Origin of the sequence: Salinivibrio sp. ES.052, from assembly GCF_900141775.1 — a bacterium.
In the GTDB taxonomy this organism is placed as follows: Bacteria; Pseudomonadota; Gammaproteobacteria; order Enterobacterales; family Vibrionaceae; genus Salinivibrio.
Window position 1 is genome coordinate 1 of record NZ_FSRI01000004.1, and the last position, 56,698, is coordinate 56,698.

Below are 56,698 nucleotides of genomic sequence, written 5' to 3' on the forward strand. Positions count from 1 at the left end.
GCAAACAGGCACACCTCAGCTATGGAGAGCGTGAGCATGCCTAAGCTGAATAAACATCAACAAGCGGTTATCCGTGCGATGCAAGCGGGGCATTGGTTTGAGCTATGTGCCGATTATCGCGTCAATCAGGCCGGATACATTGGCGCAACAGGGTTTGATATGAAATTAAACCCACGCACTGTCTTTAAGCTTTATCGAGAAAAGCTCATCACGTACCGAACCACCTACCCCTACGGTATCAAGTGGTATGTTTTTGAGCTCACACCAGCAGGGAGGGCATTGGATGTTAGCCATTCCTGAAACTGACTTTGCTCAAATTGACTGGGATGATAAGGCGTTCGTCAAAGAGCGCCTTTGTCGCTTGCCGGATAAAGCGCAAAAAATCCTGTTCAAGCACTATCTCGCCATTTCCAACAAGCAAGCGCGAAACACCTACCTACGCGAGCTCACCGACAGCCTGATGAGCAAGCTCACCGTGTCGCCCGAAAAGCTAAATCTCAATATCTCAGAAGATGCCTTGCGAGAAGAGGCGGAAAACCTTGTTGATTCTGCACTGGCGATTAGGCGTGAATTAATGGGGGACGAACAGCAAACAATCACAACCCTTCACGCCCTATGTGCCAGCTTTGGCGTGCTGCCTCCCGATGAGGAAAAATACACCCTAGAGGGTCGGCTGCGTCGTATGTCCGATAAATCATGGTGGCTGCGCAAACTTCGAAAAGCCCAGCGTAAGAACATTGAAACCGTGATGCGACACCTCAATGAAGTAAACCGTCGCAAGTCTATCTACTGCTCCGAAGAAACCCTAAGCGCCCGCGCTTCTCAAAAGTTTCATCAAGAGCAATACCTTGCGAACACGACTGTTACCAATCAACTAGGGCAAAGTTTTAGCCTGCTGGAATTATCGAAAAAGGGCGTTGCTGATCCGAAAATTCGCAAAACTGAGCTCATGGTGAGGGCGCGAGGTTTTGAAGACCTAGCCAATGAGCTCGGCCATGTGGCGACCTTTCTCACTATTACTTGCCCGTCTAAATACCACCGCAGCTATGCGACAACGGGCGATGAAAATCCAAAATGGGGAGGCTATACGCCTGCTGAGGCTCAGGATTATCTCAATGATATTTGGAAGCTTATGCGTGCCAAACTACAGCGCGAGGATGTGCGATTCTATGGCTTTCGGGTTGTGGAGCCACAGCACGACGGTACACCCCATTGGCATTTATTGTTGTTCGTCGAACCTGCGCATTACGACACCCTCATCACTACCATGAGAGATTACGCTTTACGGGAAGATGGCGACGAAACAGGCGCCGAGCAGCACCGCTTTACGGAAGTGAAGATTGACCCAAACAAGGGCTCAGCGACGGGGTATATCGCGAAATACATTTCAAAGAACATCGACGGTGATCATCTTGATGCAGGTATCTACGGTGAAGACCCGAAATGTGCAGCGGCGCGCGTCGATGCATGGGCGGCATGCTGGAGCATTCGCCAGTTTCAACAACTGGGAGGATGTTCGGTGACGGTTTGGCGTGAATTACGCCGTTTAAAGGCAATGATGGCAGAAAGTCAGCTAGTGCAGGATATTCACGACGCAGCCGACAAAGGCAACTGGAAAAGCTTTACAGATTTAATGGGTGGCGTATTCTGCAAGCGCACAGAGCAGGCTATAGCCCCTCATTATGAGCTGGCTTTTGATAGTGATACAGGCGTGGTGAAAACGTCCATGTATAGCGAAGACGAGCTTCTAAAGGTGCTTAAAGGCATCTCAGCAGGCGGAAAGGCCATCATCACCCGCACGAACGAATGGCATCTGTCTTGAAGACAGATGCGCTTTTACTTGGAGTTCTGTGAATAACTGTATTTTTGGAAATTTGATATGTTTAGCATCAAGCTAGCGATAGAAGGTTACGCGATAAAACATCGATAAATACATATGAAAGGACTTTGTGTCGCAAATCATTCACGCCGAGACCAAACCACTAGCACTTCAAAATAGTGATGGATGGTGGCTAACAAGCACACTAGTAAGCTTTTTCTCCAATGTTCTATTATCCATTGATACCAATGGGCGGGAATAGAATATATACGGCTCGTACATGCGATGAGCCTCGCTCAATTATGAAGAGACACTCCAACGCCTTGTAAAGGGACAATGTAATACAGAAACCGCTTCAAATCTCTTCAATCACTTAAACCAAAGCATAGTGAAAACACTATGCTTTGCGAACACTTTCGAATACTTTGTTAAATTTACTTTTCCGTTTTTTGACAGACTAAATTCATAATTTCCATTTGTGCAGAGTTTGAACGAATAACAGATAAGACATTACCACGGTATTTAAATTTTAGCTCGATTGAGTCTCCATCACTATAGTTACGAGTTACATGCCACCGTTCTGTTTGTGCAACCATATATTGGTTGTTTTTAGGTAATCCGTTAATTTCATACACATTAAATGAAATAATATCATTTGAAGGATATAACGCTATCTCACTTTCTGACACAACTAGTAAAGCACTTTTGTCTAGGTTACTTTCACCTATATAAGTGCATTTCCAAATACCAATAGCCTCACTGCGAAATATTTCTTCGCCTCTCTTTTGCATTTCCTCAATTTTTTTTGAAAATGAGTCTTCACCACTAGAAAATACCATTGAAGAAAATAATGTAAAAAGGACTACTATAATCTTGTACATCTGCTGAATTACCTATAAATTTAACGTTCACTTAAGAAGCAGCCGACGCTACTACCCATCTTAAGCATAGCGCGTAAACCACTTAAATCAACGCACAATAAAATACCGTGCGCTGTAATTCCCTCTTGAAAAATTCATTAGATTTTTGAAGATCCATGATTACTAGGAAAGAGAATAGATAAATCGGACAAAAAGTTTCGCATTTTCACTTTCTAAATCGGCAAACTCATGACTCAACGTCTGTAGCACTCCAAAATCTTTAACTGTTAGCCCTTGTAGCTGTTCTCGCCTAACATCCTCGTTCATGCTTGGGCTTGAATTTTGAAATAGGAGTAATGTTTTCATAGCTATTTTCTTTGCTGACCGTAATCCAATCACTTCGAAGCCTTCAATTGCGTGAAAAATATTGTCACCATCACAGCTGTCAAAGTATTGATAAAAACCACCATTCAAAACCTGACCTTCAAGCGCTAATGTATAGAAAAGATGCCTTTCACTTTCTGATAAGCAACTAAACTCCGTATCTCTCATTGTTTTTGAGAACAGAAACTCATAAACACAGTATATAAGGTCGCTATCGCTCAAGTCTCCTTGCTTGTGTTTTTCAATTAACTCTTTCATTGCTGCAAACCTCAAATTAAGCATAAAGAATAACATGCCCCGCTCGAAGAACAGAAATTAGGTATGGGTTTGAAATTGGAGGCACCCCGCGGATTCAAACGGGCAATTTACAAATACGTTTCGTTCAAAACTTTCCATATTTGATCACCAAACCTTATCCTTTAGGCGGGTGTGGATCTTTGCCATAACTATTCTTTTCTCTAATTTTCCCATCTTTACCATGGATATAGAGTTCAGTTTTTTGATTCTTCGCTACACCTTTCGCCCATTGAATGGCTTCTTCCTGTGTATTGAAGTGTTTAGATGCTCTGTCAGAACCACTTTTTTTAACGTCCCATCCACCTTGTGAGTTACTGACTACATGTTGTGTTTCTTTACTCATAGTTTTCTCCTAAAAACATAACGCCTGCAGCATGCGCGCCCATGAAATGGAGCCGAAGGCGCAATGTAATGGGTGTCGCCGTGCCTGCACTGGTTAAGCATTATTTTCGGCAAGCCCCCTGAGTCGGCGTTCTAAACCGCTTTTGAGCTCCCTGTAGCTCTCGAAAAATATAATCGGATAGTCCTTCAGGTCGAACTCAAGCTTTGTTCCTGATCTCGCTATGTAAATCGGTAGCTTTCCAATCCCTTGGGCATATCCTGCCTCGTAAAATACGTTAGGTCGTGACTCAGTCAAATCCACAATAACGTATTCAGCTTTTTGTATGGACTCCAATATCCGATCTGTTATTCGCTCATTTGCCTGTGCTTCATCCACTCGCTCAGCATTCAGACCACAACGCTGGCATGCCTCTTTTACAGCATCGAGTACGTCGTCGAACGGATTCTCAGGCCCGATAGGCATTGCTACAAAAACATAGCCTTGTTGAATCTGAAATTTGACTTCGGGCTCATTGCGCGCGGTTTTCTCCTCAGGAGGATGTGTTTTCCATTCCTCTAGCACTCCAATGGTCTGATTTATCATGTCGCGAACGTATGGGTTTAGACTACGCAAGTAGACACGTTCAAAAATCATGTCAAAGGGATTAACGTTTTGCATGACCATTCCACCAACTGCCGGTGGGGGAGAAACTGTAATGGTATGCAGACAACCAGCTTCCAATACTTCCCTTTGCACGCTTGGTCTTGCACGACTAATCCGTGACCGTATTTCTTCTGGATGCTCTTCTTCCCAGGCATCCAGCAGTCCGAGAAAATCGGTAAGTTTTTCAATTCTTTGGTCTATATTTTCCATTGGAACACCTGGTATTGCTTAACGCTGAGCACAGTTGCAGAAATACATGGCGCTACATTTTGGGTACCAAAATTCGTGACATGTACTTTTGTCAATTGATGCGATTTGTTATGCCCGCCGTTCAGAGAGCACTTCTTTGAGTGCAAACATACCATTTAGTGCTGCTGGAAAACCGGCATAGACTGACATTTGTATAATTACTTCTTTCAGCTCTGTCTCTGAACAACCAACATTAAGAGCTGCATGTAAATGAACTTTTAATTGCGGTATGCAATTACCCATTGCAGTTAAGGCTGAAACAGTAGCTAATTCTCTTGATTTCAAATCTAACCCTGAACGAGAATAAATATCTCCAAATGGGTATTCGATTGTGTATTTACCCAAATCAGGACAAATATCTTCTAGGCTATCGATAACTTTTTGCCCAGCTTCACCGTCAATTTCTGATAATAGCGCTAAACCTTTGTCGAAACGTGAATTTTCCATTTTGTGTGCTCCTGTTTTATGAATACCAGCACACTTTACTAGTTAGAGTTAACTCTAAGTCAACTCATTTCTCCACTTTTATATAAATTAATTTTTTCATCCAATGCTTTCAGGTGCTCATTTTGCTGCATGATATGCTTTACTAGATTTTCTTGATGATTTTCTAGCAGCGCTTGCCGCTCTTTTACTGTTTGAGCTCCTAACTCCCTTAAAGAGGCATATGTCTGAATCTCTTCAAGAGGCATGCCCGTGTCTTTAAGTCGTTTAATAAAACTTACCCAATCAATATCTCTATTTGAATAAACCCGATGACCACTAGTATTTCTTTGGACATGTTTGAGTAAACCAATTTTTTCGTAATAACGAAGGGTATAAGCCGATAATTCGACTTTATCCGAAAATTCTCTCATGTTCATGATATCTACCTAGGGCATAACGCCGCATTAAGTGGTGAGCAACGCCTGCCACCCGACCTAAGCCATTGTGCCGTAAATACTAAAGTCGAATCAAACCGAAAATGCCAAGCGTTGGGAATCCGTCTTAAATGCTTTATTATACAAACACTGTTAGCAAGCACAGACCAAAAACCAAGAGAACAAACCCAATAAACATTAACGCTATACGATAGCTATAGTGCTTGTTCAAACGTTCGCTTTCTAGGCGCTGTCCGTCTGGAGTTTCCCAAGCAAAACCATTTGGTTGTCGTACAGGAAAATCACCGAAGTACTCCTGAGACAAATACTCGATGTCATTCTTAACTTGGGATAGTCTATTCAATGAGTAAACAGAAAGACCAAGAATGTATGAGTAAACAAGCAAAATTGATTTTAACAAGGTAAATTGTTCTGAATTGACTGAATAGCCAACAAGCACAACGAACGAAACCGAGAAAGCTATAAGCTTCAACCGTGACGGACTGAGTAATTGCATGACCGCTTTAAAGTTTTCTACCGCTTTTCTAGGATGTTCTTGCTTACTCATATTTTGTTGCTGCCTCCGTTTGTATAACGCTTTGCGCAGCGGCCGATTTGTGGAGCGCAGCGGAACAAAACGGTCCGACTGACGCTGCTGGTTATGCTTTCATTGAGCAGGGGAACAGATGCCTGAGCACCGCTTTGAGAAAAGCACTGGTGTTATTGTTCTCTACCCTCTCGGGGCTTTCAGTCTCGACACGCAGACCTTGCGTCACGTTCAACTGACTCTCCTCACATCGCCTATCAATGTATTCGGCGACGGGGAACAAATATTGGTCCAATGTTCCTGGGCTTGCGGTGTCTACCTCATTTGCAGATAGCTGAACGAATAGAGCTCCTTGATCGTCCGTCCACAGGTGGTAACGAATTGAACCATCACCTTTAATCTTTGGCGCCTCGCCTTCGAACCGTTCTACTTTATTCATACTTCTTCACCGTCAATTTGTGGCATAACATTGTATTAGTGCGCACGCACGATTTCCCAAAACCGTTATACGCAATCTTTTCTACCTAACCGATTGTTCCTATAAGGATTTTCCATCTTTAATGAATACTGCTCTTCCGCGAAAGTGTGCATGCCGCCTATCTCTATTCTGGTACTCACACTATCTCCAAGCGTAAGTATGTAAATGCCTGACTAATAGGTTCTTTTTGTCATCCGTTCTGCGATAGTGTGAATCTGTCACGGATAAACGCGCACGCTTTCGGCTGCATCTAGCCGATAAGCTGATTAAGCATCCAGTGTTTAGCCATGCTACCGCCGATCAGTTGTCGGCACCTAACACGCCATCGAGTTGGCAGATTTGGGACTAGTGTATCAAGGGCTGTTTTGGTTTTCGTGCGCTATTGTCCAAAGTGTTAGATAAGCCATATTTTGTGAGATGGATTAAAAAGGCGGACTGTTCGAAAGCTGTGCTTAAGCAAGCTATCACTAATATCGAACCTGAGAATGGGTATGGCAGGTGGGGAGTGCGAATCAAAAGGACGTTTAAGAACGATTAATTTGCTACATATATGCTACACAGCAAAATAAAAAGCAAAAGGCCTGAGTGGTTACTAACCTCTCAGGCCTTGCTATGACTGGTGGCCCCTCCCAGACTTGAACTGGGGACCAATCGATTATGAGTCGACTGCTCTAACCACTGAGCTAAGGGGCCGAATGGAATGGGATTATAGGGGAAGGCTAACAGGGTGTCTAGCGGTAAGGGGGGCGAATTCAGTATGCTTTCTGAGCACTTAGCTCAACGAACCAAAAACAAGCGCCGCCAATGTGACGGCACTCATGCTTTGCTTGCTTAGAGGTGACGTATCCTCTATTGCATAGCGGGGTCTTGGGTATCATCGTCTGCAGGCCAGGTGCTGTTGTCTTCATCTGGCATTGGCTGGGTATCGCAATCTGTGCCGCCGTCTGGGCAGGTCACCACGGGCTGGTCGCCTTGCGGTTGGCTCGCTTCATTGGCCATTGCAGGGCCTGCTAGGCCAACCATCATCATCAATGCGCTCAGAGTCAGTGCTTTGTTTTGTGTTTTCATCTCGTTCTCCTTCCTATTTTTGTCGTTGCCCTTGAGGACGTAAACACTATCTCTCATCCACTCATCGGTACTGTCATTACTACGCCATAGGTCGGTAAAAGCATTGCGCAGTTTGTCGCCAGCGGTTCAGCATTGTCAGCGCGTCTTTAAATTCGACTGTCTTGGTCATAAAATCATCAACCCGGTGTGTTTTTCGTCAAGACACCGAAGTAACTCCCCTATTGGATACTTGCATCTCCCCTGCATGGGCCTTACTATCGATAAGAATAAATAAACTATAAATGTGATTTTATATTCACTAATTGACGATATTCAGGGATAGATATGAAAAGCAACCTCTACCAGCAATCACTGATCACCTTACTCGATTTGTCACCCCAGCAAATCCACGATCTGGTCGATGATGCCGCCGCACTCAAAGCGGCCAAGGCCCGTGGTGAGGAAACTCCGCAGCTAACAGGCAAAAACATTGCGCTAATTTTTGAGAAAACCTCGACCCGTACGCGCTGTGCCTTTGAGGTGGCGGCGTTTGATCAAGGCGCACAGGTCAGTTACCTCGGCCCTAGTGGCACCCAAATTGGCCATAAAGAAACCATGAAGGACACCGCGCGGGTGTTAGGGAGAATGTATGATGGCATTCAATACCGTGGTTTTGGTCAAGAGGTGGTCGAGACGCTCGCCGCCCATGCTGGTGTGCCGGTGTGGAATGGATTAACCGATGACTTTCATCCCACCCAGGTTCTGGCCGATTTGCTGACGATGCAAGAGCACAGTGACAAACCGCTTCACCAGATACGTTTTGCCTATGTCGGCGATGCGCGCAATAACATGGGCAATTCGCTATTGGTGGGCGCGGCAAAAATGGGGATGGATCTGCGTCTTATCGGCCCCAAAGCTTATTGGCCCGAGGCCGATTTAATTGCTGCCTGCCAAGATATCGCCGCGAGTACGGGGGCAAACATCACGCTGACGGAGGATACCGCAGCCGTTGAAGGGTGTGATTTTATCTATACCGATATCTGGGTGTCGATGGGCGAACCAGAATCGGCTTGGGCGCAGCGCGTGGCCGATCTCACACCATATCAAGTGAACCCAACCTTGATGGCCGCTACCGCGAATCCACACGCCAAGTTTATGCACTGTTTGCCTGCCTTTCATAACGATGAGACCGGTGTGGGTAAACAAATTGCCGAGCAGTACGGGCTCAATGGCTTGGAAGTGACCGATGAGGTATTCGAATCTGAGCAGTCGATCGTCTTTGATCAAGCAGAGAACCGTCTGCATACCATTAAGGCTGTGATGATTGCCACACTCGTCAAAGCAAGCACGTAAACGATTGCATTTTTGCTTGCACGTCATGATTAGGGGCGTATAATTCGGCCAGATTTCACTACACGGCCAGAAGTTATGTTGGTTATTCCTCCCACAAACAGCGATTTATCCGCCCCATTGCGGGACGGTATCCGCACTGGTCGTGATCGTAAAAACCTCCGTTTCGGAGGTTTTTTTTTGCCTGTAACACACTGCAAAGAAAGGGACTCGCGTTATGGCCAATACGCTTTATAACAAACATATTATTTCCATTCCCGAGCTCAGCCGCGACGAGCTGGAGTTAATCGTTGCTACGGCGGGCGAGCTCAAAGCGCGCCCTAATCCGACGCTGTTAAAAAACAAGGTGATTGCCAGCTGCTTTTTTGAGGCGTCGACGCGTACGCGCTTGTCGTTTGAAACCGCGATTCAGCGCCTTGGCGGCTCGGTGATTGGCTTCCCCGACGGTGGCAATACCTCGTCAGGCAAAAAAGGCGAAACCTTGGCCGACTCGGTGCGGGTGATTTCCTCGTATGTCGATGGCTTTGTGATGCGCCATCCAAAAGAAGGCGCAGCGCGGTTGGCCTCGGAGTTCTCGGAAGGTGTGCCGGTGGTAAACGGCGGCGATGGCGCTAACCAGCATCCGACGCAAACGCTGCTCGACCTGTTCTCGATTTACGAAACCCAAGGCCGGCTCGATAACCTCAATATTGCCATGGTGGGTGATCTGAAATATGGCCGTACCGTGCATTCGCTGACACAAGCACTGTCAAAGTTTGAGGGTAACCGCTTCTTCTATATTGCTCCGGATGCACTGGCGATGCCGGAGCACTTGCTCGATGAACTCGCGGCTGGCGGTCATCCTTATAGTCTGCATAGCAGCATTAGCGATGTGGTCCCAGAGCTTGATGTGTTGTATATGACGCGTGTACAGAAAGAGCGTTTTGACGAATCTGAATATGCCCATATAAAAGCGGCGTTTATTTTAAGTGCCGACATGCTGCGTGATGCCAAACCCAATATGAAGGTCATGCATCCGCTGCCACGCGTGGATGAGATCACCGTGGATGTCGATAAAACCCCGCACGCTTATTATTTTGAGCAAGCCGAGAATGGCGTTTACGCCCGAGAAGCCCTGCTGGCTCTGGTATTAAATGAACACGTTGAAGGAGTGGCGAAATGAGCACGGACAACAAACTACAAGTCGAAGCGATCTGTCACGGCACCGTGATTGATCATATCCCCGCGCATATTGGCTTTAAGATCTTAAACCTGTTCCAAATGCACGGCAGTGATCAGCGGATCACCATTGGTCTGAATCTTCCCTCGTCAGCACTCGGTAGCAAGGATTTGATCAAGATTGAAAATGTGGTCATCAGTGAAGATCAAGCCAGCCAGCTGGCACTGTATGCGCCACAAGCCACGGTGAATCAAATAGAAGATTATCAGGTGGTGGCGAAGCTACCGCTGACCCTGCCCGAGGTCATTCAAGGGGTGTTCCGGTGCCCAAACAGCAACTGTATTACCCACGGTGAGCCGGCGGTCGATAGTGCCTTCCGAGTACTGACTGAGGCCGACGATGTGAAGCTGCACTGCAAATATTGTGAGAAGGTCTTTTCACGTGAAATCATGACCGAGCGACATTAAACCGATAAGGCATAAAATACCAAGCCCCGTCAGGCACTTTCTCTAAGCGCCTTTGGGCATTCACTGGATAACCACTGCGAATAACTTGGTAAGTGAATAACTGAGTAAATCAGGAACGACAGCCACAAAAAAGCCAGCACCGAGATGCTGGCTTTTGTTTTTCTCATGTTTCACGCTAAAGCAAACAGGTTAACGCTCAACCAATCACCGTGTTTATTTCACCACGGTGAGCGTCGGCTTGCCTTTTTTACTTGGGGTCGCCGGCGTGTCTTCTTCGTCATCCGCCTGAGGCAGCGCATCTGGATCGTCCACACTGTCAACCGATACTAGGGCTGGCTCTTCCTCATCGTACTCTGCAGGTTCGAAGGTCTCATCGACCATCGTCTCATCGTCAGCGTTCGCGTAGGCTGATTCCATTTCAAACATGGTACCAGCGCCATTTTCACGCGCATACAACGCAAGCACAGCCACCATTGGCACGAGGACTTGTTGTGGTTTACCGCCAAAACGCGCGTTAAAGCTCACATGTTCATTGCTCAATTCAAGGTTACCCACTGCGCGCGGTGCAACATTAAGTACAATTTGACCGTCTTTAACGTAATCAAACGGCACTTGCACTCCTGGCAAGGTCGCATCCACCACCATGTGTGGCGTGAGATCGTTATCCAGTAACCAATCATAGAACGCACGAACCAAGTAAGGACGGCGCGGTGTCATGGAAAATTCAGATGTAGACATTATTGACCTGTTAGTCGCATTTCACGTTCAGCTTCTGTCAGTGAGGCGAGAAACGAATCACGCTCAAACAGACGCGTCATATAATCTTTGACTTGCTTTGAACCTTGGCCTGTTAGTTCAATGCCCAGCACAGGCAAGCGCCATAGCAATGGAGCAAGGTAGCAATCCACTAGGCTAAATTCTTCACTTAAGAAGTAAGGGTCTTCGGCGAACACGGGCGCCAATGCCAGTAATTCTTCACGTAACTGTTTACGTGCTTTATCCGCTTCGTCTGCACTGCCTTCCATGATCTTATCGACCAAGGTGTACCAGTTACGCTGAATGCGATACATCATCAGACGACTCTGGGCACGCGCGACAGGATAAACCGGCATCAATGGTGGGTGAGGGAAACGCTCATCCAAGTATTCCATGATGATGTCTGCGTTATACAACGCCAACTCACGGTCTACCAAGGTTGGAACAGAGTTATAAGGATTCAAGTCAACCAGATCTTCTGGCAGATTATTTGGATCCACCAGCTCGATTTCTACGCTGACACCTTTCTCTGCAAGGACGATGCGTACCTGATGACTATAGAGATCAGATGCGTCAGAGAATAACGTCATCACCGAGCGTTTATTGGCAGCAACAGCCATCAACCCCTCCAGGATGTTCAATATCAATAGAAAGCAATGGGGACCTAGAGTCCCCATTGCGGATTAGCAACACACTAGATTAACCGATCAGTGCACATCGCGCCAATATTCTTTCTTGAGGAAGTAAGCCAAAATCAAGAATACCACGAAGAAACCAATCACCCACCAACCGAGTTGCTGGCGTTCTAGCTTCACGGGCTCACCGGCATATTCAAGGAAATTAACCAGATCGCGTACCGTGTTATCATACTCGCCAGGGCTCAGTTCGCCGTTACCGTCGGATTTTAAGCCAACAAATTCTTCAACCGGCTCACCGTCAACCATACGTGTTTCATACACCTTGCGGGGAGTGCCTTGCAGCTCTTCGAGCACATGTGGCATCCCTACGTTAGGGAATACTGTATTGTTCACACCAAATGGGCGCGATGGGTCAACGTAGAATGAACGGAGATAGGTATACAACCAATCCACACCACGAACACGCGCCACCAAGGTCAGATCCGGTGCGGGCGCACCGAAGTACTGCGCACCCGATTCTTGCGTCATGGCGTTTTTCATCAGCTCGCCGTAATCAGCGTTTTTGTCGACAATCAGGTTATCTTCCATCAAGTCTTGTGGGATATTAAGATCTTCCGCCACACGCTGATAACGCTGGTATTGCGTTGCATGACAACCAAAGCAGTAGTTCATGAACACCTTGGCACCACGTTGCAATGAGGCTTTATCCGTTAAATCGTTGTTGGCGTCGTCCAAGTGAACGTTACCGCCCGCGGCCATTGCCAAAGAGGGCAACAGCGCGCACAAGATTACAATCCATTTTCTCATTTGAATGTCACCCTCTCTGGTAGCGGTTTTGTTGCTTCATTTTTGCTGTAGAAGAACAACAGCACAAAGAACATGAAGTAACAGAAGCTGAAGATCTGTGCCAGCAAGGTGTATGTCGGAGTCGCTGGCAACGCGCCCAGAATCCCGAGAGCAATAAAGGCAATCACAAATTGCACAATGTTCGCTAAATGAAGCTTGCTACGATAGCGATACGAACGCACACGGCAGCGATCTAACCATGGAAGCAAAAACAGCACCACAATCGACGCACCCATGGCGATAACACCAATCAGCTTATCTGGAATCGCACGCAAAATCGCATAGAACGGCGTGAAGTACCAAACCGGGGCAATGTGCTCAGGTGTCTTCAGCGGGTTCGCTGCTTCAAAGTTAGGTGGCTCAAGGAAGTAACCACCCATTTCAGGGTTAAAGAAGATCACATAGGCGAACAAGATACCAAACACCCCGACGCCGATGAGGTCTTTCACCGTGCCATAAGGGTGGAAAGGAATTGAATCGATGATCTTATATTTTTTGGTGTAGTCCGGGTGAAACTTGAACTGTGACCGTTGGCCATCGTCATCCGCTCCGCCCTTGGGCAGTTTCGTTTCGATGCCATCTGGGTTGTTTGACCCCACTTCGTGCAGGGCAAGCACGTGCAGCGCCACGAGCAGTAACAGCACAATCGGTAGTGCAACCACGTGCAGGGCAAAGAAGCGGTTCAAGGTTGCGCCTGAGACCACGTAATCACCGCGGATCCAAAGCGTTAAGTCATCACCAATGACAGGAATGGCCCCAAACAATGAGATGATAACCTGAGCGCCCCAGTATGACATCTGTCCCCATGGCAACAGGTAGCCCATAAAGGCTTCCGCCATCAACACCACGAAGATCAGCATCCCAAATAGCCATAACAGCTCACGCGGCTTTTGGTAGGAACCGTAAATCAGCCCTCGGAACATATGCAGATACACCACAACAAAGAAGGCCGATGCCCCGGTGGAGTGCATGTATCTCAATAGCCAGCCATACTCAACATCACGCATGATGTATTCAACCGACGCAAATGCGCCTTCGGCTGAGGGGGTGTAGTTCATGGTTAGCCAAATCCCGGTCAGAATTTGGTTAACCAGAACCAGCATCGCAAGCACACCGAACATATACCAGAAGTTAAAGTTCTTCGGCATTGGGTATTCGGTCATGTGTTTGCGATACGCATTCATCGCTGGAATGCGTTTCTCAACCCAGTTCAGCAAGTTTTCCATTACGCAGCCCCCTCATCTTGTCCCACGAGTACTCGCTTATCGTCCAAGTACATATAAGGCGGTACGACCAGATTCAGTGGCGCAGGCACGCCTTGAAAGACACGTCCTGCCATGTCAAATTTGGAACCATGACACGGGCAGAAGAACCCGGCTTTAACGCCACTTACTTGCTCACTGAAGCTGTCTGGCAAGTAGGTTGGCGAACAACCAAGGTGGGTACAGATACCAACCGCGACAAAAAGTTCAGGTTTAATAGAGCGAGTCTGGTTGGTTGCGTATCCCGGCTGTTGCGGCTGTGCCGACTGCGGATCGCGGAGTCGGTCTTCGAAGCTTGAAAGCTCCTCAACCACCGCGTCGCTACGACGCACTATCCAAACCGGTTTCCCTCGCCACTCAACACGGATCATTTGTCCGTCTTGCAGCTTACTGATATCGACTTCAACGGGCGCGCCCGCCGCTTTGGCTTTCGCGCTTGGGTTCCAAGACTTAATAAAAGGTACGGCAACTGCTACGGCCCCTAAACCGCCAACAACTGACGTCGTCGCAGTCAGGAAACGGCGTCGGCCGGTATTCACTGGCGCATTGCTCATCCAACATTCTCCCATGTGCTCCCGCTTGGATTTTTATAATGTCCTTTGCGTCCATGGAGCGTACGGCTTACTTAAAAACGAATATGTAATAACGGCTGACTGGGATCAGTTCGATTAAATCTTAGCTGCTATTACGTCGGCTAGATGATAGAGAAAACCCTACTTTTTGACAAGATAAAGCTACCTTTTTGTAACAAATGTGAGCGGTGTGCACAGAATTAAGGAAAGGGTAATAAAAATGTTGGAAAGTGCGTGCTTATACGCTGTTTTAAAAGGAAATAAAGAGGTAACCCCCTCTCTTATTGCATAAGAAAAAATCTGTCCCGTCCTAATATAGGTTGACAGTTTTTAGGCCAGCTCCAGTAGCTGGCCTTTTTTATTATGCACCTGATTGGGGGTTGCCATACTTAAACTTAGGTGCGGTCTCATTTCGTTGTATATCGCTATCGATTCTTTTACCAGTATTTTAAGCTCTGTCAGTGTCTTACACCGGTACAGTAAAAACTCATGCTTCAGTATGCCATTGACTCTTTCCGCTAACGCGTTTTGGTAGCAATCATAACCATCCGTCATCGACGGCTGGATTTGACTCTCCTGTAGCGCACTCTGATAAACGGCTGAGCAGTATTGCGAACCTCGGTCTGAGTGATGTACCGCATTGCCGATATAGCGCTTATCTTTGACGGCCATTTTCAGCGCTTTCACTACATTGTCGACTTTCATATCTTCGCTAACGTGATGACCCACTATCTTGCGTGAGTTGGCATCGGTCACCAGTGACAGATAGTGCACACCTTGGTCTGATTCAACATAAGTGATGTCGCTGACCAGTACATGCGCAGCATCATGCAGTCCGTCTTCTTTTAGCAGGTTAGGATGCTTCTTCATCCAGTGCTTACTACACGTAGTTTTTGTGTAGCTTTTCTTGGGTTTAACCAGTAAGCCTTCGCTTCTCAGATAGCTAAAAAACCCGTCTCGCCCTAGCTTAATTTCGTGTTCAACTAGCTTGGGCTTTACCAACGCGTAGAGCTTACGCGCCCCTAACCTCGGCATATACTTACGCCAGTATTGGACCCAGTCTCTGATGATTGATAGTTCAGCTCTTCGGCTTTCCATTCGAGCAACGGCTTGATAGACACCTTGCCGAGAAATGCCTGTGGCACGACATGCCGCCGCTAACTTTATTTTACTTTTGGCTTTGGCTTGCCAGATGTACCGGATAAGTACTTTTTTCTGAGGCCGGCTCCGTACTCATTGTCCATGATATCGACCATACCATTGAGGATTTGGTTACGCAGTTTCTCTTCGGCTAACTCACGCTCAAGGCGCTTGATAGTTTCGGATGGGGTTTCTTTTGAATGTGGCATAAGGGGATGCTGAAATGGCTTCGACCAATCGAGTCTACCATGTTTTCTGAGCCAGACGAGTACCGTTGAGCGGCCCTGAATGCCAAAACGGGCTTGAGCTTGTTTGTACGTCATTTCGCCTTTTTCAACACGCTCTACAACGCCTAATTTAAAGGCTAAGGTGTAATCACGTTGCGTGCGCTTACGGCTTGAATTACTTGATGTTGTCATAAAGAAGTCCTCTTTATGTCAACGTATTTCAGGACGGGACAATCGCATAAAAAAAGCCTGGTATTACCACCAGGCTTTTTACAGAAAATCTGACTGGATCGTCGATTAACGCTTCGAGAACTGCGGGCTACGACGTGCTTTACGTAGACCCACTTTCTTACGCTCAACTTTACGCGCGTCACGAGTAACGAAGCCAGCAGCACGTAGTGCAGGGCGTAGTGACTCGTCATATTCCATTAGGGCACGAGTAATGCCGTGACGGATAGCGCCAGCTTGACCAGAGATACCACCACCAGAAACAGTGATGTATAGGTCTAGCTTCTCGTTCATTTCAACCAACTCAAGTGGCTGACGAACAACCATGCGAGCGGTTTCACGACCGAAGTAAGTTTCGAGAGAACGCTTGTTGATCTCGATGTTGCCGCTGCCCGGCTTAACGAAGACGCGAGCTGTGGAGCTTTTGCGACGGCCGGTGCCGTAGTATTGTTCTGCCATTGCTTTATTCCTCTTAGATGTCTAGTACTTGCGGTTGTTGTGCCGCGTGCTTGTGCTCAGAACCTGCGTAAACTTTCAGTTTACGGTACATAGCACGACCTAGAGGACCGCGTGGCAACATACCTTTAACGGCTTTTTCAATAACCAGTTCAGGTTTTTCCGCGATCAGTTTTTCAAAGCTGATTGACTTGATGCCACCAATGTAGCCAGTGTGGCTGTAGTACATCTTGTCAGTCTTTTTGCGGCCAGTAACAGCCACCTTCTCAGCATTAACAACAACGATGTAGTCACCGGTGTCAACATGAGGAGTGTATTCTGGCTTGTGCTTGCCACGCAGACGCGTTGCAATTTCAGTGGCCAGACGGCCCAACGTTTTGCCTTCAGCGTCTACAACGAACCAGTCGCGTTTTACAGTTTCTGGTTTAGCAACGAAAGTTTTCATGCTAATGATTACCCGATTAATAAGTTTCACTTCAGGAGCCTAAGCTCCCACTGTTAAGCGTCCATACATCACCCCTTCGAGTGGTGGTACCCTCGGCCTAAGCCTTTCAACAGTAACGGTGGGTCGCGAGATTATAGGGAAGAGTGGAGAAAAAATCACCTCCTTTTCGCAAAAAATTTCGGCCGTTTTTATCCACGGGTGGCGATATCTGGTTACTCTGTTGTTCGCAGACTGGCTTACGGGTAAAAACGAAGCACTTGATGATCACGCCTGTCCGTCATGGTCGGTGAGGTAACGCGAGATAGTCGTGGCTTTGCATCTCAATCAAACGTGACTGACAACGCTCAAATTCAAACGCCAACCGTTCCCCTTTGTAGAGGCTGTCCATAGGAACCGCCGCTGAAATGATCAACTTCACGCTGCGCTCATAGAACTCATCGACCAACGCGATAAACCGGCGTGCAGCATCGTCTTGCGCCCCCGACAATTGCGGCATATCGGCAATCAACACGGTGTGATAAAGCCGCGCGATCTCCATATAGTCCGTCTGACTGCGGGCGGATTGGCACAACTCGGCAAAACTAAAATGCACCACACCATCACCGTTTTCAATCGTGCGGAGCGGCCGGTTATTCACGTCAATGACATCCTCGCGAACCCCACCTTCGCCGTTGAGTTTATTGAAATACGTCTGCATGGTTGTTGTGGTTGTATCACTGAGAGGGTGATAAAAAATCGCTGCCTGAGTGAGGGTGCGTAAACGGTAATCAACGCCCGAGTCCACATTCACCACCTCACAATGTTGCTTAATCAACGCGATGGCAGGTAAAAAACGCGCACGCTGTAATCCATTCCAATACAACTCATCAGGCACAATGTTAGATGTTGCAACCAAGGTGATCCCCCGGGCAAATAAAGCTTCCATGAGGGTGCCTAAAATCATCGCATCCGTAATATCCGACACAAAAAATTCATCAAAGCAAAGCACGCGCGTTTCTTGCGCAAATTTATCAGCAATTTGCGGTAAAGGATCGACTTCGCCATCCAGTGTTTTCAATTCTTGATGGACCCGGTGCATAAAGCGATGAAAATGCATCCGCATTTTTTTCTCAAACGGTAAGGCGTGGAAAAAGGTGTCCATTAAGTAGGTCTTTCCGCGCCCTACGCCCCCCCAAAAATACAATCCTTTGATGGGGGTAATGGTCGATGGCTCCTGTTTACGCCATGGTAGCCAGCGACGTGTTTTTGTTGGTGTTTCAACGGCGGGGCTTGCCACTAAGCGGTGGTAAAGTTCATCGAGCTTTTCTACTGCCATTCGTTGTGCTGGATCGTCGATAAAATCGTGTTGGGTCAGATCGTTATGATAATGTTCTAATGGCGTCATTCCTTGAAGGCCTCACTGGTTATCGCCTAGGCCCGCATAGTAACACGCAACCGAAAAAGAGGAATACGCAAGCGCGGCAGTACCACGTCTACGTCTGGACATGTATAGTAAATAGTCATTCATTCTTGCTGAGCAAAAGGTGGATGTACGATATGATAAGTAGGCAAGTGTTTTTATTTGTCTCGACTGACCGCTCTAATGATAACGGTGGTGAGTCAACGAGTGACCACAAGGAGCAGTTATGGCCTGGATTAATAGCCTGATCTTTCTCGTCATCGGTATCGCGGTGGGTTTTCTGATTGCCCGCATGACGACACGCGATCTCAAACAACAAAAGAACATGAAAAGGGAGCTGGAAAAGTCACGTTACGAGCTGGAGCAATATCGCCAAGAGCTTGTGGATCACTTTGCCCAAAGCGCTGAGCTACTCGATACATTATCGAAAGACTACAGCAAGCTATACCAGCATATGGCGAAGACATCTTCGGATTTGATGCCGAATTTACCCGATCAAGACAACCCATTTGCGAAACGATTGGGAAAAATTACAGAAGTGAAAAAAGAGGGAGCCTCAAGCAACCCTCCTAGAGATTATGCTGGCAGTGGTTCTGGTTTGCTAAAGGGTGAAGAAAGCGCCCGCGCCCGCTGATCAAGGATTGAACTTTTTTATATTGCCCCCACTCTCACCTCATACCTCGACAACCGGAGTGTGAGTTATGATGAAGAAATCTTTACTAGCGATTAGCGTTGCCGCGCTGACTCTTGGCGCGGCCTTTTCGCCTCTTCCTAGCTACGCTGCCCTGCCCCAGACCGTCAGTGGTGAAGCCATGCCCAGCTTGGCCCCCATGTTAGAAAACGTCTCGCCGGCAGTAGTCAGTATCGCCGTAGAAGGGAACAAGGTCTCCAAACAACGGATTCCCGAAGCCTTTCGTTTTTTCTTTGGTCCCAACGCCCCGTCTGAACAAGTCCAAGAGCGTCCCTTTCGTGGGTTAGGCTCAGGGGTCATTATTGATGCCGATAAAGGCTATATCGTGACTAACCATCATGTGATTGATGATGCCGACCAAATTCGCGTGCAACTCAAGGACGGCCGTGAGTATGACGCCACTCTTATTGGCAGTGACGAAATGTCTGATATCGCCCTACTTCAGGTAGATGAAAATGCCAATAATCTGACCGAAATTCCCCTCGCCGATTCTGACGACTTGCGTGTCGGTGATTTCGCGGTCGCGATTGGTAATCCGTTCGGGCTGGGACAAACCGTCACATCAGGGATCATCTCAGCACTCGGGCGCAGTGGTTTGAATCTGGAAAACTTTGAGAACTTTATTCAAACCGATGCGGCAATCAACAGTGGTAACTCAGGCGGTGCCTTGGTTAACCTCAATGGTGAGTTGATGGGGATCAATACCGCCATTCTGGGTCCTAACGGCGGTAATGTAGGGATTGGGTTTGCGATCCCAGTGAATATGACGAAAAGCCTCGTCGATCAGATTATCGAGTATGGCTCAGTGCGACGCGGTATGCTCGGCGTCACCGGGCGCGAGCTCACCTCCGAGTTAGCTGATGCCTTTGGCTTATCTACCCAACATGGTGCCTTTGTCAGCCAGGTGATGTCCGAGTCGGCCGCCGAAGAAGCAGGCCTCGAGGCGGGCGATATTATCGTATCAGTCAACGGCAAGAGTATTCGTAGCTTCGGGGAGTTGCGGGCCAAAATCGCTACTTTAGGCGCAGGCAAAGAAGTGATGCTGGGGGTGATCCGTGATGGTGAAAACCTGACAATGAAAACCACCCTGAAAGAAGCCAGCCAGACGCAAACCAAAGCGGATAACTTGCACAAAGCCTTGGCTGGTGCTGAGTTGAAAAACCATGACACTGAGCCGGCGGGTGTCGAAGTATCTGCCATTGAAGAAGGCTCTTTGGCCGCGCGTTATGGCCTGCGTGAGGGCGATGTGATTGTTGGTGTCAACCGGCATAAAATCGACAACCTCGGTGATTTGCGCAAACTACTCGAAGACAAACCCAGTGTGCTCGCGCTGAATATTGTCCGCGATAACGGCTCACTTTACCTCGTGATCCGATAATCCGTGATTCCATAATGGCCATACCGGCACGATAGTCTCAATGCCTGCCACTCACTCGGCAGGCATTTTTATATGTCTTCAGCGGTGATGATTTCCACAACCCTGCCTCACAATGCTATTCTCTAGCTCCGCTTCGTTTTGCTTTAGGATGGCATTATTTATGCTGGCTTTACTCGTTCGTTCCGTGATTATCGGCCTTGTCACTGCCGCCTTGCTCTTGGTGGCTGTTCCAGATTTGCGTTCAGGCCTGCTGTCGGATCTTTCTTTTGCCGAAAACGGAGATGAAAGCCCTGCCGAATTAGTGTCATTCAGTTATGCGGTCAAGCGAGCGTCGCCCGCTGTGGTGAATATCTATACCCGTAATTATACTGGGAATGATAGATTGGAGTTAAATACCCAAGGGTTAGGGTCGGGCGTAATCATGAGCGCCAAGGGCTACATTGTCACCAATTACCATGTCGTCGCCGAAGCGGACCAAGTTATTGTCGCCCTGCAAGATGGACGTATCTTTACGGCACAGATGGTCGGCAAAGATCAACGTACTGACTTGGCAGTGATTAAGATCCAAGCAGAAAACCTTCCGGTTATCCCAGTCAACAAGGGTTATCAGCCCACGGTTGGTGATACAGTGCTGGCTATCGGTAACCCATATAATTTAGGGCAAACGACCACCTATGGCATCATCTCAGCGACCGGCCGGACAGGCATGAGCTTTTATGGTCGCCAGGATTTTTTGCAAACTGATGCCGCCATTAACCGTGGTAACTCTGGCGGGGCTTTAGTGAATAGTCGTGGCGAATTGGTCGGAATCAATACGGCATCGTTCCAACAAGCGACGGATCTTGAAACGTATGGCATCTCGTTTGCTATTCCTTACCGTTTAACCGAGAAAATCATGAATAAGCTGATCGCTGACGGCCGAGTGATCCGTGGCTATATTGGTATTGATGGCCGTGATGTAAACCCGGTGATGGCTCGTCTATTAGACACCGAACAACAGCGCGGTGTCATGGTCGCCAGCCTTGATGAAGATGGTCCTGCAGAAAAGGCAGGGATCCAACCTCAAGACCTGATTATTCAAATTAACGATCAACCGGTACGCGGTGCACGCAGTGCCATGGATATGGTCACTGATACCCGTCCAGGCTCAACGCTGGACATTACGCTGATCAGAAACGGAGAAACACTGACTTTACCGGTCAAGGTTGGCAATGAGCCTCAGCAACGCTAGCAATATTGCGCCTGGCGCTTTGTGACCCGACCAACCAACAAATAAAAAACGCCAGCATCAGGATGCTGGCGTGCTCGTCGGACGTACTTCGGCTAAACGCTAGCTATCTGCGTCGATTCGCTCGATTTTTGCCCCTAGCGCCTGCAATTTATCTTCGATGCGTTCATAACCTCTATCGATATGATAAATACGATCGACCCAGGTTTCGCCCTTGGCTATGCAACCGGCAATGACTAGGCTGGCCGAGGCGCGCAGATCTGTCGCCATTACTTGTGCCCCGCTTAAACTTTCGGTATCTCCGCAAATCACGGTATTCCCTTCGATCTCCGCATGGGCACCCATCCGTTGAAGTTCGGGCACATGCATAAAGCGGTTTTCAAAGATGGTTTCTGTGATAATCCCAGTGCCTTTGGCCACCAAGTTCAGCAAACTAAACTGTGCTTGCATATCGGTGGGGAAGCCAGGATGTGGTGCGGTGCGCACATTGACCGCTTTGAGCTCTCGATCCGTCATGTCTAGCTCGATAAAGTCGTCGCCAGTCACTATTTTGGCTCCCGCTTCTTCCAACTTGTGCAATACCGCTTCAAGTAACTCTGGGGATGTATGACGACAGGTAATATGCCCGCCAGATACCGCCGCAGCGACTAAGAAAGTGCCGGTTTCAATCCGATCAGCAACCACGGAATGTTTACCACCACCTAGGCGTTCCACACCTTCAATCTCGATCCGATCCGTGCCTGCACCTGAAACTTTCGCGCCGAGCATATTGAGAAATTTGGCCGTATCAACAATTTCAGGCTCACGCGCCGCATTTTCAATCACAGTGGTCCCTTCCGCTAGGGTCGCTGCGCTCATAATGGTGACCGTCGCGCCAACGCTCACTTTGTCCATGACTATATGCGCACCTTGAAGGCGACCTTCAACAGCGGCACGCACATAGCCTTCATCAAGCGTGATCGTCGCACCTAGCTGCTCAAGGCCATTAATGTGCAAGTCGACCGGGCGAGCCCCAATTGCGCAGCCTCCTGGCAAGGAGACTTCACCTTTACCAAAACGTGCCACCAAGGGCCCTAATGCCCAAATAGAGGCGCGCATGGTTTTGACCAAGTCATAAGGCGCACAGAGCTCCGTGATATCACTGGCATCAACATGCACGGAGCCATTACGACTCACTTTTGCCCCTAAACGCGACAATAAAGCCATGGTGGTATCAATGTCGCGCAGTTTTGGCACATTCGCGACTTCGACCGGCTCTTCGGCCAGTAGTGAAGCAAATAAAATCGGGAGGGCGGCATTTTTCGCGCCAGAAATGGCCACATCACCTTTTAGCGGGCCATTGCCCGTCACTCGAAACTTTTGCATCAGATCCTCTTACAACTGCATCAGCTTTTTATCGCGCGCCCATTCAGTTGGCGTCATCGCTTTAATACTGACTGCATGAATATCGTTACGCGCAATATGCTCCGTCAACGGACCATAAATGGTTTGTTGCTTTTTTACGCGTGACATACCGTCAAACATCTCTGCTACGGCAATCACCTCAAAGTGGCTGCCGTCGCCTTTTACGTGCAGCTCGTCCACTGACAAAGCGGCCTCTAAAATGGCTTTAACTTCGCTTGCTTCCACGTCTAAACCCCTTGTTGATGCTCAGCATCGTCTAAAAATGTGTCTAAATTGCTCAGCGTTAGCAACAGATTGAGTTGCTCAGGTACCCCTTGATAGCGCACATGTTGTCCATTTTCACGCAGTGTCTTATCAAGGTGTAGCAGCATGGCCATGCCCGCAGAATCCACACGTGACAAGGCACTTAAATCTAGGTTCAAGGCCTTATCGGCCGGGATCCACTGGTGACGCTGGCGCCAAAAGGCAGGCACTGTGTCACGATCCAAGCGTCCTGACAAGTGATAGTGCTGCCCACCGCTAGCCGTCAAGTTGACACTCATGACGCATCCTGCTTTTGCTTATCTTCACGACGTATCGGTCGTTGAGAGAGCTCTTCTAACTGCGCTATCACCGAATCTATCCCATCACGACGAAGAGGCGTTTTCCATTCTGACTGCTTGGACTGGATCATACTCACTCCTTCAGCCGTCACGTCATAGGCTTGCCAATTTCCTGTCCGAGTATTTTTACGTAAGCTAAAATCCAGGCGAATAGGCGGGCGTGAGGGATCAGTAATGTCCACCCGTACTTTGACAATCTTATCGTCAGGGTCAATCGGCTTATTCTTCTGAACGTCGACCTTTTGATTGTCGTACTCGATCAATATTTGCGCATAAGAGGCAATCATGTACTCAGTAAATGCCTCCGTAAACGCATCACGCTGCTCAGGCGTCGCCTTGCGGTAATGCTGTGCCCCTAAAACCAAAGAGGCCGCATAGCGCGTATGGATGTAGGGTAAAAGTTCGTCTTTTACGACATCACGTAATAAATCCGGATCGGCGCGAAACAGGGTGCGATCTTTGCGTAAACGCGAAAATGTGTTGGCTGCCACTTGCTCAATAAGCTGATAAGGGTTGGATTGGTCTACCGGCTCACTCGCCTGCACGACCTGTCCAATGCTCCCTACTAGCAGGCTTAATGCGGCGCCCAGTGCTATCAGTGTCTTTTTCATCCTGTTTACTCCTTGTCACCCACACTGTAGAGAAACTGACCAATCAGATCTTCCAAGACTAAGGCAGACTTGGTGTCCTGGATTTTTTCGCCTGCTTGCAAATATCCGATCCCCAAGGCTTCATCAACGAACCCTGGGGTAATGCCGATATACTGCTCGCCCAATAAGCCTGCCGTGTAAATTGACGCAGAACTTGATTCAGGGAACTGGCCGGCCTCTTCGCTGATTTGCAAGGTTACTTGTGGCACATAGGTGTCCGGATTGAGCGAAATATCCGCAACCTGACCGACGGTCACCCCACCGACTTTCACCGGTGAACGCACTTTTAGGCCACCAATATTGTCGAATTCCGCGGTAAGCGTATAGGTATCTGCCCGTCCCCAACGCTGAACATCGGCCACTTGAAACGCGAGTGCTAATAAGGCTGCGATACCAGCAATCACAAAGCAGCCTACCCAAAATTCTGTTTTACGACTCTGTTGCATAATTAATTCCCAAACATGAGTGCAGTAAGGACAAAGTCTAAGCCGAGAACGGCTAACGATGAATGTACCACAGTACGTGTGGTCGCGCGGCTGATCCCTTCCGATGTCGGAGTGGCATCATAGCCGTTAAAAAGCGCAATCCAGGTCACAGCCACCGCAAACACCACACTTTTGATCAGTGCGTTGCCCACGTCATAGCCCAGATCGACCGATGCTTGCATCACCGACCAAAAGCTGCCGTGGTCAATGCCTTTCCAGTCGACGCCGACCAATTCGCCGCCCCAAATGCCCACCAGCATAAAAATTACCGCTAACAGTGGCATCGCAATCACGCCCGCCCAAAAGCGCGGTGCAATCACCCGTCGCAGCGGATCCACCGCCATCATCTCTAAGCTTGATAGCTGCTCAGTGGCTTTCATCAAGCCGATTTCCGCCGTCAGTGCTGACCCAGCTCGTCCTGCGAAAAGCAGTGCTGTTACCACGGGACCCAGTTCGCGCAGTAGTGAGAGCGCCACCATTTGTCCCAGGCTGGTCTCCGCACCAAAATCGGACAATACCAGGTAGCCTTGCAGGCTTAGTACCATGCCGATGAACAAACCCGATACAATGATAATAGCGAGCGAACGCACACCAACAGAATAGAGTTGCTTGATAAGCAGCGGAAAGGTTTTGCTCGGCTGAGGGCGGCCAATCAGAGCACCTGTCATCACAAAAGTGGCTCGGCCCATCGATTCGGCCACACTCATTGCACGGCGGCCAACATCGGCTATCTGTGTTTTGATCACCGGAAAATCTCCTGCTTTAACTCACCCGCGGGATAACGAAAAGGCACGGGACCATCAGCCTGCCCGTCTAAGAATTGCGTTACCCAAGGATCGGGGTTATCCCGCAATGACTGAGGAGAACCACTGGCAATAATGCGGCTATCCGCTAATAGATACACTTTGTCAGCAATACTCATGACTTCTGGTACATCATGAGATACCACGACACAAGTTAGGCCTAGGGCTTGGTTGAGCTGACGAATCAAGGTGACAAGCACCCCCATGGTGATGGGATCTTGCCCCACAAAAGGCTCATCAAATAGGATCAGTTCTGGGTCTAATGCAATGGAACGGGCTAGTGCGGCTCGACGCGCCATGCCACCCGATAAATTACTCGGCATTAATGCTGCCGCTCCCCGCAGGCCCACCGCTTCCAGTTTCAACATAACAATGGTGTGGATCAGAGATTCATCCAGTTCAGTGTGCTCACGCAACGGAAAGGCGACATTGTCGAACACCGACATATCAGTGAACAGCGCACCCGATTGAAATAACATGCTCATGCGCTGACGCACATCAAATAACTGACGACGGCCTAACGAGGGAATAGAATGACCATCAAACACAATGTCGCCCGCATCCGGCTTAAGCTGACCGGCAATCAGACGCAGTAATGTGGTTTTACCAATCCCTGACGGCCCCATAATGGCGGTGATCTCCCCGCGAGGCACCTGCAAATCAATATGGTCAAAAATGCATTGGTTGCCCCGTGAGAATGTCATCCCATTGATATCTATTAGGCTCTGTGCTGCCATGGCCGCATCTCATGGTTGGAAAGGAACGAAATTAAGTGGCTGATAATAAGGCGTCCCCCACCCTAACACAAGCCACGCCGCATCACGGGCCCAACAGGACGTGACTTACCCCTGATAATAGCAGCTCATGCTTTCCTTGCTATTCGCATGTTAGCGCGTAGAAGCCGATGATATTTATGCTAGAACGCGTCACTAGCAGAAAAAGTGCCACTGTGTTCGCGTTGATGGGTGAAATGCCAGGTTTCATCACCAAAGACGGGGCTTTTCGCTTCACATTTACCCCATTAGCCGTCAGAATTGCACCTCATTTGTACCGAATTAAAAACGCAAAGGATAGGTGTCATGGTTATAGCGGTTGCCATACTCATAGTTGGACTCGTCGTGCTGGTGTGGAGTGCAGACCGACTGGTGTTCGGAGCGGCAGCGATCGCGAAAAACTACGGTGTTTCTCCTTTAGTGATCGGAATGACCATTTTGGCTATGGGCTCGTCGGCACCCGAGATGATGGTTTCAGCCAACGCCGCCCTGGCGGACAAAACGGACACTGCCGTGGGCAACGTGCTGGGATCGAACATCGCCAATATCGCGTTGATTCTTGGTTTTACCGCACTGATCAAGCCACTGTCTATCGGCTCTACCATTATCCGGCGTGAACTTCCCTTGATGCTAGGAGTCACCGTGCTCGCGGGAGCACTGCTTTGGAACAGTCACCTTGGCTTTTTCGAAGGGGTTGGGCTCATCACGCTCTTCGTCATCTTTATTTTAATGATGATCAAGATTGGTAAAGACTCGGGTGGCACCGATCCTGTGCTGGCCGACCAGCAGTCGGATATCCCGAATGATGTCAGTAACCTGAAAGCCACTATGTGGATCCTCGTCGGCTTACCCTTACTGTTACTGTCCTCAGATCAGGTGGTCGATTCGGCAGTGACGATCGCGCAATACTTTGGCATGAGTGATCTGGTGATTGGCTTGACCATCATCGCGATTGGTACCAGCTTGCCGGAGCTGGCCGCGTCGATTGCTGGGGTGATGAAAGGCGAAGATGACTTGGCCGTCGGGAATATCATCGGCTCAAACGTCTTCAACATCTTGGCGGTAATGGCCATTCCCGGGTTACTTAACCCTTCGGCGATCAGCGAATATGCGATGAGCCGTGATTATTATATTATGTTGGTGCTTTCTATCATGTTGTTGGTCTTTGCGCTGGGCAAGTCACGCAGTATCAATCGTATCGAAGGCGCCGTTTTCCTACTTTGTTATATCGGCTATCAGGGCTACCTATTTGTCAACGCGGCAGCCTAAACGGACACGACTATGAGTAATGACAGTTTTGATTTTCGCCGCGCCGGGCTTGATGTGCTAAACATTGAGCAAGACGCTATCGCACAGTTAAAAGCCGCTATTGACGATCATTTCAATGCGGCCTGCCAGCTCATTCTCAACGCGACGGGTAAAGTCGTCGTGATGGGAATGGGGAAATCAGGGCATATCGGTAAAAAAATCGCGGCCACACTGGCCAGCACGGGCACCCCTGCCTTTTTTGTTCATCCTGGTGAAGCCAGCCATGGTGATTTAGGGATGATTAATCAGGGCGACGTTGTGCTTGCGATCTCCAACTCAGGCGAAGCGGGCGAGATTTTGACCTTGCTCCCGGTGATTAAACGCCTCGGGATCCCTCTGGTGTGTATGACAGGTAAGGCTGAGTCCAGTATGGGGCAATTGGCGACAGTGAACCTTAACATTCACGTGCCGCAGGAAGCCTGTCCGCTCGATCTGGCACCGACATCGAGTACCACGGCGACCTTGGTGATGGGAGACGCCCTGGCGATGGCGTTGATGCAAGCGAGAGGCTTTACGGCGAACGACTTTGCCCTCTCCCACCCCGGCGGCGCTCTGGGGCGTAAGCTATTATTACGCATCAGTGATTTGATGCACCAAGACGACCGCTTACCCGTGGTACCCGAGACAGCGACCGTCCGCGATGCGCTCTTAGAAGTGTCAGAAAAAGGGCTTGGCATGACGGCTATCGTCGATGCAAGTCAACGGCTAACCGGGGTCTTTACCGATGGGGATTTACGCCGCCTGCTGGACATGCGCATTGATTTGCATACTACGACGATCGGATCCGTGATGTCGAAAAACCCGATCACCATTGAACCGGAACTGCTGGCGGCAGAAGGACTCAAACTCATGGAAGAGCGTAAAATTAACGGGTTGCTGGTTGCCAAAAATGGCCAGTTGCTCGGCGCCCTAAACATGCATGACCTTTTAAAAGCCGGAGTTATCTAATGGCCTCTACAGTGATTGAGACCCTATATGGCCCCGTCGCGGCAGACGTATTCCAACGCGCCGCCGCGATTCAACTGTTAATTTGCGATATTGATGGCGTCTTCTCAGATGGCCGCGTGTACATGGGGAACCAAGGCGAAGAACTGAAAGCCTTTCACACTCGCGACGGGTATGGCATTAAATCGCTAATGAATGCAGGCCTTGACGTCGCCGTTATCACCGGCCGCCAGTCGAAAATTGTTGAGAACCGAATGCGCGCCCTCGGGGTCAAACATGTCTATCAAGGACAAAGCGATAAGTTAGCGGCTTATCAGGATTTGTGTGCCCGTTGTGATGTCCTCCCGGCCCATACCGCCTATATAGGTGACGATTTAATTGATTGGCCAGTGATGGAAAAGGTCGGGCTCTCTTGCTGCGTGGCTGACGGGCACCCGCTTCTACAACGTCGTGCCGATTTTACCACGCAAATTCGCGGCGGCTTTGGTGCCGTCAGGGAAGTCTGTGATTTACTGTTAGAAGCGCGTGGAGAACTCGAACAGCACAAGGGTTTGAGTTTATGATCCGGCGGCTTGGCCTGCTTGCGCTCATCGTGCTTTGTGCCGTTAGTGGCTATTATCTGTTAACTCAACATGGCTGGCAGAGAGTGCAGCAGGTGACACCTGACGCGGAAAAACCGTTGTTCACAGGCGAAGACATCGAAACCGTGCAGTACAATGCTGACGGCATACGCAGCTATACCGTTCAAGCGACACATCTTGAACACTACGTTAAAATAGATGAAACACATTTTAATGAGCCGGTGCTCTGGACCTATAAAAACGGCAAGGACGAAGAATGGCGCGTTAGCGCCAACTACGCTGTCTTATCCGACGAGCACCTGCTGACAATGACGGGCAATGTCCGTATTTTCAATTTACTACCGAATGCTCAAATTGACTCGGTAGCAACCGAGTCTGTGACCTTAGATCTCACAACGCGAGATTTTTGGTCCAACAGTCCTACCACCATCACCGGCACGCGTTTTCAAACCAAAGGAAAGCGTGTAAAAGGAAATTTCGGTAACCACCAGATGGAATTGTTAGACGATGTTAAAGGCCGATATGAAACGACCCCTCGTTAGAGCACTGGCAGGTGCCATGTTATTACTCTCTCACTACTCACTCGCATTGAGCAGTGATACTGAACAGCCGATCTACATTGAATCAGAGAGCCAGCACCTAGATATGGCGACCAACACGGTCACCTTCACCCAAAACGTAGTACTCACCCAAGGTAGCATTAGAATCTTGGCGGATAAACTTGTCGTGATCCGTCCTGATGGTCAAGAAGGTGACGAAACCATCGAAGCCTACGGTAAACCCGCAACGTTTGAACAAACCATGGATGATGGTAAAGAGATCCACGGTGAAGCAAATAAATTACGCTACGAAGTTGGTAATGAATTCTTAAGAATGTCGACCAATGCCATGCTCGAGCAAAGCGGTAATCAGGTGGAAGGGAACGTGATCACTTACGAAATCGACAAGCAACAGCTTGTAGCTGAGAGTGATCGCAATAAACGCGTGACCACCATTTTGCAGCCAACAAATAAGAATGCATCCAGTAACGACTCATCAGACTCAGACGGGCAATAAGAGGCCACATGGCAACACTAACAGCGGCCAATTTGGCAAAAAGTTATAAAGGGCGAAAAGTGGTCGCCGATGTGAGCTTGGAAGTAAAATCCGGTGAAATCGTCGGCTTATTAGGGCCTAATGGCGCAGGCAAAACCACCTCATTTTATATGATTGTGGGGTTAGTCGCCCGTGATGAAGGGGCTATTTATATCGACGATAAAGATATTAGCATTCAGCCCATGCATAACCGTTCACGCTTGGGCATTGGCTACTTACCCCAAGAGGCGTCGATATTTCGTAAGCTAAGCGTATACGATAACCTAATGGCTGTGCTACAAACCCGTAAGTCCTTGAGTAAAGAAGAGCGTCAGGACAAAGCCGAAGATTTGTTGGACGAGTTTAATATCCAACACATCCGTGACAGCTTAGGGATGGCCCTGTCAGGAGGCGAGCGTCGCCGAGTGGAAATTGCTCGCGCACTGGCCGCGAACCCTAAATTTATTCTACTTGATGAACCCTTTGCAGGGGTCGACCCGATTTCGGTTATCGACATCAAAAAAATCATTGAGCATTTACGTGATCGTGGGTTGGGCGTACTCATCACCGATCATAATGTGCGAGAGACGCTCAGTGTCTGTGAGCATGCTTACATTGTTAGCCAAGGGCACTTGATTGCCCATGGTACGCCTGATGAAGTGTTGAATGATGAGCATGTCAAACGGGTCTACCTCGGCGATCAGTTTACGTTATAGTCGGCAGCATCTCGCTGCATGCATGAACCGGTTACGCGAGTATCGTGAACGTGCTCACACTGAATATAGTGGACTTGCTCACGCTAAAAACTGCCAATCAAGGCTATAGTTAAATAAGAGCGCTTGCCCTGTTAGCCAGAGCAAGCGTTTTTAACCTCTTTGGTCGTTGAAATAAGGAAAGGTGTACTGCCTCTATGAAACCCACGCTTCAGCTCAAGCTTGGACAACAACTTGCAATGACACCACAGCTGCAACAGGCGATCCGCTTGCTGCAGCTGTCGACGTTGGATTTGCAACAAGAGATCCAAGAAGCGTTGGAAACCAACCCCCTGTTGGAGCATGACGAAGGCCAAGAACAAGAAGCCGAACAGGGTGACAATCAGCATGATCAAAGCGCATCATCACCAGAAACGGCGACCGCCAGTGCTGATACCATGGAAACGTCCGATGCGTTTGAGAAAAACGAACTGCCTGACGATCTCCCGGTTGATACTACCTGGGATCATCTGTATTCCGCTGGCACAGGCAGCACCGGGGTCGGTGCAAGTGGTTATGACGACCAGCCGGTTTATCAAGGGGAAACAACACAGACCCTCTATGACTATTTAAAGTGGCAGCTGGAACTCACCCCCTTCTCAGAAAACGATCAGGTCATCGCAATGGCCATCATCGACGCGGTGAATGACCAAGGCTATCTTTCGATCAGTACCGACGAAATCCTAGAAAGCCTCGGCAACGATGACATTGAGCTCGACGAGGTTGAAGCTGTGCTTAAGCGTGTGCAGCACTTTGACCCGCTAGGCGTCGCATCGCGTTCATTACAAGAATGTCTGATGCTGCAACTTGCCACCTATGACAACGACACACCTTGGCTCGCAGAGGCGCGCAAAGTGCTGACCGAACATATGGATTTGCTCGCGAATCGTGACTATCGTCAGCTGATGCGAGATACCCGGCTAAAAGAACCCGATCTCAAAGCGGTGATGCAGTTAATCCACAGCTTAGAACCTCGCCCGGGTAACTTAATTGTCACCAACGAAGCGGAATATGTGGTCCCCGATGTCTCAGTGTTTAAGCACCATGGTCAGTGGGTGGTTCAAATCAACCCTGACAGCGTGCCCAAGCTCAAGGTCAACGAACAATATGCCGCTTATGGGCGTAATGGCTGTAGTGCATCTGACAGCCAATTTATTCGCGCCAACCTACAAGAGGCCAAGTGGCTGATAAAAAGCTTAGAGAGCCGCAACGATACCTTACTCAAGGTAGCCAGTTGTATTGTTGAGCATCAACACGACTTCTTTGAATACGGTGAAGAGGCCATGAAGCCCATGGTGCTTAACGATATCGCACTGGATGTGGATATGCATGAGTCGACCATTTCCCGTGTCACGACGCAGAAGTATATGCATACGCCACGTGGTATTTTTGAGCTGAAGTATTTCTTTTCCAGCCACGTCAGTACCGACAACGGAGGCGAGTGCTCATCTACAGCGATTCGTGCTTTAATCAAGAAATTAGTCGCTGATGAGCCAGCCAACAAGCCGCTCAGTGACAGCAAAATTGCCGCATTACTGGCCGAGCAAGGCATTAAAGTTGCAAGACGGACTATCGCCAAGTACCGAGAATCACTGGGGATCGCGCCGTCAAACCAGCGCAAGCGTCTGTTATAGGCGCCTCAACAGAAGGAAAGTGTGTATGCAAATCAACCTGACCGGACAGTCTGTCGACGTCACGCCACCACTACGCGAGTATGTGGAAAGTAAATTTGCTAAACTCGAGCGCTTTTTCGAGCACATTAACAATGTCCATGTTGTATTGAATGTCCAAAAGCTCGATCAGATTGCAGAAGCAACACTCCACGTGAACAACGGGGAGATCCATGCAAAAGCACAATCGCAGGACATGTATGCTGCGATTGACGGGTTGACCGACAAACTGGTCAAACAACTGAGTAAACACAAAGAAAAGCTCAAACAGCATTAAGCTATGGAATTAAAAGATGTACTCTCAGTGGACTGCACCCGCAGTGCCGTCCACTGCTCCAGCAAAAAACGCGCCTTGGAAATTATCAGCCAGGTTGCTGCGAACAAGCTGGACACTAACGCACAAAAATTGTTTGAATGCATGCTCAGCCGTGAAAAGCTGGGTACCACAGGGATCGGTGCCGGTATTGCAATTCCGCATGGACGAACACTCAATAGCCAACAGGCTGTCGGTGTGCTGCTGCAGTGTGCGGAGCCTATCGAGTTTGATGCGGTAGATAAACGCCCGGTAGACCTGCTATTTGCTCTCTTAGTCCCCGATGAGCAATGTAAGGTGCATCTACAAACTCTCTCAGTCATTGCTGAAAAACTGAATGATAAAAAACTGTGTCGTCAGCTTCGTAATGCCGATTCGGATCAAGAGCTGTACAATATTATCACCCAATAATAAACAACGCTGACGGGAGCGAATTATGATGCTAAAAATTGTCAGTGGCCGTTCCGGTTCAGGCAAATCAGTCGCGTTAAGGGTGCTCGAAGATCTCGGCTACTATTGCGTCGACAACCTGCCCGTCAACTTACTACGCGATTTTGTCGTCTCACAAGATGATGCCGATGCCAAAATCGCGGTCAGTTTAGATATTCGAAATCTTCCCAATGCGAATGAACCCATTGCAGACACCTTGACCGCTTTACGCCAGATCTGCGATGTCACCGTTTATTATTTGGATGCGGACGACAAAGATCTGATTAAGCGATTCAGTGAGACGCGACGTTTACACCCGTTATCGCGCCATAACCTTTCACTTGAACAAGCTATCCAGGCAGAAAAAAAGCAGATGGCACCGATTAAAGAGCATGCCGATCGAGTGATCACCACGTCTGGTCTTTCTATTCATGATCTCAGTGAATCCGTTCGTTCTCTGGTATTGGGGCGTACCAGTAGTGACCTTGTAATGGTGTTTGAATCATTCGGCTTCAAACACGGTTTGCCTGCCGATGCCGATTATGTGTTTGATGTTCGATTCTTACCCAACCCCCATTGGGAACCCGCTTTACGCCCCCATACTGGATTAGAAAAGCCGGTTCGCATGTTTCTTGCCGCGCAGCCAGATGTCGCCATGGTCATTGCACAAATCAAAGGGTTTTTAGAATCCTGGCTTCCTGCCCTCAAAAACAATAACCGCAGCTATGTGACCGTGGCTATCGGCTGTACGGGCGGTAAACACCGCTCTGTATATGTGGCGCAATACTTGTCGGATTATTTCCATGAATTAGGCGAACAAGTACAAATCCGTCATCGTACTCTGGAGCCATAAGGATGGCCGCCTTATCGGCACAAGTGCGCGTCCGTAATCGCCTGGGCCTGCATGCCCGCGCCGCCATTAAACTCGTCGAGCTGGTTCAAGAGTATGATGCCGAGGTCGCTCTTCACACCGATGGTAAGTCCGCCAATGCTGACAGTGTGATGGCCATGTTGATGTTGGAATCAGCCCAAGGTGAAACGATGACGGTTTCTGCGAGCGGCCCCCAAGCAGAACCTGCCCTTGAGGCCGTAAAAACATTGTTCGACGCCGGTTTCGACGAAGACAACTGATCCACTGCACCGACCAGCGCATTAATGAGCGGCAATCACCACTAACAACCGATTTGTCATGAGACAGACTCCCCTGATTGGGTTAGAATTTTAGTCATTGCATTTGGGGGAGTGGCCGATGGCAGAATCAACAGAACAAGAGCAAAGCAACCAAACCCACCAACGGCTCCAAGAAGTCACTCAACTCCTTGAGCAAGGGATGTTCGTGCGCGTACGTCGTATGCTTGAGGATATGGAGCCGGAAGATACGGCTCATCTACTTGAAGCATCACCACCAAAAGGGCGTCTGGTCCTTTGGCAATTAACGGATCCCGAAGATCAAGGTGAGATCCTTGATGAGCTCTCCGAGGATGTGAAAGACGGCATCATGGTGCGCATGGCACCCGAGCAGCTAGCCGCCGCCACCGAAGGGATGGAAACGGATGACGTTGCCTACTTACTGCGGAGTTTGCCACAAGAGGTCTCACAAGAGGTCTTAGCAGAAATGGATGCGCAGGACAGAACACGGGTGCAACAGGCCCTGTCCTATCCTGAAGACTCCGCCGGGGGGATCATGAACACCGACGTGGTCACTATTCGTGATGACGTGACCGTGGACGTGGTATTACGCTATTTACGGATGCGTGGAGAGCTCCCCGATACGACCGATACCTTGTATGTGATCGACCCAAACGGCCGTTTAATCGGTAATTTACCGATCAGTGCCTTGCTGGTCAATCAGCCTGACACTGCTATTTCTGACATAGTAGATACGCCAGATGAGGCGATCAACGTCACCATGAATGATGGCGACGTTGCCAGTTTATTTGAGCGCCGTAACTGGGTCTCTGCCCCTGTGGTTGACGAGCAAAATCACCTCGTCGGCCGGATCACCATTGATGATGTGGTCGATATTATTCGTGAAGATGCCGAACACTCAATGATGAGTATGGCCGGTTTGGATGACGAGGAAGATACCTTCGCACCGGCTTTTAAAAGTGCGCGTCGACGCAGTATTTGGCTCGGGATTAATGTCTTAGCCGCATTAACCGCCGCCTCAGTGTCCAATATGTTTGAAGGCACCCTGGATAAAATGGCCGCTATCGCCGTGTTAATGACCATTGTGCCCTCTATGGGTGGGGTGGCGGGAAATCAGACTGTTGCCTTGGTGATCCGCGGCCTTGCGGTCGGCCATATCGGGGATTCAAACACCCGCTGGCTACTGGCCAAAGAGGCAACGGTCGGTATGATTAACGGGCTGCTTTGGTCCGTGATTATTGGCGGGGTCGTCGTGGTATGGAAAGGCAGTGTTGAATTAGGCCTGATCATCTCCGGTGCGATGATGGTCAATCTATTTATCGCTGGGATTGCAGGGGTCGCGATACCGACATTGCTGAAAAAATACAATATCGACCCAGCGCTGGCGGGCGGCATGGCGCTCACCACCATCACCGATGTGGTCGGCTTGCTTGCCTTTTTAGGCTTAGCGACACTGTTTATTACTTAACGCGCGGGTAAGGTTAATAGGCCAGGCGTGTGGGTTTTGTCCACGAGAAAAACCACGAAAATAAACCCAAAAAAGGCGAGCCACTGGCTCGCCTTTTTGTTGTTACGTGTCCCGTCCTGAAATACGTTGACATAAAGAGGACTTCTTTATGACAACATCAAGTAATTCAAGCCGTAAGCGCACGCAACGTGATTACACCTTAGCCTTTAAATTAGGCGTTGTAGAGCGTGTTGAAAAAGGCGAAATGACGTACAAACAAGCTCAAGCCCGTTTTGGCATTCAGGGCCGCTCAACGGTACTCGTCTGGCTCAGAAAACATGGTAGACTCGATTGGTCGAAGCCATTTCAGCATCCCCTTATGCCACATTCAAAAGAAACCCCATCCGAAACTATCAAGCGCCTTGAGCGTGAGTTAGCCGAAGAGAAACTGCGTAACCAAATCCTCAATGGTATGGTCGATATCATGGACAATGAGTACGGAGCCGGCCTCAGAAAAAAGTACTTATCCGGTACATCTGGCAAGCCAAAGCCAAAAGTAAAATAAAGTTAGCGGCGGCATGTCGTGCCACAGGCATTTCTCGGCAAGGTGTCTATCAAGCCGTTGCTCGAATGGAAAGCCGAAGAGCTGAACTATCAATCATCAGAGACTGGGTCCAATACTGGCGTAAGTATATGCCGAGGTTAGGGGCGCGTAAGCTCTACGCGTTGGTAAAGCCCAAGCTAGCTGAACACGAAATTAAGCTAGGGCGAGACGGGTTTTTTAGCTATCTGAGAAGCGAAGGCTTACTGGTTAAACCCAAGAAAAGCTACACAAAAACTACGTGTAGTAAGCACTGGATGAAGAAGCATCCTAACCTGCTAAAAGAAGACGGACTGCATGATGCTGCGCATGTACTGGTCAGCGACATCACTTATGTTGAATCAGACCAAGGTGTGCACTATCTGTCACTGGTGACCGATGCCAACTCACGCAAGATAGTGGGTCATCACGTTAGCGAAGATATGAAAGTCGACAATGTAGTGAAAGCGCTGAAAATGGCCGTCAAAGATAAGCGCTATATCGGCAATGCGGTACATCACTCAGACCGAGGTTCGCAATACTGCTCAGCCGTTTATCAGAGTGCGCTACAGGAGAGTCAAATCCAGCCGTCGATGACGGATGGTTATGATTGCTACCAAAACGCGTTAGCGGAAAGAGTCAATGGCATACTGAAGCATGAGTTTTTACTGTACCGGTGTAAGACACTGACAGAGCTTAAAATACTGGTAAAAGAATCGATAGCGATATACAACGAAATGAGACCGCACCTAAGTTTAAGTATGGCAACCCCCAATCAGGTGCATAATAAAAAAGGCCAGCTACTGGAGCTGGCCTAAAAACTGTCAACCTATATTAGGACGGGACAACGCTAAAATGCTATCGGCTTTATTCGTCCAAGAAGCTGCGTAGTGTTTCTGAGCGGCTTGGGTGACGAAGCTTACGTAATGCCTTCGCTTCAATCTGACGAATACGCTCACGCGTGACATCAAACTGTTTACCAACCTCTTCCAACGTATGGTCGGTATTCATTTCGATACCAAAACGCATGCGCAATACTTTCGCTTCACGCGGTGTCAGGCCGGCGAGCACATCATTGGTGGCCATCTTCAGGTTATTCGACGTCGCCGAGTCCATCGGTAGCTCCAAGGTGGTGTCTTCGATAAAGTCGCCCAAGTGTGAATCTTCATCATCACCAATTGGGGTTTCCATCGAAATCGGCTCTTTGGCAATTTTCAGCACTTTACGGATTTTATCTTCCGGCATCAGCATCCGCTCAGCCAGCTCTTCAGGTAGAGGCTCACGCCCCATTTCCTGCAGCATTTGACGTGAAATACGATTGAGCTTGTTGATGGTCTCAATCATGTGCACCGGAATACGAATGGTTCGTGCCTGATCCGCAATCGAACGAGTAATCGCCTGACGAATCCACCACGTTGCATAGGTCGAGAACTTGTAACCACGGCGGTACTCAAACTTATCAACCGCTTTCATCAAGCCAATGTTACCTTCTTGAATCAGATCCAAGAACTGCAGGCCACGGTTGGTGTATTTTTTCGCAATCGAAATGACCAAACGCAGGTTGGCCTCAACCATTTCTTTTTTCGCACGACGTGCTTTTGCTTCACCGATAGACATCCGACGGCTAATGTCTTTAATTCGCTCAACCGACAGGCCAGTCTCATCTTCGATGATCTTCAGTTTTTGCACACAACGGCGTAGGTCTTCTTCATAGCGTGCCACACGTTCTGCGTAAGGCTTGCCTGAATTCAGTGCTTGGTCAATCCATGCATCTGACGACTCGTTGCCGGCAAACAGCTGTACAAAGGTTTTCTTCGGCATTTTCGCCTGATCCACACACAGACGCATCACCAAACGCTCTTGGGTACGCACCTTGTCCATGGTCTGACGCATGCTATTAACCAGACGATCAAACTGCTTAGGGATCAAACGGAACTGTTTAAATGTCTCTGACAGATCTTCGATCGACGATTTAGTACGCTCATCATAACGGCCGTACTGCTGAATCGCTGTTTCCATTGCCGCATAGGTACGACGCAGATCGCTGAACTTTTCACGTGCGAGTTCAGGATCGATACCAACATCTTCATCACTCTCATCGTCTTCGTCAGTATCGTCTTTGTCGTCTTCATCCTCGTCTTCAAGCTCTTTTTCACTGAGCTCGGAGCCGATATGCGTTGCGGTAGGAGCGACATTGTCTTGGTTTGGATCGATAAAACCAGAAATAATGTCGGTCAAGCGAAGCTCTTCCGCTTCCACTTTATCGAACTGATCGAGCAGTGAAGCGATCGAGGCCGGGTATTCTGCTACCGAGCACTGCACCTGGTTGATGCCATCTTCGATACGCTTGGCAATATCGATCTCACCCTCTCGGGTCAACAGCTCAACTGTTCCCATTTCACGCATGTACATGCGGACAGGATCCGTGGTGCGGCCAATTTCACTCTCCACACTAGAAAGTGCCGCCGCCGCAGCTTCTGCTGCATCTTCGTCGGCCACGGTTTCTGACATCATCAATTCATCGGCATCTGGCGCGGCTTCCACCACTTGAATGCCCATGTCATTGATCATCTGAATGATGTCTTCTATTTGGTCGGAATCGACAATGTCTTCCGGTAGGTGGTCATTAACTTCGGCATAGGTCAGATAGCCTTGCTCTTTGCCCTTTGCGACAAGTAACTTCAGCTGTGACTGCGGATTTTGATCCATAGACGATATCCAACTTCGGGTCTGAGTGAAGAATTTAGTATGCGGAAACGCAAACCGCCAATTTTAACAAATGTCACCTTTGCTGGCTACTTTCTAAGCGGACTGGCTCTGTATAAGGAGCATTAGTTCCCGCTTCTCTTCGACTGATAAGCCGACGGTATTTGACTTCGCTTGCAACTTGGCTATTTGTTGTTCGACACACTGGGCAAGTATTTTATCCAGCGAGTCGCAAAAAAGTTCTGACGCATTATCATCGTCAACATGTAGATCCCAGCCAGCAAAGCGTGCTAGCAAGGTTTCCTGTTTCGTTCCCCGCCAGTGCTCAAGCAACTGACCGGTAGTGATATGGGGGCGCTGTCGGCAGATCTCAAGGATCGGGTTTAACAACGCTAACCCTGGTAAATCAATGGTGTCCGCCGAGGGTAACGACGGCACTTCTTGGCCCAGCATCGGGTATTGCACTAACAGCGCAATCACCTCACGCATCGGTGTGCGTTTGATATCAGGCTGGCCATGCACCTTGACGGGCTGGCCTTGACGGCTGATCAGCGTATCAAGCTGATGATCGTCCATGATACCGAGTTTTTGTCCTAAGGTATTACGTAAATACAGGCGCAACGTATCACCGGGCACTTTCTCTATCAGCGGCACCGCTAAATTGGCGAGCTTGGCTTTACCCTCTCGGCTACTGGTATCCACTTGCTTAAGGAGCGTATTAAACATGAAGGTCGATAAGCTTTGCGCCTCACCTAAGCGTTGCTCAAAACCATCTTTCCCTTCTTGGCGGATCATGGAGTCGGGATCATCACCCTCAGGCAAAAACATAAACTTCAGCTGTCTGCCATCGTGAATATACGGCAAGGCTTGCTCCATCGCACGCCACGCTGCATCACGACCGGCTCGATCGCCATCGTAGCAACACAGTATAGTCCCGGTTTGCCGAAACAGGGTCTGAATATGTTCACCCGTGGTGGAGGTCCCCAGCGAGGCGACCGCATAATCCACACCAAACTGCGCTAACGCCACCACGTCCATATAGCCTTCTACCACCAGAATACGCTCGGGATGGCGGTAGCATTGCATCACTTCATACAAGCCGTACAGTTCACGACCTTTATGAAAGATCGGCGTCTCTGGCGAGTTGAGGTATTTCGGTGTTCCCTCACCCAATACGCGTCCACCGAAACCAATCACACGGCCACGCCGGTCGCGGATCGGGAACATAATTCGACCACGAAAACGGTCATAAGTATGCCCGTTTTCGTTTTCAATCAACATCCCTGCGGTTAGCAGTTGTTGCTGATCGGTTTGGTTACGCCCAAAGCGACGTTTGATGGTATCCCATTTATCTGGGACGAACCCAACGCCAAATTGTTTTACCACTTCTCCGGACAGACCGCGCTGTTTGAGATAATCGATCGCTATCTGTCCACTGTCAGTGCGCAGCTCACCGCTGTAAGTGCGGGCGATCGCTTCCATCATCTCGTAGATCTGGCGTTTATCATCACTGGGCATGCTGGGACGCGTGTATCCACCCGACGATTGCTCGCGGGGCACGTCAAGGCCCAAACCGTTTGCCAGCTCTTCGATCGCATCAGGAAACTCGAGCCGCTCGAATTCCATCACAAAATCGATCGCATTGCCGTGTACGCCACACCCGAAGCAGTGGTAAAACTGCTTGTCTTGACTCACGCTAAATGAGGGAGTTTTCTCGTTATGGAAAGGGCAACAGGCACTATAGTTTTTGCCTTTTTTCTTAAGCTTGACCCGTGCATCAATGATCTCGACGATGTCGAGACGTGAAAGCAAGTCATCAATGAATGCGCGCGGGATTCTGCCTGCCATAACCTGAAATTTAGATGGAGAGAAGCAAACAAGCCGCGCCGTCCAAAATGGAAAGCACGGCTTGTTATAAAGCAGGGAAAGATTAGCCTAAATGCGCTTTGACACGCTGGCTTACTTTCCCCATATCAGCACGGCCTTGAACTTGGGGTTTTAAAATCCCCATCACTTTGCCCATGTCTTGCATTGATGATGCCGCCGTTTTTTCAACGGCAGCTTTCACCAATGCATCAACATCATCATCGCTAAGAGGCTGAGGTAGAAATTCTTCTATCACCGCAATCTCAGCAAGTTCTATGTCGGCAAGATCATCTCGACCCGCTGCTTGGTACTGGGTTACGGAATCACGACGTTGCTTAACATTTTTGGTCAGCACAGCCAGGATCTCATCATCGCTAAGCGACTGACGGGTATCCACTTCTTGCTGTTTAATGGCTGCCATTACAAGACGGAGCGTACCGAGGCGCACCTTGTCTTTTTGTTTCATCGCCGTTTTTTGTGCGTCTTTTAGACGTTCAAGCAATTCCATAACACCTTCCTGAATCTGTCTTAATTAGTAAAGACGTACGCGGCGTTGGTTTTCGCGTGCCAACTTCTTCAGGTGACGCTTTTGAGCTGCAGCTTTAGCGCGTTTGCGAACGGTAGTTGGCTTTTCAAAGTGCTCGCGACGGCGAACTTCAGAAAGAATACCTGCTTTTTCACAAGAGCGCTTAAAGCGACGCAGTGCTACGTCAAATGGTTCGTTTTCACGTACTTTAACTACTGGCATGTGCCTTTCACCTCGGGGGTTGTCAGTTACTGCTGGCGAACAATTGGCCAGCCTTGATTAAAAATGGTGCGAAATTCTAATCCGAATAAGGGGTGAATGTAAAGCGCATCTAGCGAATTACTTCTAAGCCATGTAAGATTGCGCACACGGTCAGTCTGCGCTGACACCGTCTGCTTCGCTTCGGTCATACACGATAACGTGCCCAATGACCTTAAGTCCCCAATCTATCGGCTGTTATTCTGAGGTTAAGATGCGCATTTTAGGCATAGAGACATCTTGTGACGAAACTGGCGTCGCGATTTACGACGACCACGCGGGCCTTTTGTCACACAAACTTTACAGCCAGGTGACACTCCATGCTGACTATGGTGGCGTTGTGCCTGAACTAGCCTCTCGCGATCACGTCAAAAAAACCTTACCGCTAATTAAAGAAGCGATGGCGCAAGCAAACCTCACCCCTGCAGAGATAGATGGCATTGCCTATACTGCCGGCCCGGGGTTGGTCGGGGCATTATTAGTGGGCTCTACCATTGGTCGTAGCCTGGCTTATGCATGGCAAGTACCTGCCGTTGGGGTCCACCATATGGAAGGCCACTTACTGGCTCCCATGCTGGAAGATAACCCGCCGCCGTTTCCTTTTGTTGCTTTATTGGTTTCTGGCGGGCACACGTTATTAGTCGAAGTGAAAGGTATTGGTCAGTATCGCATTCTTGGCGAATCGATTGACGATGCAGCCGGTGAAGCCTTCGATAAAACCGCCAAGCTGATGGGCCTCGATTACCCTGGCGGTCCCTTGCTGTCTAAATTGGCAGAGAAAGGCACCCACGGCCGCTTTACTTTCCCGCGTCCAATGACCGATCGCCCAGGGTTAGATTTTAGTTTTTCAGGTTTGAAAACCTTTGCGGCTAATACCATCGCAGCCAACGACAACGATGATCAAACACGAGCGGACATCGCCTATGCGTTTCAAGATGCGGTGGTTGATACCCTAGCGATAAAATGTAAGCGCGCGTTAGATCAGTGTGGGCTGAACCGCCTCGTCGTCGCTGGCGGTGTCAGTGCAAACCATTATCTACGCGAGAAGCTGGAACACCTGACCAAAAAGCGTGGCGGCGACGTATTCTATCCTCGTCCTGAATTTTGCACCGATAATGGTGCGATGATTGCCTATGCGGGGATGCAACGGCTTAAAAACGGCGAGCATCTAGGATTAGGCGTTAAAGCCCAGCCTCGATGGCCACTCGATACCCTTGATGCCGTCGAATACGATGGGTAGTGAACCAATACAATGAAATGAATAGAGAAAAGGCAGCCATCGGCTGCCTTTTTTAATCAGCGCCCGGTACGATGCCTTACAATGGCTTGTCACCCTTTTTCGCTAACGTCGCCACCTTCCGAATAAGACCGGTTTTTCTTCGCCATCCAGCAAGCGACGAATATTGTCGTAATGTCGGAATAGGATCAGGCAAGAAAGCATCGCCACGGGCATGGTAAATTGTGGTTTGATCCACCAGGTAAATAGGGGCGCGACGATGGCTGTCACGATGGCGCTGAGTGACGAATAGCCGGTCAACACCAACACCAGCCCCCAGGTGGCAACCAATAGCCCTGTCAGGCTTAATCCGATTGGCGCCATCGCACCTAATGCTGTCGCCACGCCTTTACCACCACGAAAATGGAAAAATACGGGGTAGATATGACCTAGGCAAGCTGCAATCGCAATCAATCCCAGTAAGAAGGGATTAACGCCAATTAAATAGCTCAACCAAACGGGAATAGTGCCCTTCAGCATGTCAAACAGTAGCACCCAGGCTGCCGCAAAACGTCCACCAAGACGATAAACATTGGTCGCGCCTGGGTTTTTAGACCCTTGGTCTCTTGGATCGGGGAGGCCAAAGGCTCGACAGACCAACACTGCACTGGAAATAGAGCCGAGTAGGTAGGCAGCGATGATGATGGCAATGGCCAGTGCAGTCATGTGAAATCCCTAGAGTTTGTGCCGCATTCGTTGCTATAGTGCGTCCACGTTCATCAATAAACCTATCATGGATCGGAACGTATCGCGTATCCATCGGTCAATGGACTCATCCAATGATACGAACTTTCTTACCACAGTGGTATCCGACCTGTCACGGAGTGTGAAAAAAACATGGATTCCGTATTCATAGAAAAACTCGACGTGTACACCACTATCGGTGTCTACGATTGGGAACAAACCATCCAGCAAAAGTTGGTGTTTGATATTGAAATGGCACACGATAACCGCCCCGCAGCGCTACAAGATAACGTTGCACTTGCCCTTGATTACGCTAGCGTCAGTGAGGCTGTTATCGCCCACGTTCAGGCCAGTCGTTGTGCCTTGATCGAGCGTGTCGCTGAAGAGGTGGCGAGCCTTATCCAGTCACAGTTTAATGTTCCTTGGATAAAGGTGCGTGTCGCGAAACCAGGTGCCGTCGCACCGGCACAGTCTGTAGGCGTTGTCATAGAGCGAGGCACACGGTGACACAAGCATTACTTAGCATCGGCTCAAACATTGAGCGAGATGATCATATCAAAGCGGCCGTTCAAGCCCTACGCCAACTCGACCCTGGTTGCCGTTTTTCACGCATCTTTGAGGCCGAGCCTGTCGGATTCGAAGGTGCTAATTTCTATAACCTGATTGCCGAGATCCATACGCCACTTGCTTTACACGACTTTTGGCAAACCATTCGTGATATTGAATCTCGTCATGGTCGGCAGCGTAACGATGCAAAATGCCAAGACCGTACAATAGATATCGATCTGCTCACCTTTGGTACCCATTGCCAACCTAAAGGCCCGATGTTGCCACGCAACGATATCTATAAGTTTGCTTTTACTCTCTGGCCTCTCGCCGAACTCTGTCCTGACCAAGCCATTCCTGGCGACGGCCGTACCTTCTCCCAGCTCTGGCAGGCCTTTGACCAAGACCAACCACTTTGGCCGATTGAGACACCGACTTATTTAAAGGATATTTAAGCACCATGAGCATCTTTGAAGCCTTTTTTTTGGCCTTGATCCAAGGATTAACTGAGTTTCTTCCCATTTCCAGCTCAGCACACCTCATATTGCCTTCTCAACTCTTTGGTTGGGCTGACCAAGGGTTGGCTTTTGATGTAGCCGTTCATGTCGGAACCTTAGCCGCGGTCGTTGGTTACTTTCGTCGTGAAGTGTGGAACCTGTTGGTTGCCTTCTTTGCCTCGCTAAAAGGTCAACACAGCCGTGACAGCCAACTCGCATGGATGATTGTATTAGCGACCATTCCGGCTTGTATCGCGGGGCTATTCTTAAAGGACGTGATTGAGTTGTACTTGCGATCTGTATGGGTCATTGCGGCCACAACATTGATTTTTGGTGTACTCCTGTGGTGGGCCGATCGTCAAGCCAGCCAGCAGTGTGACGAGTACCAAACGACCACATCGCGCGCTGTGTTTATCGGTATTGCCCAAGCATTGGCGTTGATCCCAGGCACCTCTCGTTCCGGCGCCACCATCACCGCCGCATTGATGCTCGGTTATACCCGCGAGGCAGCCGCACGGTTTTCGTTTTTGATGTCGATCCCGATTATCACACTCGCTGGATCTTATTTAGGGATGCAACTTGCTACCAGTCCAGCCCCAATCGCACTTGATGCCATTGGCGTCGGCGTGTTGGTGTCGTTTGTCAGCGCTTATGCGTGTATTCATGCCTTTTTAAAACTGGTCACTCGTGTCGGCATGTTGCCATTTGTGATTTATCGCCTTGTGTTAGGCGTTCTATTGATCGCTTTTATTGCCCGTTAAAAAATGGCCAGACGCGAGGGGATCGCGTCTGGCCATCGACGTCTATACGTGAAACCGGTTAGTCCAATGCATCTGTACGCTCAGCGAACAGATTACTCACCCGCCACTTTCATGGCATCGATGATCACTGAACCGGTTTGAATCTGGCTTCGGGTTTCAATATCCGTCCCAATGGCCACAATGTTGGCAAACATATCATTCAAATTTCCAGCGATGGTGATCCCACTGACTGGGTATTGGATTTCACCGTTTTCCACCCAGAACCCTGCGGCACCGCGTGAGTAGTCTCCTGTCACGGGATTCACCCCTTGACCCATTAGCTCGGTCACCAACAATCCCGTTCCTAGCGTTTTAAGCATAGCATCAGCGTCTTGCCCCGTATGGCTGACATACCAGTTATGGATCCCACCGGCATGACCCGTGGGCGTCATATCTAACTTACGTGCGGCATAACTGGTGGCGAGATACGTTTTTAATACCCCTTGCTCAATGATGCGTCGGTCTTGCGTCATGACCCCTTCACTGTCAAACGGCGCACTGGCCGCTCCTTTCAACACATGAGGTAACTCATTGATGGTGAGCCAGTGAGGAAAAATTTTCTCGTCCTTTTTATCCAACAAGAAAGACGATTTTCGATAAAGGGCCGACCCACTGATTGCCATCACCAAGTGGCCAAACAATCCAGTGGCCACACTGCGATCAAACATGACGGGCACTTGGCACGTCGAGACACTGCGTGGATTAAGGCGGGCGACGGCATGCTTCGCGGCTTCAACCCCGACAAACTCTGGCGTCCACAAATCGGCTTTATCGCGTGCCACCGTGTAGCTCATGTCACGCTCCATCCCTGCATCGCTTTGGGCGATCACGGAGCAGCTCAAGGCTTGCTGGCTGGAGGGATAACTGCCGAGCATGCCATGGCTATTGCCATATACACGCACACCATAATGGCTGTCATAGCTTGCGCCATCGCTAAACTTGATGCGGCTATCGTGGCGAAGCGCCGCCTGTTCGGCTTCAATCGCCAACGCCGCGGCTGTATCGGGCTCAGGCTCATCAGGGTAAAAGAGATCTAAATCTGGGTAATCGAACGCCATCAACGCTTTTGGAGCTGGGCCTCCAAAAGGGTCTGGCGAAGTATAACTCGCAATTTCTAGCGCGGCCTCGACGGTTTTGGCAATCGCCTTTTCTGACAGATCGGTGGTCGATGCACTCCCTTTACGTTGATCCCGATAAACCGTAATCCCTAAGGCACCGTCTTGGTTAAACTCAACATTCTCGACCTCGCCCATTCGCGAGCTAACGCTAATACCGGTACTTTTAGTAATCGCCACTTCTGCTTGGTCACTTCGAGCAGATGCCATATCTAGCGCACGACTGACAGCTTGACGAAGTTGCTCTTCTTGCTCAGCGACCTGTTGTTTCACACTCATAGTTGACCTTTTTGATTCGCATTCAAGTTCGACACACTCCGCTCAGCGAGCCTATGATAAAAAAGCCCGCGTTTGGGCGCGTTTCTTGTTAACATACGTGTCATTGCACATTCTCACTGAGGTTGAACATGGGCCGTAAAAATAAACCCGCTCCCTGGGAGGAAGAGGAAGAGATCATCTGGGTCAGTAAATCCGAGATGAAGCGCGATATGCTCGTCTTGCAAGAGCTCGGCGAAGCGCTGGTCAAACTCAAACCCGCTCTACTCGAAAAATTCCCACTCGACGAGGACTTACTGGCGGCGATTATCGACGCGCAAGGTTTAAAAAATGAAGCCCGTCGGCGCCAGCTACAGTATGTGGGTAAACTGATGCGCTCTCGCGATCCTGAACCGATTCAAGCGGCGCTAGACAAAATACAAAATAAGCATGCCCAGCAGAGTGCAGAGCTCCATAAACTCGAGCAACTGCGCGACCGAATTATTGATCAAGGCGATAGCGCTATTAGCGATGCTCTCTTACAGTTTCCTGATGCCGACCGACAGCGTTTACGTCAGCTCGCGCGTCAAGCGAAAAAGGAGCAGCAACAGAGTAAGCCCCCCAAGGCATATCGCGAGATTTTCCAGTATCTCAAAGGTTTCTACGACCAAAACCTATAAAATGACAGGCCAGCGCCTCGCACTGGCCTGGCTTGTTTATGACTCGGTGCCACCGACAGTCATTGCATCCAATTTCAGTGTGGGTTGTCCCACGCCAACAGGCACACTTTGCCCCGCTTTACCACAAACGCCGACACCTGGGTCTATCGCCAAGTCATTACCCACCATCGAGACTTGCTGCATCGCTTCGATACCACTGCCAATCAAGGTAGCCCCTTTCACCGGCGTGGTAATCTCACCGTTCTCAATCAGGTAGGCTTCGGACGTTGAAAAAACAAATTTTCCCGACGTGATATCGACCTGGCCACCACCAAAGTTCGGCGCGTACAAGCCTCGCTCCACGCTGGCAATGATCGACGCTGGTGAGCTCTCACCACCCCGCATATACGTGTTAGTCATCCGTGGCATAGGTAAATGCGCATACGACTCACGACGCCCGTTGCCTGTTGGTGCTACGCCCATCAAACTCGCATTATGCTTGTCTTGCATATAGCCTTTGAGCACACCCTTTTCAATCAAGACGTTGTACTGACCTGGCACCCCTTCATCATCAATACTCAACGAGCCACGGCAGTCCGCCATTGTGCCGTCATCGACAATGGTACATAACGGTGAGGTCACTTGCTCACCAAGGCTGCCGGTGAAGACCGACGACTCTTTGCGGTTAAAATCACCTTCCAGTCCATGCCCAACCGCTTCATGCAGCAATACGCCCGGCCAGCCGGCCCCTAGGACAACAGGCATTGTGCCTGCCGGTGCGGCTCCGGCACGTAAGTTAACCAACGCCAAACGAATCGCTTCATCAGCGAATTGCAACGCACGGGATTTGCCTGCATGCTCTTGCAAAAACACCTCGTAGCCATAACGACCGCCACCGCCGGCACTGCCGCGTTCTCGGCGTCCATCTTGTTCTACCAGCACAGACACCGACAAGCGGACGAGCGGACGAATATCCGCGCCATAGGTGCCATCCGTCGCAGCAATCAACACTTGCTCATACAATCCATTTAAGCTTGCGTTCACTTCTTTTACCCGCGGCTCTTTAGCACGGATATAGCTGTCTATTTCTTTTAGTAAATCAATCTTTTGCTCACGCGTTAGGCTTCCCAATGGGTCAGTAGGGCCATAATAAGGGGTGGCCTGTACGGCACGAAATGCACTGACTTTTCCTTGCCCCCCTGCAGGAGCAATACCCCGCGCAGCGGTCGCACTTTGCATTAATGCATCAGGGGTGAGCTGATCAGAATAGGCAAAGCCTGTTTTCTCCCCGCTGATCGCTCGAACACCAACCCCGCGGTCGATGTTAAATGAACCGTCTTTAATGATACTGTCTTCCAAAGCCAAGGACTCATGCCACGTGGATTGGAAAAAAACGTCACCGTAATCAATCTGGCGACCGCTCAGGTGCGCCAAGGTCGCATGGAGCTGCGACTCACTCACGCCAGCTGGGCGCAGTAAGGTTTCTTCGACCTGTTCCAGACTCATTCGCTTACTCTTGGTTGTGGCTGCCAAACTGACAGCCGAAGATAAAAGATAACGCGCCGAGGGTGCGCTATTTCAGTTGGCTTTGCAACCGGGTATGGGATTGTACGGGCATCTTGCCCCGGATGGATTCACTCACGCTTAAATCAAGTTCGGCCCACGTGACACCAGGCTCACTCCCCAGCGAGGCCACCACTTGTCCCCACGGATCGATAATCATCGAGTGGCCCCAGGTTTGTCGCCCTTTGCTGTGTTCGCCACACTGACCCGCTGCGATCACCCAGCACTGGGTTTCAATCGCCCGAGCCCGTAATAAGGCTTCCCAATGAGCCTGTCCGGTGACTCGAGTAAAGGCGGCAGGGATCGTGATCACATCCGCGCCTTGAGTGCGCAAAGCCTGGTACATGGGCGCAAAGCGTACGTCATAACAAATGCTCAAGCCTAGACACCCGAAAGGGGTGTCGACGGTCGTCAGTCGGTCTCCAGCGGCAAAGTAATCCGACTCACAATACCGGCCATGCGCATCACCCACCTCCACATCAAACAAATGCAGTTTATCGTAGCTGCCGCGTAAATGCCCCGCGTTATCAAATACCAAGCTGGTGCTACTTAACATGCCGTTATCGTTTTGAATGGGAAAAGCGCCGACCACCAGCCAAAGATCATACTGATGCGCAAGCTCGGCCAGTTGCTGCTGTAAAGGCCCCTGACCGAGTCGCTCAGCATGACGCTGATAGTCCCGCTTACCGCCAAACACCAACGCATTTTCTGGGGTCAGTGCTAGTTTTACCCCTTGCTCACTCAGTCGATGCAAACTGGCTTGCAGTGTCTTCATGTTATGGGCGGGATCGGCACTGGATGTCATCTGGATAACACCGGCTTTTATCATGCTCACTCCTTGGCTTTTTCTGCCTGCTCACGCAATCGTTTAGTCGCTTCTGCTGGGAGGGTCAACGCCTCTTTATTACGCGACACTTCCCGGATATCTGGCGTACCAATGGGTCCTGTGACTTGATAACGAACCTGGGTAAATACATCCACAACAGGCGAAATCGCTGTCGTCACCGCTAAGACATATAATGCGGTTTGTGGTGTCACCGCAAACGCGCTTAATACTGGGATCCCTGAAGTAATATCTGGGGTAAAACGGACATCGGCATTGACGCGATTATCGACCAAATTGGCAATGCCTTTAATAACCATATCACCCGCAATCCCATCCATACGGATATTATCAGTAACCACCACGCCATTTGTGATCACCGCCCGCCCGGTAATGTCATCAAAGGCTAAACCATCTTCAAACACCCCAGAGAAATCGAGCTGGATTTTGCGCAATATCGAATCAAGACTGAACAGCCCTAACAGCTTACCAGCTCCCCCAACACCACTGATGTAACCATCTTTAATGTCAGCGCTTACATCACCATTGAGGCTAGAGATATCGGCTTGCCACGGTAAGCCCGCATAGTCGAGCGAGGCATTGGAGGTAAAGCTCGCGTCTTGGATCCCACCACTGACACCGAACCGTCCCATCAGATCGGAGGTGCTTTCGCCTCCCAGCGATAACGTCAATGCGGTTTGGTTATGCCCCTTTGCATCGATGAACCAATGCCCACTTACCAACGCATGGTTATGGCCACTTTCTACCGTCAGCGACGAAAGGTCAACCCGTTGGTCTTGCTTATCGAGTATCGCCTCAACACGCCCCAATCGATACCCTTCAAGCCAGAGATCATCAACGGTGAGCCGCGAGGAAGGCACCGCGGCAAGTAGGGCTTTATCGGCTGCGGTTGCGCGTATATCCACCGGTTCAAATAGAGGCGCATCGGCTTTTTCCGTCTCGGTCCTAGGCTGCCGATTGATATGCCAGTGATCAATATCTATCGCCAAACGCCCTTTGGTTGGCCATCTTATTTGCCCGCTAAGCTCTTTGCTTCCCATCAGGACATCCCAACCATGGGCTTTTTGTCGTGCCGCGACAGAGACATCGTGGAATGCCAACGACCCTGCAACCACTTGATTAACTTTGGCATTGATTCGACGGGGCATCGGCAAGACAAGAGACTGACTCCGTCCGCGGGGCCAGGCTTGGCGAACATGTTGCCACACGGCTTCCCACGCTTTTACATCTAAACGCTCGAGATCCAGATCAATACGGTGACCATGCGTGGCTAATTGGGCTAAGCGCTTGTCACCGATTCGCCACTGGCTAGCCACAATGTCAGGCGTCGGCCCTTGAGTATGAATCCGTGCTTGGTAACTCACCTGAGGCAGCTGGATATGTCCGGTTAACCCTTCGCTATTACCTGTGGCTTCAATACGCGCCTGGCCACTCTGCCAACGTGGTTTATTCAGTGGAACAGGAAGCTGTGATTGGAGAGGCGTTGTATCAACATCCACGCCAAGTTGATAGTCAAAGCCGGTGTCGTTCAGTGTTAGATCGAGCCCTGCCTGCCAACGCGCTCCCCCCGAGAGATACCGCTTAAGTGGCAGTGATAATTGATTCAGCAATGGGGCTAGGTCCCAGTCGGCATTGATGCCTAAGCCTAACTGGTAACCTGCAGGAGCGGTTTCCCCCTCAAACCCAACCGTGATCGCTTGCCCTAACCACTGTGCCCGCATGGATTGAGCCGTGATCGTATCGTCGTGAAAGGCTAATTGTCCGGATACGTTATCCAGCTGCATTGCCGGGGCTTGGATCGTAACTTGATTCCCTGCAAACCGTACCTTGCCCTTCGCATGCGGCTGCTCGCCATTTAACGGTATCGATAAGGCTAGGTTAGCGTCGACCAGCCCCTGAACATTTACATGGGTCAATGCGGCACCGACAGTGTCCACCAAGGGCGTCGAGAGCATATACCGACGAACAGCCCCTCCCGTGGCGGCAAGTGATGCTTCTAACTCGAGGCGGCTATCCGGCTGGGTCATATCCGCAATCTCAGCCTGAATCTGACGGCTCACGGCATCGCCTAAACGGACATGATCACCATTGATCGCAAGCCGTGCATTCTCAAACAGTAAACGGGCATCTAGCTCAGTGAGTGTCGGCCAAGCCGTATTAAAGCTAAACGCCCCATGACGCAGTGGCACTTTCGCTTGAAATACGCCGTCATGTTCCGAGTACGGAAAAGCGTCTAATGCGCCAAACCAAAGGATTTCGCTGTCCTTGGCTTGACCACCTTGAATCGCACGCGAGAGGTAATCGGTTAGTGAATCAGGTAACGCACGTGTCGGCAGGTAGCGCCATGTCTGCCCAGCATCTGACACATCGGCATGGGCATACAGCGCTAAAAAGGGCGTACCCTTTTGAGGAATATCGAGGCGAAACGCTCCTTTTCCCTGGATATCAGCCCCTTTAACCACGGCGTCTTGGCTCCACACTGACAGGCCTTGGTTATCATGTTGCCAATTTAGCGTCAGTTGGCCGTTCTCGAGTGGCAATGGGGCTTGAAAGAAATCCCCATAGGGAAGTAACTGAGATCCCAGTGCCAGGTGCGCTTGCCCACGCTGCCCAACACCAGAAACACTCGCATTCAATCCGTTAAAAGCGGGGAGATACCCCCAACGCTTAGCCGTGACATCATCAAGCATCGCTTGGTAACGCAAGGGGGCTTTCGCTTTTTTACTCAATGCCAAGGAACGAATATGCCCCGCAGGGGACAGCGCAGATGCAATACGATGTTGACGAGCCGACTGGCTTGCCAGCCCCAATAATGGGCGTAATAGAGCAATATCGAGGTCTGCAGCATTGAGCCGCCAATCGTCCTCGGTCCCTTGCCATGAAAGCCGAGAGACGGCCGACTGGGTAGTGGTACCATGCTGGACCCACACTCCATCCGTATCAATCCGCCAAGCATTGTCTCCTTGGGCTTTCAACTGGAATCGGCTCTCTTTTAACGCCCACTGTTTCGCGTTATTCATCGCGTCATGCCACGCTAGAGTCAAACGATCCACCGACAACAAGACATCATCGATGTGTCCTTTATCCACCCGCACCCATGCTTGTGCATCTAAACGCGCCGCATCAATCGCCACCGAAGGCGTTAATTTTTTCATCAGCCACGGTGCGACATCCATCGCCTCGCTCTCTAAATAAAAATCACCTGTCAGTGTATTTAACCCCTCCGTTTCACTGAAGTCAGCCTTAACACGTACTTTATCTAGCTGGGTCCCGACGACACCTATCTTGCCTTGTGCTTGGTGGTGGCCCGACTGATTACGCCAAAAAAGATCACTGATGGTTAACACTTCCGTTTCCAAGGAAGGAGTGACGAGCAGTACTTTGGCATTCGGTACCGAGAATTGACCCAGGCGGGCGAGAAAAAGATCTTCCAGTCGATCACGGACATCGGTGCGGGAGTTCTTCTCCGGCAACTGGCCAGTATCGAACACGACGCCTTCGAGCGTGACATGAGAAAAGACTGGCTGACGACGAATGAAGGAGGCAGAGACATCCAGTTGTAAATCGATATGCTGGGCCGTTAAAAGAGGGGGGCCATTATCGCTGGTTGATAACACCACATGGTCCAGCTGCAGCGACGGCGTCAAATTACGCCACTGACCCGCAATACCGTCAAGCCGGGCACTGAAGCCGGTTTGCTCAGATACCCATTGCCGTAAAGGCTCACGCAGTACATCAACGTTAGGCAATAAAAAGCGCAAACCGCCTACAAGGATGGCGGTGATAACGGTCACGCTAATCGCGCTGATCATTAACCAACGCATACACTTTCTCACCCAGGCCATTGCTTACATCATGACTACGTCAAATTGCTCTTGCGTATACAAAGGCTCTGATTTCACGTTGACTTGTTTACCGATAAATATTTCCAGTTCCGCAACGAGATGAGAGTCTTCGCCCGCGAGCGCTTCAATCACCGCTGGCGCGGCATACACCACAAACTTGTCGGCTTCATAGGTGCGATTAACACGGGTAATCTCCCGTAGCACCTCATAACACACGGTTTCTACCGTTTTGACTGAGCCTCGCCCATCACAGGTTGGACAACCACCGCATAGCACATGTTCAATACTTTCTCGTGTGCGTTTGCGTGTCATTTCGACTAACCCTAACTGGGTGAAGCCATTGATATTGGTTTTAACTCTGTCTTGGCTAAGTGCTTGCTCTAGAGAGTGCAAGACTCGGCGACGATGCTCATCGGCACTCATATCGATAAAGTCGATGATGATGATCCCGCCTAAATTTCTTAGTCGTAATTGACGAGCAATCGCACGAGTGGCCTCGGTATTAGTATTAAAAATAGTCTCATCGAGGTTACGGCGTCCAACAAATGCTCCCGTATTGATATCGACAGTCGTCATTGCCTCGGTCTGATCGATAATCAGGTAACCCCCTGATTTGAGCTGTACCTTGCGCTCTAGCGAACGTTGGATCTCATTTTCGGTGTCATACATATCAAAAATCGGCACCTCGCCGTCGTAGTACACCAGCTTATCCGCCAACTCCGGCACAAACTCTGAGGTGAACTCTTGCAGCTTTTCATACGCGAGTTTGGAATCAACCCGAATCAAATCCAGCTCGGTGCCAACAAAGTCCCGAACGATACGTTGTGCAAGCGCCAGCTCACCGTACAACATTGATTTGGCTTGATAGCGGGAACGACGCTCCAGCACCTTATTCCACAAGCGCTTCAAAAAGGCGGCATCTTCCGCCATTTCATTATCTGTCGCCCCTTCTGCGGCGGTGCGGATAATGAAGCCACCCAGTTCGTCGCAGTAGTCGCTGACGATACTTTTTAGTCGCTTACGCTCATCTTCACTTTCAATGCGCTGTGACACTCCCACATGGGCAGCCCCCGGCATAAACACTAAGTAGCGTGACGGCAAGGTAATGTCGGTGGTAAGGCGCGCTCCCTTGGTACCCAACGGATCTTTGACCACTTGCACCACAATATCTTGCCCCTGACGAACGAGCTCAGAGATATCGCGCACTTGAAATTGCTGTTTCTCGTTTTCTGACACACATTCTGTATGTGGAACAATATCGGAGGCGTGTAAAAACGCGGCTTTATCTAAGCCAATATCGACAAAGGCTGCCTGCATTCCAGGCAAAACACGACTGACTTTGCCTTTGTAGATATTGCCTACAATCCCGCGTTTTGCTTCTCGTTCTATGTGGATTTCTTGGAGGTTGCCCCCCTCGATCATCGCCACCCTAGTTTCACTGGGAGTGACATTAATTAGCAGTTCCGCACTCATGGTTTCCCCGATCTCTCAAAAGTGGGGCCTGGCGCCACTCGCTCGCGCGTTCAGACCGAAAATTGTTTGAGCAGTTGCTCGGTTTCATACAGTGGCAAACCAACCACTGCGTGGTAGCTTCCATCGATACGCGTCACAAACTTACCGCCGAGGCCCTGAATAGCGTAAGCGCCTGCCTTGTCCACCGGCTCACCTGACAGCCAATACGCCTCAATCACGTCATCGGTCAGTTCACAAAACCACACTTTCGTGGTGACGACAGTGGTCACCTGCTTTACCGCATTGGCGACAGTAACCGCGGTCATCACTTGGTGTTCTCGTCCGGATAGCTGTTTGAGCATCCGTATCGCATCCGCCTGATCATTAGGCTTTTCGAGCACTTGGTCACCGTCAACCACGATGGTATCGGCTCCTAGTACTGGGGCATGTCCACCGGTTTGAATCACCCCTGCACGCGCTTTATCTTGCGACAGACGCGAAACATACGCGTAAGGCGATTCACCGGGTATTTGTTGTTCCTCGACATCAACCACGACGCGCGAGAAGTTCACACCCATCTCGGTGAGCAGTTCATGGCGTCGAGGCGAGCCCGAGGCCAGATATAAATCACAGCGCATGATACCTCTTTATCGATGAGTCCATTAGCGAATGGCAAAGCGTCGACGCAGCCGGCGCAATAATAAGAAAATCCAAGGCCAGAGAATAAAGTTAAGTACCCCAGCCCAAAGCTGCTCAGGATTAAACTGTATATTAGAGACTAAATACTCTGCCCAGAACTCGATCAATTTCCCTGCTAACGTCAACAGTGCCAACAGTAAGGCTTGTTGCCAATAGGACATATTACGCAGCAATTGAAAGTTCAGTGCGACGATGTAGATCAGAATCGCCATCATCATGCCGCGAACGCCTAAGGTCGACCCCAGCATCAGATCCCACAAGAGCCCTAAGACCAGAGCTGTGCCGACATTAACGCGGTGCGGTAAGGCAAGCACCCAGTAAAACGTCACCAGTAAGACCCAAGAGGGGCGAAATGGCGCGAGCTCACCCGGCCA

63 protein-coding genes and 1 tRNA gene (1 of these 64 cut by a window edge) are annotated in these 56,698 nt (G+C 49.7%); 26 read left to right on the plus strand and 38 right to left on the minus strand.

Going from position 1 to position 56,698, the window contains the following annotated elements:
* The first annotated feature begins 36 nt into the window (after positions 1-36).
* On the plus strand, positions 37-300 hold the full coding sequence (locus BUQ98_RS15985; protein WP_074213515.1) for a hypothetical protein: 264 nt from the start codon (positions 37-39) through the stop codon (positions 298-300).
* The gene (locus BUQ98_RS15990) at positions 284-1,822 is read left to right on the plus strand and encodes a replication endonuclease (RefSeq protein ID WP_074213516.1); all 1,539 of its coding nucleotides are present in this window, start codon (positions 284-286) and stop codon (positions 1,820-1,822) included. Before BUQ98_RS15985 ends, BUQ98_RS15990 begins: the two co-directional genes overlap by 17 nt.
* A gap of 431 nt (positions 1,823-2,253) precedes the next feature.
* Here the strand turns inward: BUQ98_RS15990 and BUQ98_RS15995 are convergent, their stop codons facing one another.
* The 10 genes from BUQ98_RS15995 to BUQ98_RS16040 all read right to left on the minus strand — a co-directional run bounded on the left by BUQ98_RS15995 (position 2,254) and on the right by BUQ98_RS16040 (position 7,547).
* Positions 2,254-2,700, minus strand: coding sequence for a hypothetical protein (locus BUQ98_RS15995; protein WP_139294681.1), 447 nt, complete (start codon positions 2,698-2,700; stop codon positions 2,254-2,256).
* Positions 2,701-2,862: 162 nt separating this feature from the next.
* Positions 2,863-3,321 (minus strand): DMP19 family protein, encoded by a 459-nt coding sequence (locus tag BUQ98_RS16000; RefSeq protein WP_175566303.1) that lies wholly within the window; start codon positions 3,319-3,321, stop codon positions 2,863-2,865.
* A gap of 154 nt (positions 3,322-3,475) precedes the next feature.
* The gene (locus BUQ98_RS16005; RefSeq protein WP_074213519.1) at positions 3,476-3,703 is read right to left on the minus strand and encodes a DUF2188 domain-containing protein; all 228 of its coding nucleotides are present in this window, start codon (positions 3,701-3,703) and stop codon (positions 3,476-3,478) included.
* Between the two features lie 93 nt (positions 3,704-3,796).
* Positions 3,797-4,555, minus strand: coding sequence for a hypothetical protein (locus BUQ98_RS16010; RefSeq protein ID WP_074213520.1), 759 nt, complete (start codon positions 4,553-4,555; stop codon positions 3,797-3,799).
* Positions 4,556-4,663: 108 nt separating this feature from the next.
* Positions 4,664-5,041, minus strand: coding sequence for a carboxymuconolactone decarboxylase family protein (locus BUQ98_RS16015; RefSeq protein WP_074213521.1), 378 nt, complete (start codon positions 5,039-5,041; stop codon positions 4,664-4,666).
* Between the two features lie 59 nt (positions 5,042-5,100).
* Positions 5,101-5,457, minus strand: a complete 357-nt coding sequence (locus tag BUQ98_RS16020) for a MerR family transcriptional regulator (protein WP_074213522.1) — start codon at positions 5,455-5,457, stop codon at positions 5,101-5,103.
* A gap of 136 nt (positions 5,458-5,593) precedes the next feature.
* Positions 5,594-6,022 carry a hypothetical protein gene (locus tag BUQ98_RS16025; RefSeq protein WP_074213523.1) on the minus strand — a complete coding sequence of 143 codons (429 nt, stop codon included), beginning with the start codon at positions 6,020-6,022 and terminating at the stop codon, positions 5,594-5,596.
* Positions 6,023-6,113: 91 nt separating this feature from the next.
* Positions 6,114-6,440 carry a hypothetical protein gene (locus tag BUQ98_RS16030; RefSeq protein ID WP_074213524.1) on the minus strand — a complete coding sequence of 109 codons (327 nt, stop codon included), beginning with the start codon at positions 6,438-6,440 and terminating at the stop codon, positions 6,114-6,116.
* 656 nt (positions 6,441-7,096) lie between these two features.
* Positions 7,097-7,172: transfer RNA gene (locus BUQ98_RS16035), tRNA-Ile, on the minus strand.
* Between the two features lie 156 nt (positions 7,173-7,328).
* Positions 7,329-7,547 carry a hypothetical protein gene (locus BUQ98_RS16040; RefSeq protein ID WP_074214796.1) on the minus strand — a complete coding sequence of 73 codons (219 nt, stop codon included), beginning with the start codon at positions 7,545-7,547 and terminating at the stop codon, positions 7,329-7,331.
* Between the two features lie 324 nt (positions 7,548-7,871).
* Between BUQ98_RS16040 and argF the strand changes: the two genes are divergently transcribed.
* The 3 genes from argF to pyrI all read left to right on the plus strand — a co-directional run bounded on the left by argF (position 7,872) and on the right by pyrI (position 10,502).
* Entirely contained in the window at positions 7,872-8,879 is a 1,008-nt protein-coding gene (argF, locus tag BUQ98_RS16045) for an ornithine carbamoyltransferase (RefSeq protein ID WP_074214797.1), read from the plus strand.
* 214 nt (positions 8,880-9,093) lie between these two features.
* Positions 9,094-10,038: an aspartate carbamoyltransferase gene (gene pyrB, locus BUQ98_RS16050; RefSeq protein ID WP_074214798.1), complete on the plus strand. Its 945-nt coding sequence runs from the start codon at positions 9,094-9,096 to the stop codon at positions 10,036-10,038.
* Entirely contained in the window at positions 10,035-10,502 is a 468-nt protein-coding gene (gene pyrI / locus BUQ98_RS16055; protein ID WP_074214799.1) for an aspartate carbamoyltransferase regulatory subunit, read from the plus strand. The genes pyrB and pyrI overlap by 4 nt, the downstream gene beginning before the upstream one ends.
* 213 nt (positions 10,503-10,715) lie before the next feature.
* On the opposite strand, the gene sspB is transcribed toward pyrI, so the two are convergent.
* From sspB to zapE, 9 genes are all read right to left on the minus strand, one after another.
* Positions 10,716-11,240 (minus strand): ClpXP protease specificity-enhancing factor, encoded by a 525-nt coding sequence (sspB, locus tag BUQ98_RS16060; RefSeq protein WP_074214800.1) that lies wholly within the window; start codon positions 11,238-11,240, stop codon positions 10,716-10,718.
* Positions 11,240-11,878 (minus strand): stringent starvation protein SspA, encoded by a 639-nt coding sequence (sspA, locus tag BUQ98_RS16065; RefSeq protein WP_074214801.1) that lies wholly within the window; start codon positions 11,876-11,878, stop codon positions 11,240-11,242. Before sspA ends, sspB begins: the two co-directional genes overlap by 1 nt.
* Before the next feature lie 87 nt (positions 11,879-11,965).
* Positions 11,966-12,703: a cytochrome c1 gene (locus BUQ98_RS16070; RefSeq protein ID WP_074214802.1), complete on the minus strand. Its 738-nt coding sequence runs from the start codon at positions 12,701-12,703 to the stop codon at positions 11,966-11,968.
* A complete protein-coding gene (locus BUQ98_RS16075; protein WP_074214803.1) occupies positions 12,700-13,968 on the minus strand; it encodes a cytochrome b in 1,269 nt (422 codons plus the stop codon). Before BUQ98_RS16075 ends, BUQ98_RS16070 begins: the two co-directional genes overlap by 4 nt.
* Positions 13,968-14,558: a ubiquinol-cytochrome c reductase iron-sulfur subunit gene (petA, locus tag BUQ98_RS16080; RefSeq protein WP_074214804.1), complete on the minus strand. Its 591-nt coding sequence runs from the start codon at positions 14,556-14,558 to the stop codon at positions 13,968-13,970. The genes BUQ98_RS16075 and petA overlap by 1 nt, the downstream gene beginning before the upstream one ends.
* Positions 14,559-14,906: 348 nt before the next feature.
* Positions 14,907-16,135 (minus strand): IS3 family transposase gene (locus tag BUQ98_RS16865; protein WP_139294610.1). Its coding sequence is split into 2 segments (ribosomal slippage): positions 14,907-15,784 and positions 15,784-16,135, totalling 1,230 coding nucleotides; the frame shifts between segments, so codons are not numbered across the junction.
* A gap of 105 nt (positions 16,136-16,240) precedes the next feature.
* Positions 16,241-16,630 carry a 30S ribosomal protein S9 gene (rpsI, locus tag BUQ98_RS16095; RefSeq protein WP_074214805.1) on the minus strand — a complete coding sequence of 130 codons (390 nt, stop codon included), beginning with the start codon at positions 16,628-16,630 and terminating at the stop codon, positions 16,241-16,243.
* Between the two features lie 13 nt (positions 16,631-16,643).
* Entirely contained in the window at positions 16,644-17,072 is a 429-nt protein-coding gene (rplM, locus tag BUQ98_RS16100; RefSeq protein ID WP_074214806.1) for a 50S ribosomal protein L13, read from the minus strand.
* A gap of 277 nt (positions 17,073-17,349) precedes the next feature.
* Positions 17,350-18,456, minus strand: a complete 1,107-nt coding sequence (gene zapE, locus BUQ98_RS16105) for a cell division protein ZapE (RefSeq protein WP_074214807.1) — start codon at positions 18,454-18,456, stop codon at positions 17,350-17,352.
* 241 nt (positions 18,457-18,697) lie between these two features.
* Between zapE and zapG the strand changes: the two genes are divergently transcribed.
* The 3 genes from zapG (at position 18,698) to degS (ending at position 21,771) form a co-directional block, all read left to right on the plus strand.
* Positions 18,698-19,105: a Z-ring associated protein ZapG gene (zapG, locus tag BUQ98_RS16110; protein WP_074214808.1), complete on the plus strand. Its 408-nt coding sequence runs from the start codon at positions 18,698-18,700 to the stop codon at positions 19,103-19,105.
* Between the two features lie 70 nt (positions 19,106-19,175).
* Positions 19,176-20,540: a Do family serine endopeptidase gene (locus tag BUQ98_RS16115; protein ID WP_074214853.1), complete on the plus strand. Its 1,365-nt coding sequence runs from the start codon at positions 19,176-19,178 to the stop codon at positions 20,538-20,540.
* A 160-nt stretch (positions 20,541-20,700) separates the two neighbouring features.
* On the plus strand, positions 20,701-21,771 hold the full coding sequence (gene degS, locus BUQ98_RS16120; protein ID WP_074214809.1) for an outer membrane-stress sensor serine endopeptidase DegS: 1,071 nt from the start codon (positions 20,701-20,703) through the stop codon (positions 21,769-21,771).
* A gap of 99 nt (positions 21,772-21,870) precedes the next feature.
* On the opposite strand, the gene murA is transcribed toward degS, so the two are convergent.
* From murA to mlaF, 7 genes are read right to left on the minus strand one after another with little or no spacing between them, the layout of a single operon-like run.
* Positions 21,871-23,133 (minus strand): UDP-N-acetylglucosamine 1-carboxyvinyltransferase, encoded by a 1,263-nt coding sequence (gene murA, locus BUQ98_RS16125; protein ID WP_074214810.1) that lies wholly within the window; start codon positions 23,131-23,133, stop codon positions 21,871-21,873.
* 9 nt (positions 23,134-23,142) lie between these two features.
* Positions 23,143-23,397, minus strand: a complete 255-nt coding sequence (ibaG, locus tag BUQ98_RS16130; protein ID WP_074214811.1) for a BolA family iron metabolism protein IbaG — start codon at positions 23,395-23,397, stop codon at positions 23,143-23,145.
* Positions 23,398-23,399: 2 nt separating this feature from the next.
* On the minus strand, positions 23,400-23,714 hold the full coding sequence (locus tag BUQ98_RS16135; protein ID WP_074214812.1) for an STAS domain-containing protein: 315 nt from the start codon (positions 23,712-23,714) through the stop codon (positions 23,400-23,402).
* Positions 23,711-24,385: a phospholipid-binding protein MlaC gene (mlaC, locus tag BUQ98_RS16140; RefSeq protein WP_074214813.1), complete on the minus strand. Its 675-nt coding sequence runs from the start codon at positions 24,383-24,385 to the stop codon at positions 23,711-23,713. The genes BUQ98_RS16135 and mlaC overlap by 4 nt, the downstream gene beginning before the upstream one ends.
* A gap of 5 nt (positions 24,386-24,390) precedes the next feature.
* Entirely contained in the window at positions 24,391-24,870 is a 480-nt protein-coding gene (gene mlaD, locus BUQ98_RS16145) for an outer membrane lipid asymmetry maintenance protein MlaD (RefSeq protein WP_074214814.1), read from the minus strand.
* 2 nt (positions 24,871-24,872) lie between these two features.
* Positions 24,873-25,652 carry a lipid asymmetry maintenance ABC transporter permease subunit MlaE gene (mlaE, locus tag BUQ98_RS16150; protein ID WP_175566340.1) on the minus strand — a complete coding sequence of 260 codons (780 nt, stop codon included), beginning with the start codon at positions 25,650-25,652 and terminating at the stop codon, positions 24,873-24,875.
* Complete coding sequence (mlaF, locus tag BUQ98_RS16155) at positions 25,652-26,449, minus strand: phospholipid ABC transporter ATP-binding protein MlaF (protein WP_074214816.1); 798 nt, start codon at positions 26,447-26,449, stop codon at positions 25,652-25,654. Before mlaF ends, mlaE begins: the two co-directional genes overlap by 1 nt.
* A 342-nt stretch (positions 26,450-26,791) precedes the next feature.
* Between mlaF and BUQ98_RS16160 the strand changes: the two genes are divergently transcribed.
* From BUQ98_RS16160 to BUQ98_RS16870, 13 genes are all read left to right on the plus strand, one after another.
* A complete protein-coding gene (locus tag BUQ98_RS16160) occupies positions 26,792-27,754 on the plus strand; it encodes a calcium/sodium antiporter (protein ID WP_074214817.1) in 963 nt (320 codons plus the stop codon).
* Positions 27,755-27,766: 12 nt separating this feature from the next.
* Positions 27,767-28,741 (plus strand): KpsF/GutQ family sugar-phosphate isomerase, encoded by a 975-nt coding sequence (locus BUQ98_RS16165; RefSeq protein WP_074214818.1) that lies wholly within the window; start codon positions 27,767-27,769, stop codon positions 28,739-28,741.
* A complete protein-coding gene (gene kdsC / locus BUQ98_RS16170) occupies positions 28,741-29,301 on the plus strand; it encodes a 3-deoxy-manno-octulosonate-8-phosphatase KdsC (protein ID WP_074214819.1) in 561 nt (186 codons plus the stop codon). Before BUQ98_RS16165 ends, kdsC begins: the two co-directional genes overlap by 1 nt.
* A complete protein-coding gene (gene lptC / locus BUQ98_RS16175) occupies positions 29,298-29,861 on the plus strand; it encodes an LPS export ABC transporter periplasmic protein LptC (RefSeq protein ID WP_074214820.1) in 564 nt (187 codons plus the stop codon). Before kdsC ends, lptC begins: the two co-directional genes overlap by 4 nt.
* On the plus strand, positions 29,842-30,375 hold the full coding sequence (lptA, locus tag BUQ98_RS16180) for a lipopolysaccharide transport periplasmic protein LptA (protein ID WP_074214854.1): 534 nt from the start codon (positions 29,842-29,844) through the stop codon (positions 30,373-30,375). Before lptC ends, lptA begins: the two co-directional genes overlap by 20 nt.
* Before the next feature lie 8 nt (positions 30,376-30,383).
* Complete coding sequence (gene lptB, locus BUQ98_RS16185) at positions 30,384-31,109, plus strand: LPS export ABC transporter ATP-binding protein (protein WP_074214821.1); 726 nt, start codon at positions 30,384-30,386, stop codon at positions 31,107-31,109.
* 194 nt (positions 31,110-31,303) lie between these two features.
* Positions 31,304-32,779 (plus strand): RNA polymerase factor sigma-54, encoded by a 1,476-nt coding sequence (locus BUQ98_RS16190; protein WP_074214822.1) that lies wholly within the window; start codon positions 31,304-31,306, stop codon positions 32,777-32,779.
* Positions 32,780-32,804: 25 nt separating this feature from the next.
* Positions 32,805-33,092 carry a ribosome hibernation promoting factor gene (hpf, locus tag BUQ98_RS16195; protein WP_074214823.1) on the plus strand — a complete coding sequence of 96 codons (288 nt, stop codon included), beginning with the start codon at positions 32,805-32,807 and terminating at the stop codon, positions 33,090-33,092.
* 3 nt (positions 33,093-33,095) lie between these two features.
* On the plus strand, positions 33,096-33,539 hold the full coding sequence (ptsN, locus tag BUQ98_RS16200; RefSeq protein WP_074214824.1) for a PTS IIA-like nitrogen regulatory protein PtsN: 444 nt from the start codon (positions 33,096-33,098) through the stop codon (positions 33,537-33,539).
* A gap of 25 nt (positions 33,540-33,564) precedes the next feature.
* A complete protein-coding gene (gene rapZ / locus BUQ98_RS16205; RefSeq protein WP_074214825.1) occupies positions 33,565-34,410 on the plus strand; it encodes an RNase adapter RapZ in 846 nt (281 codons plus the stop codon).
* Positions 34,411-34,412: 2 nt separating this feature from the next.
* Positions 34,413-34,688: an HPr family phosphocarrier protein gene (locus tag BUQ98_RS16210; RefSeq protein ID WP_074214826.1), complete on the plus strand. Its 276-nt coding sequence runs from the start codon at positions 34,413-34,415 to the stop codon at positions 34,686-34,688.
* A 118-nt stretch (positions 34,689-34,806) separates the two neighbouring features.
* Positions 34,807-36,174: a magnesium transporter gene (mgtE, locus tag BUQ98_RS16215; protein ID WP_074214827.1), complete on the plus strand. Its 1,368-nt coding sequence runs from the start codon at positions 34,807-34,809 to the stop codon at positions 36,172-36,174.
* Between the two features lie 148 nt (positions 36,175-36,322).
* Positions 36,323-37,551 (plus strand): IS3 family transposase gene (locus BUQ98_RS16870; RefSeq protein ID WP_139294740.1). Its coding sequence is split into 2 segments (ribosomal slippage): positions 36,323-36,674 and positions 36,674-37,551, totalling 1,230 coding nucleotides; the frame shifts between segments, so codons are not numbered across the junction.
* 49 nt (positions 37,552-37,600) lie between these two features.
* Here the strand turns inward: BUQ98_RS16870 and rpoD are convergent.
* The 4 genes from rpoD to rpsU all read right to left on the minus strand — a co-directional run bounded on the left by rpoD (position 37,601) and on the right by rpsU (position 42,053).
* Positions 37,601-39,442 (minus strand): RNA polymerase sigma factor RpoD, encoded by a 1,842-nt coding sequence (rpoD, locus tag BUQ98_RS16230; RefSeq protein ID WP_074214828.1) that lies wholly within the window; start codon positions 39,440-39,442, stop codon positions 37,601-37,603.
* Positions 39,443-39,535: 93 nt separating this feature from the next.
* Positions 39,536-41,287 carry a DNA primase gene (gene dnaG / locus BUQ98_RS16235; RefSeq protein WP_074214829.1) on the minus strand — a complete coding sequence of 584 codons (1,752 nt, stop codon included), beginning with the start codon at positions 41,285-41,287 and terminating at the stop codon, positions 39,536-39,538.
* Positions 41,288-41,369: 82 nt separating this feature from the next.
* Complete coding sequence (locus tag BUQ98_RS16240) at positions 41,370-41,813, minus strand: GatB/YqeY domain-containing protein (RefSeq protein WP_074214830.1); 444 nt, start codon at positions 41,811-41,813, stop codon at positions 41,370-41,372.
* A 24-nt stretch (positions 41,814-41,837) separates the two neighbouring features.
* A complete protein-coding gene (gene rpsU / locus BUQ98_RS16245) occupies positions 41,838-42,053 on the minus strand; it encodes a 30S ribosomal protein S21 (RefSeq protein WP_069588141.1) in 216 nt (71 codons plus the stop codon).
* A 250-nt stretch (positions 42,054-42,303) separates the two neighbouring features.
* Here rpsU and tsaD point away from each other — a divergent pair, with 250 nt between their 5' ends.
* Entirely contained in the window at positions 42,304-43,329 is a 1,026-nt protein-coding gene (gene tsaD / locus BUQ98_RS16250) for a tRNA (adenosine(37)-N6)-threonylcarbamoyltransferase complex transferase subunit TsaD (RefSeq protein WP_074214855.1), read from the plus strand.
* 102 nt (positions 43,330-43,431) lie between these two features.
* Here the strand turns inward: tsaD and plsY are convergent, their stop codons facing one another.
* Positions 43,432-44,031, minus strand: a complete 600-nt coding sequence (gene plsY, locus BUQ98_RS16255) for a glycerol-3-phosphate 1-O-acyltransferase PlsY (RefSeq protein ID WP_074214831.1) — start codon at positions 44,029-44,031, stop codon at positions 43,432-43,434.
* 171 nt (positions 44,032-44,202) lie between these two features.
* Here plsY and folB point away from each other — a divergent pair, with 171 nt between their 5' ends.
* Genes folB through BUQ98_RS16270 form a run of 3 tightly spaced genes read left to right on the plus strand, consistent with a single transcriptional unit; the run spans position 44,203 to position 45,853 of the window.
* Entirely contained in the window at positions 44,203-44,556 is a 354-nt protein-coding gene (gene folB / locus BUQ98_RS16260; RefSeq protein ID WP_074214832.1) for a dihydroneopterin aldolase, read from the plus strand.
* On the plus strand, positions 44,553-45,050 hold the full coding sequence (folK, locus tag BUQ98_RS16265; protein WP_074214833.1) for a 2-amino-4-hydroxy-6-hydroxymethyldihydropteridine diphosphokinase: 498 nt from the start codon (positions 44,553-44,555) through the stop codon (positions 45,048-45,050). The genes folB and folK overlap by 4 nt, the downstream gene beginning before the upstream one ends.
* A gap of 5 nt (positions 45,051-45,055) precedes the next feature.
* Positions 45,056-45,853: an undecaprenyl-diphosphate phosphatase gene (locus BUQ98_RS16270; protein ID WP_074214834.1), complete on the plus strand. Its 798-nt coding sequence runs from the start codon at positions 45,056-45,058 to the stop codon at positions 45,851-45,853.
* Positions 45,854-45,945: 92 nt separating this feature from the next.
* Here the strand turns inward: BUQ98_RS16270 and pmbA are convergent, their stop codons facing one another.
* The gene (gene pmbA, locus BUQ98_RS16275) at positions 45,946-47,286 is read right to left on the minus strand and encodes a metalloprotease PmbA (RefSeq protein ID WP_074214835.1); all 1,341 of its coding nucleotides are present in this window, start codon (positions 47,284-47,286) and stop codon (positions 45,946-45,948) included.
* 128 nt (positions 47,287-47,414) lie between these two features.
* Between pmbA and yjgA the strand changes: the two genes are divergently transcribed.
* Complete coding sequence (yjgA, locus tag BUQ98_RS16280; protein WP_074214836.1) at positions 47,415-47,942, plus strand: ribosome biogenesis factor YjgA; 528 nt, start codon at positions 47,415-47,417, stop codon at positions 47,940-47,942.
* 36 nt (positions 47,943-47,978) lie between these two features.
* On the opposite strand, the gene tldD is transcribed toward yjgA, so the two are convergent.
* The 6 genes from tldD to mreD all read right to left on the minus strand — a co-directional run.
* The gene (gene tldD, locus BUQ98_RS16285) at positions 47,979-49,427 is read right to left on the minus strand and encodes a metalloprotease TldD (protein WP_074214837.1); all 1,449 of its coding nucleotides are present in this window, start codon (positions 49,425-49,427) and stop codon (positions 47,979-47,981) included.
* Between the two features lie 67 nt (positions 49,428-49,494).
* Positions 49,495-50,313, minus strand: a complete 819-nt coding sequence (locus tag BUQ98_RS16290) for a carbon-nitrogen hydrolase family protein (RefSeq protein WP_074214838.1) — start codon at positions 50,311-50,313, stop codon at positions 49,495-49,497.
* Positions 50,314-50,315: 2 nt separating this feature from the next.
* Positions 50,316-54,152 carry a YhdP family protein gene (locus BUQ98_RS16295; protein WP_175566339.1) on the minus strand — a complete coding sequence of 1,279 codons (3,837 nt, stop codon included), beginning with the start codon at positions 54,150-54,152 and terminating at the stop codon, positions 50,316-50,318.
* A gap of 24 nt (positions 54,153-54,176) precedes the next feature.
* On the minus strand, positions 54,177-55,646 hold the full coding sequence (rng, locus tag BUQ98_RS16300) for a ribonuclease G (protein WP_074214840.1): 1,470 nt from the start codon (positions 55,644-55,646) through the stop codon (positions 54,177-54,179).
* Positions 55,647-55,696: 50 nt separating this feature from the next.
* The gene (locus BUQ98_RS16305) at positions 55,697-56,266 is read right to left on the minus strand and encodes a Maf family protein (RefSeq protein WP_371515129.1); all 570 of its coding nucleotides are present in this window, start codon (positions 56,264-56,266) and stop codon (positions 55,697-55,699) included.
* A gap of 21 nt (positions 56,267-56,287) precedes the next feature.
* A protein-coding gene (gene mreD / locus BUQ98_RS16310) for a rod shape-determining protein MreD (RefSeq protein ID WP_074214842.1) crosses the window boundary here: on the minus strand, positions 56,288-56,698 show its 3' portion. Its footprint extends 78 nt past the window's final position; 411 of the gene's 489 nt are visible here — the last part of the coding sequence; its start codon lies off the right edge, out of view — the gene reads right to left on this strand; its stop codon occupies positions 56,288-56,290.

Coding starts and splice junctions, on each gene's coding strand:
- zapE (WP_074214807.1), bottom strand. CDS start 18,456: ATGACGCCATTAGAACATTATCATAACGATCTGACCCAACACGATTTT.
- BUQ98_RS16020 (WP_074213522.1), bottom strand. CDS start 5,457: ATGAACATGAGAGAATTTTCGGATAAAGTCGAATTATCGGCTTATACC.
- lptC (WP_074214820.1), top strand. CDS start 29,298: ATGATCCGGCGGCTTGGCCTGCTTGCGCTCATCGTGCTTTGTGCCGTT.
- BUQ98_RS16005 (WP_074213519.1), bottom strand. CDS start 3,703: ATGAGTAAAGAAACACAACATGTAGTCAGTAACTCACAAGGTGGATGG.
- BUQ98_RS16135 (WP_074214812.1), bottom strand. CDS start 23,714: ATGAGTGTCAACTTGACGGCTAGCGGTGGGCAGCACTATCACTTGTCA.
- folB (WP_074214832.1), top strand. CDS start 44,203: ATGGATTCCGTATTCATAGAAAAACTCGACGTGTACACCACTATCGGT.
- BUQ98_RS16295 (WP_175566339.1), bottom strand. CDS start 54,152: ATGCGTTGGTTAATGATCAGCGCGATTAGCGTGACCGTTATCACCGCC.
- argF (WP_074214797.1), top strand. CDS start 7,872: ATGAAAAGCAACCTCTACCAGCAATCACTGATCACCTTACTCGATTTG.
- rpsI (WP_074214805.1), bottom strand. CDS start 16,630: ATGGCAGAACAATACTACGGCACCGGCCGTCGCAAAAGCTCCACAGCT.
- degS (WP_074214809.1), top strand. CDS start 20,701: ATGCTGGCTTTACTCGTTCGTTCCGTGATTATCGGCCTTGTCACTGCC.
- sspB (WP_074214800.1), bottom strand. CDS start 11,240: ATGTCTACATCTGAATTTTCCATGACACCGCGCCGTCCTTACTTGGTT.
- BUQ98_RS16240 (WP_074214830.1), bottom strand. CDS start 41,813: ATGGAATTGCTTGAACGTCTAAAAGACGCACAAAAAACGGCGATGAAA.
- BUQ98_RS16270 (WP_074214834.1), top strand. CDS start 45,056: ATGAGCATCTTTGAAGCCTTTTTTTTGGCCTTGATCCAAGGATTAACT.
- pyrB (WP_074214798.1), top strand. CDS start 9,094: ATGGCCAATACGCTTTATAACAAACATATTATTTCCATTCCCGAGCTC.
- tldD (WP_074214837.1), bottom strand. CDS start 49,427: ATGAGTCTGGAACAGGTCGAAGAAACCTTACTGCGCCCAGCTGGCGTG.
- lptB (WP_074214821.1), top strand. CDS start 30,384: ATGGCAACACTAACAGCGGCCAATTTGGCAAAAAGTTATAAAGGGCGA.
- rpsU (WP_069588141.1), bottom strand. CDS start 42,053: ATGCCAGTAGTTAAAGTACGTGAAAACGAACCATTTGACGTAGCACTG.
- rng (WP_074214840.1), bottom strand. CDS start 55,646: ATGAGTGCGGAACTGCTAATTAATGTCACTCCCAGTGAAACTAGGGTG.
- rpoD (WP_074214828.1), bottom strand. CDS start 39,442: ATGGATCAAAATCCGCAGTCACAGCTGAAGTTACTTGTCGCAAAGGGC.
- BUQ98_RS16070 (WP_074214802.1), bottom strand. CDS start 12,703: ATGAGAAAATGGATTGTAATCTTGTGCGCGCTGTTGCCCTCTTTGGCA.
- BUQ98_RS15990 (WP_074213516.1), top strand. CDS start 284: ATGTTAGCCATTCCTGAAACTGACTTTGCTCAAATTGACTGGGATGAT.
- lptA (WP_074214854.1), top strand. CDS start 29,842: ATGAAACGACCCCTCGTTAGAGCACTGGCAGGTGCCATGTTATTACTC.
- rplM (WP_074214806.1), bottom strand. CDS start 17,072: ATGAAAACTTTCGTTGCTAAACCAGAAACTGTAAAACGCGACTGGTTC.
- BUQ98_RS16160 (WP_074214817.1), top strand. CDS start 26,792: ATGGTTATAGCGGTTGCCATACTCATAGTTGGACTCGTCGTGCTGGTG.
- BUQ98_RS16115 (WP_074214853.1), top strand. CDS start 19,176: ATGAAGAAATCTTTACTAGCGATTAGCGTTGCCGCGCTGACTCTTGGC.
- hpf (WP_074214823.1), top strand. CDS start 32,805: ATGCAAATCAACCTGACCGGACAGTCTGTCGACGTCACGCCACCACTA.
- mlaD (WP_074214814.1), bottom strand. CDS start 24,870: ATGCAACAGAGTCGTAAAACAGAATTTTGGGTAGGCTGCTTTGTGATT.
- kdsC (WP_074214819.1), top strand. CDS start 28,741: ATGGCCTCTACAGTGATTGAGACCCTATATGGCCCCGTCGCGGCAGAC.
- BUQ98_RS16025 (WP_074213523.1), bottom strand. CDS start 6,022: ATGAGTAAGCAAGAACATCCTAGAAAAGCGGTAGAAAACTTTAAAGCG.
- pyrI (WP_074214799.1), top strand. CDS start 10,035: ATGAGCACGGACAACAAACTACAAGTCGAAGCGATCTGTCACGGCACC.
- mlaC (WP_074214813.1), bottom strand. CDS start 24,385: ATGAAAAAGACACTGATAGCACTGGGCGCCGCATTAAGCCTGCTAGTA.
- BUQ98_RS16000 (WP_175566303.1), bottom strand. CDS start 3,321: ATGAAAGAGTTAATTGAAAAACACAAGCAAGGAGACTTGAGCGATAGC.
- yjgA (WP_074214836.1), top strand. CDS start 47,415: ATGGGCCGTAAAAATAAACCCGCTCCCTGGGAGGAAGAGGAAGAGATC.
- BUQ98_RS16210 (WP_074214826.1), top strand. CDS start 34,413: ATGGCCGCCTTATCGGCACAAGTGCGCGTCCGTAATCGCCTGGGCCTG.
- BUQ98_RS15995 (WP_139294681.1), bottom strand. CDS start 2,700: ATGTACAAGATTATAGTAGTCCTTTTTACATTATTTTCTTCAATGGTA.
- BUQ98_RS16015 (WP_074213521.1), bottom strand. CDS start 5,041: ATGGAAAATTCACGTTTCGACAAAGGTTTAGCGCTATTATCAGAAATT.
- mlaF (WP_074214816.1), bottom strand. CDS start 26,449: ATGGCAGCACAGAGCCTAATAGATATCAATGGGATGACATTCTCACGG.
- BUQ98_RS16290 (WP_074214838.1), bottom strand. CDS start 50,313: ATGATAAAAGCCGGTGTTATCCAGATGACATCCAGTGCCGATCCCGCC.
- BUQ98_RS16030 (WP_074213524.1), bottom strand. CDS start 6,440: ATGAATAAAGTAGAACGGTTCGAAGGCGAGGCGCCAAAGATTAAAGGT.
- BUQ98_RS16040 (WP_074214796.1), bottom strand. CDS start 7,547: ATGAAAACACAAAACAAAGCACTGACTCTGAGCGCATTGATGATGATG.
- BUQ98_RS16190 (WP_074214822.1), top strand. CDS start 31,304: ATGAAACCCACGCTTCAGCTCAAGCTTGGACAACAACTTGCAATGACA.
- BUQ98_RS16075 (WP_074214803.1), bottom strand. CDS start 13,968: ATGGAAAACTTGCTGAACTGGGTTGAGAAACGCATTCCAGCGATGAAT.
- BUQ98_RS16165 (WP_074214818.1), top strand. CDS start 27,767: ATGAGTAATGACAGTTTTGATTTTCGCCGCGCCGGGCTTGATGTGCTA.
- tsaD (WP_074214855.1), top strand. CDS start 42,304: ATGCGCATTTTAGGCATAGAGACATCTTGTGACGAAACTGGCGTCGCG.
- zapG (WP_074214808.1), top strand. CDS start 18,698: ATGGCCTGGATTAATAGCCTGATCTTTCTCGTCATCGGTATCGCGGTG.
- mgtE (WP_074214827.1), top strand. CDS start 34,807: ATGGCAGAATCAACAGAACAAGAGCAAAGCAACCAAACCCACCAACGG.
- petA (WP_074214804.1), bottom strand. CDS start 14,558: ATGAGCAATGCGCCAGTGAATACCGGCCGACGCCGTTTCCTGACTGCG.
- plsY (WP_074214831.1), bottom strand. CDS start 44,031: ATGACTGCACTGGCCATTGCCATCATCATCGCTGCCTACCTACTCGGC.
- rapZ (WP_074214825.1), top strand. CDS start 33,565: ATGATGCTAAAAATTGTCAGTGGCCGTTCCGGTTCAGGCAAATCAGTC.
- dnaG (WP_074214829.1), bottom strand. CDS start 41,287: ATGGCAGGCAGAATCCCGCGCGCATTCATTGATGACTTGCTTTCACGT.
- BUQ98_RS16010 (WP_074213520.1), bottom strand. CDS start 4,555: ATGGAAAATATAGACCAAAGAATTGAAAAACTTACCGATTTTCTCGGA.
- BUQ98_RS15985 (WP_074213515.1), top strand. CDS start 37: ATGCCTAAGCTGAATAAACATCAACAAGCGGTTATCCGTGCGATGCAA.
- sspA (WP_074214801.1), bottom strand. CDS start 11,878: ATGGCTGTTGCTGCCAATAAACGCTCGGTGATGACGTTATTCTCTGAC.
- murA (WP_074214810.1), bottom strand. CDS start 23,133: ATGCAAAAGTTTCGAGTGACGGGCAATGGCCCGCTAAAAGGTGATGTG.
- pmbA (WP_074214835.1), bottom strand. CDS start 47,286: ATGAGTGTGAAACAACAGGTCGCTGAGCAAGAAGAGCAACTTCGTCAA.
- ptsN (WP_074214824.1), top strand. CDS start 33,096: ATGGAATTAAAAGATGTACTCTCAGTGGACTGCACCCGCAGTGCCGTC.